Origin of the sequence: Nocardia sp. NPDC049190, assembly GCF_040648115.1 — a bacterium.
GTDB lineage: Bacteria > Actinomycetota > Actinomycetes > Mycobacteriales > Mycobacteriaceae > Nocardia.
The window spans coordinates 1-57671 of record NZ_JBEZDE010000031.1 but is presented as its reverse complement, the minus strand read 5'-3'; the positions used below and the strand labels follow the sequence as shown (position 1 = coordinate 57671).

The window sequence follows — 57671 nt, the reverse complement described above, 5'->3', positions numbered from 1 at the left end:
GGGCCTGAATGTGCAGCTGGTGCAGTTCGGGCGCGGCGGTGAAGCGGTCGACGCCCTCGCTACCGGTCAGGTTCAGATCGCCGGAAGCTCCGACACCACCACGATTCAGCAACTCCAGCAGAACCCGTCGCTGCGCGCGATGTACGCATACGAGGCGTCGGGCCGGTACATCAAGGTCGTCCTGCGCAACGGCGTCGAGTCGGCGGCGGAGGTCAAGACGATGGGTATCGTTCCCGGGCTGAGTCAGATCTCGACCAACAAGTACCTCGAGGCAAACGGCGTTTCGCCCGATTCGGTCAAGATGGTCACGGCCACCCCGAACGATATGCCCGCGTTGCTCGGCCGCGGCGATATCGACGGCTACGTGATGTGGGAGCCGTGGCCGGCTGCCGCGCTGAGCCAGGGCACCGGACACGTCGTCGCGCGAACGGGCGATTTCGACTGGTTCTACCACCACTGGGCAATCACCACACAGCCGTGGTTGAGTGCGAACGACGCGACGGCCCGCAAGGTCGCCCAGGTTCTGGACAAGGCAACGCAACTGGTCGAATCAGACCCCAAGCTGGCCGCCACCGCGACGGAATCCGCGGTCAATGTCGCCCAGGACCAGACCGTCACCGCAGTCGACGAAATCGACTTCGCTGTCGAAAATCTCGCCCCCGGCGATATCGACGCAGCCCAATCGGTGGTCGATTTCTACAGGAAGATCGGCGTGATGACCGTGCAGCCCGACCTCAAATCGACGATGCTCGTCGACTGGTACAAGAAGAGTGCTCAATGAGTGTGACAGCGATCAAAGGTGTTCCCGTAGACATCAGAGATCTCGGGATCAGCTTCGGTGCTGCAGAGATCGTTTCGGGAATCGACCTGCACGTCCGGGAGGGAGAATTCATCTGCCTCCTCGGCCCCAGCGGGTGCGGAAAGTCGACGCTGCTTTCGTCGATGGCCGGATTCATCCAACCGACCGCGGGCGAAATATTCTGCGACGGTGAACAGGTCAAGGGAAGCAATGCGCACGCGGGCATGGTCTTCCAAAGTTCGGAAGCGCTCTTCGAATGGATGACCGTCAACCAGAATGTCTCGTATGGCCCGCGCATGCACGGTGCGAGTCGAGCTGAGCAAGCACGGATCGCGGCCGAATACCTCGCTATGGTGGGTCTGCCGCATTCGGGTGAGAAATTCCCGTCCCAGCTGTCGGGCGGTATGCGCCAGCGGGTGCAGATCGCCCGGGTCCTGGCCAATCAGCCTTCGCTCGTCTTGATGGACGAGCCGTTCGGCGCCCTGGACGCGCAAACCCGACAGGTGTTGCAGATCGAGTTGGACAAGATCTGGCGGCACACCGGCTGCACCGTCGTCTTCGTCACCCACGACATCGACGAGGCACTCACGCTCGCCGATCGAGTGGTGGTGATGTCCGCCGGACCACAGGCACGCATCAAGAGCATCTACGAGGTGCACGCCCCGCGACCGCGGGACCGCACGCATCCGGATGTGATCGATCTGTATGAACAACTGCGCGACGACATCCGCGCCGAGGTCGTGACGTCGTTGCGCAATCAGGGTATCGAAGAGGACGTGCTATGACCGCGGTCGTACAGAGGCCGGCAGTACCGGCTGGAAAAGCGAGGTCGAGACGGACCCTGAGCAAATCGGCGAGTGTCGCCGGCCAGGCGACGCGCACCGTGTTGCTGTGGGTGGCCTCGGCTGTGCTCGGTCTCGCCGTCTGGTCGTTTCTCGCGTGGTGGTACGGGCCCACGACCATCGCTTCCCCGGCCGCGGTGTGGACGGCCGCGGTCGAACTCGCGCAGCGCGGGGTGCTGTGGACCTCGATCTGGGCATCGGCGCAGCGGATCCTCATCGGCTGGAGTCTCGGTGTCGTGATCGGCGCACCGATCGGAATCCTGATGGGGCGCGTCAACATCGTGCGTCAACTGCTGGATCCCTACATCGAGTTCTTCCGTTTCATCCCGCCGATCGCCTTCGTGACGCTCGCGGTGGTGTGGTTCGGGATCGGCGAGACCTCCAAGGTCGTCCTGATCTTCTACACCTCGGTGTTCATCGTCACGGTGAGCACGATCGCCGCCACCGTCGCGATCAGTGAGAACAAATTCCAGGCCGCGACCAGTCTGGGTGCGAACAAGTTTCAGCTCATGAAGACCGTCGTGCTGCCCTCGGCGGTTCCTGGCATCGTGACCGGCGCCCGGCTGGCGATGGGTAACAGCTTCTTGACCATCGTCTCCGCCGAGATCGTCGCTGCCGATCACGGGATCGGCTCGATGATCTGGCAGGCCCGAAACTACGGCCGCATCGATTGGACGTTCGTCGGAATCATCGTTCTCGGCATCATGGGTTTCATCTTCGACCGCATCCTGCGGATCTTCTCGACGACGTTCCTCTCCCGTTACGGCGTCAAATGAGTAGGAGCACACAATGACTCAATCCCCGACGATCGCCGAACTGGCCGGCATTCCCGGAGCACCGGAGTCGGCGACTCTCGACCAGGAGCGGCATCGCCGCAAGGTGGCGGTGATCGGCGGCTATCGCATCCTGTCGCGGTTCGGGCTCGACGAGGGGATCTCCGGCCACATCACCGCGCGCGACCCGGAGCGCACCGATACCTTCTGGACAGCGCCGTTCGGACGTCACTTCTCCAAGGTGATGCCCGACGAACTGTTGCATGTGGACTCCGACGGCACGATCCTGTCCGGAGAAGGACCACTCAACCGTGCCGCGTTCGTCATCCACTCGAAGGTGCACGAGGCCCGACCCGATGTGATCGGCGCCGTCCACGCCCACGGACTGCAGGGTAAGGCGTTCTCCTCACTGCACCGGCTGCTCACGCCGATCACGCAGGACGCATGCGCGTTCTACGACGACCACTCGATCTACGAGGAATACCACGGTGTCGCGCTGGACGAGGAGGAAGGCCGACGGATCGCGCAGGCGCTCGGCGCCAACAAGGCGGTGATCCTGAGCAACCACGGACACCTGACCGTAGGCACGTCGGTGGAGAGCGCGGTGTGGTGGTACGTCTCGATGGAACGGTCGATGCAGGCCGAACTCGCCGCACGCGCGGCGGGGGAACCGGTCACACTGCACGACAAGATCGCTGCCCAGACCTATGAGGCAGTGGGCACCGAGAAGGTCGGCTGGTTCGCCTACTCGACGATCATCCAGAAGATCGCCGCGGAGGAACCGGAGATCTTCGGCGCCTGACCGGTCACACACCCGGATGCGCGCTGTCCGTTATCGCGGGCCCGTCGGCCACACCCATGGCCGACGGGCCCGTTTTCGTGTGCCACCACCAGGACGAACGCAGTCTGCTGACCGGACCGATTTCATGTATGAAGCGCCGCACGCTGATTAGCGTTCCACCAGTGAATACATCGTCCTCCTCGTCGACGGATACCGAACTCGACGTCGATATTCTGGTCATCGGAGCCGGCCCGGCAGGGCTCTACGCCGCGTACTACGCGGGCTTCCGCGGCCTTCGCGTCGCCGTGGTCGACGCACTCGCGGAGCCGGGCGGTCAGGTCAGCGCGATGTACCCGGAGAAGGCGATCCTCGACATCGCCGGCTTTCCCGCCGTCAAGGGACGCGATCTCATCGCAGGACTCCTGAAGCAGGCGGCGCCGTTCGATCCGATCTACCTGATGGGAGAACAGGCACAGAGCCTGGCCCACGACGTGTCCGGCAACGCGGTCGTGGGAACCAGCAAGGGCCGCACCATCACCGCGGGTGCGGTGATCATCACCGGCGGAATCGGCACCTTCACACCCCGTCCGTTGACGAAAGGGCTCGATTTCCTCGATCGTGGACTCAGCTATTTCGTGCCCGACCTGTCGGCACACCAGGGCAGGGATGTGGTGATCGTCGGCGGCGGCGACAGCGCCTTCGACTGGGCGATGCACCTGGAACCGATCGCCAACTCCGTCACCCTGGTGCATCGGCGCGACAAGTTCCGCGCCCACAAATCGAGCGTGACCAAGGTGTACGACAGCTCGGTGCAGGTCCTGGTCAACGCCGACGTCGCGGACGTCCGCGGCAACGGCTGGATCACCGAAGTGGACATCGCCCACAAGCTCGACAAGTCCACGACCACCCTTCCCGCACAATCGGTGATCGCGGCACTGGGTTTCACCGCGGATCTGGGTCCGATGACGGACTGGGGGATCGACATCGACTCCCGGCACATCGTCGTGAACACCCGCATGCAAACCAACGTCGCGCGCGTCTACGCGGCCGGCGACATCACCGACTATCCCGGAAAAGTGCGGCTCATCTCCGTCGGCTTCGGCGAAGCCGCCACCGCCGTCAACAACGCCGCAGCCGCGCTCGACCCCGACGCGGAGATCTTTCCCGGACATTCCACCGAACAGGAGGGCTGAACAATGGCTTTCGTGATAGGCGAGGCCTGCATCGACTACACCGATCGCTCGTGCATGGAGGAATGCCCGGTCGACTGCATCTACGAAGGCGACCGCAAGCTGTACATCAATCCGAACGAATGCATCGACTGCGGCGCCTGCGAACTGGCGTGCCCCGTCGAGGCGATCACGGTAGATCGGAAGGCCGAGCCCGAATTCAAAGAGGACAACAAACGGTTCTTCCTGGACATCTTGCCGACCCGCACCGAACCCGTGGGCAATCCCGGTGGCGCCGCGAAGATCGACGTGATCGGCGTCGACACACCGATGGTCGCGGCGTACTGATGGGCGCCGACCTCCGATTCGCCTACGCGGATACGTCATTCGGTCAACTGCACTACGCCGAGCAGGGTGACGGTCCGGTGCTGCTGCTGCTGCACCAGACTCCTCGGTCCTGGGACGAGTTCCGAGAATTGATTCCCCTGCTCGCTGTCGATCACCGGGTGATCGCCATGGACATGGTGGGTTTCGGCGCCAGCGCCACGCTGCCGGCACCGCAGACCATCGAGGTCTTCGCGCGTGGGGCGTGGGAACTGTTGGACGCACTCGGTGTCGAGTTCGCCGCCGTCCTAGGACACCACACCGGCGCAGCCGTGGCAATGGAGATGGCCGCCCAGCACAGCCACCGAATCGGTGCGGTGATGCTGTCGTCGTGCCCGTGGGCGGATGAGCGGTATCGCGCCGACCACGCCGTCGCGGTGGGTGTCGACCAGGCCGAGCAAAGCGAGGACGGGGCACACCTGCAGACCTTGTGGGACCGGCGTCGACCGTACTACCCGCAGCCGGTCGCCGGACTGCTCGACCGGTTCATCCGCGACGCGCTCGCACCCGGAGTCGATCCGGCGGAGGGCCACCGGGCGTGCGCTCGTTACCGGATGGAGGATCGGATCGGAGCGGTGCGCGCGCCGGTGCTGCTGATCGGCGCGAGCGACGACCCGTTCTCGATGCCGAACCTCCCGATCCTCCAGGCACGTCTGACGGGCGCGGCCTCGGTGCGCCGCGTCGTCATCGAGAACGGCACGGTGGCACTTGTCGAACGCGAGGCGGCAGCGGTGGCGTCAGCGGTTCGCGACTTCCTGGCAACCCTCTGGACCGCACCGCCGAATGTAAATTCCGTGGAACGAGTCCACTGACCGGACCATGTGACGTGTTTCTCGCCGTAGCGGTACCGTAGCGTCGCAACGTCAGGTGAGCGCGTCGCTTGTCGTGACAACGCTCGTTCGACCTCGACCGGCCAGGAGGCAACCCGTTGACCACAGCCGCACGACGATCCACGGAACTCGGATCGGTAGTACCCATCAAGTCGGCCGTTCAGCAAACCAGCGGGGACATGTCCTCCGTGCTCGGCAAGGCGCGCCTGATCCTCGATGCGTTCGACAGTCAGCACAACGACCTGTCGTTGACCGAACTCGCCCGCCGCAGTGGCGTCGCGAAGGCGACGGTGCATCGGCTGGCCGGAGAGTTGGTGGAGTGGGGCCTACTCGAACGGGCGGGAACGAAGTATCGGCTCGGGCTGCGGCTGTTCGAGCTGGGTCAACTGGTACCCCGACAGCGCATCCTGCGTGACGCGGCACTGCCCTACATGGAGGATCTGCTGCTGGCCACGCAGGAGACAGTGCATTTCGCGGTTCGCGACGGTATCGACGTGCTCTACATCGAGAAGATCGTCGGGCATCGCGGACTCAATCAGCAGTCCCGCGTGGCCGGCAGATTACCGCTCTACTGCACGGCCACCGGAAAGATGATTCTGGCATTTTCTCCCCAGTCGGTGTTCGACGAAGTCGTCGAACAGGGACTCACCGCGCTTACCAACCGCACCACGATGTCGGTCGGCGTGCTGCGACAGCAACTCGAGCGGATGCGTAAGGATCAACTGGCTGTCGAGGTCGAGGAGACCCGGCTCGGCTACATGAGCGTCGCCGTCCCGGTGTTCAGTGGCCCTCGGACGCTGGCCGGCGCGCTGTCGGTCACCGCGCCGACCGCCCGGCTCAATGTCAGTCGGATCACCGGCGCCCTCCGGACCGCCGGCGTCGGGATCACCCGGACATTGCATGCGATGAGATGCACCCACTCGACGGGCGACGGCGCAGGCCGCGACCGCGCGTGCAGTCCCGCGATGTGTTCGTTCAACGGCTGCGGAAAATAATCCCGGATTCGTTCATCGCTCTCGCGTCGGCCGGAACCCCTGCCGCTGGGCATCCCAGGTGTCCGGACCGACGCCGCGCGAGCGCAGTTCCGGCTTGCGCACCTTGCCCGTCTCGGTGAGCGGTAGCGCCGCAACAACGTCGACGTAGCGGGGAAGCGCGAAGTAGGCCAGGTTGTGCTCGCCGAAGCGCAACAGATCGGCGGGGTCGAGGGTGCCGCCGTCGCGCGGCACGACCGCCGCCATGATCTCGTCCTCGGCCAGCGTGGACGGCACCGCGAACACCGCCACCTGCGCGACGCCGGGATGTCGCGCCAGTACCGACTCCACCTCGGTCGCCGAGATGTTCTCGCCGCGGCGGCGGATCACGTCCTTGATGCGATCCACGAATCGGAACCAGCCGTCGGATCCACGGACAACCCGGTCGCCGGTAAGGAGCCAGGTACCCGCCGCTGGGGTCGGATCACCCAAGTATCCCTGAGCGAACCCGCCGCGACGCAGACTACGGACCACCAACTCGCCCGGGGTGCCGTCGGGGACGGCCGCGCCTTCGTCGACAACGGCGGCTTCGTAACCGTCCATCACCGTGCCGATGAAACCGTCCCGGCGGCAGCCCGGCATCGACCCCAGGACCAGGTTGGTCTCGGTGCTGCCGAATCCATCGACGAGTTCGATGCCGAAACGGATCCGGAACGGCTCGTACAGGTGCGCCGGCGTCGCGGGCGACAGCGACCGGGTGACGCGGTGGGCACGATCGATCGCAGACGGCGGCCGGTTCATCAGCATGGCCACCATCGCGCCCAGCAGGTAGATCACGGTCGCACCGGACTCCGCCACGTCGGCCCAGTAGCGGCTTGCCGAGAATCGTTCCCCGAGGACGAAGGTGCTGCGACACACCAGGGCCTGGAACAGGGCGCCGAGGGCGTTGGTGTGGAACAGGGGAAGGCAAGTGTACAAAACATCGCCGGTTCCGAGGCCGAGTGACCGTCCGACCCCGTCACCCCACCAAAGGAACTGGGCGTGCGGGCAGCGCACGCCTTTCGGCATCCCGGTGGTGCCCGAAGTGAACAGCACCGCGGCGATATCGAGAGCGTCAGCCGGCGTCGGATCACGAAGTGGACCGAGGTCGGCGCTGTCGACGCACGGCGCGGACGCGGAACCGACGATCCAGCATTCACCCGTGAATCCGCTCGACTCAACGTCTTCGACGTACCGCGGCTCGACGAGTAACCACCGTGCGCCGGACTCGACGAGTACATGCGCCAAACCATCGCCCCGCAACGCGACGTTGAGCGGAACCGCCGTGGCGCCCAACCAGCTGCAACCGAGAACGAGATCGACGAGTTCGAGGCGATTGCCCGTCAGTGCGGCAACCCGGTCACCGGCCCGAACACCATGCGCGTGCAGGGCGTCCGCCATGGACGACGCCCGGTGTGCCAGTGCGCGATAGCTCACCGCGACGGCGCCGGCGCGCACGGCGATCCGATCGCCACACTCCTCGGCCCTGGCGATGAGCAGCGCCGGAATGGTCATCGCCGCCGGCAGCCGCGACCACATGTTCGGTGCAGGCATCAGCTCAGGGTACGACTACGGCGCGCCCGGCCACCTTGCCCTCCCGCATCAACTGCAGGGCCTCGGCGATCTGATCGAGCGGGAATGCCTGCACCGCGAGCGACACCTCACCCGCCACCAGCTTGCCGATCAGTTCAGGGGCGAGCTCGGCCTGTCGGGCTGTCCTGCGCATCATGTTGACCGGCAGGATCTGAACGTCACTGAGCAGCCAGTTGGGCAGATCGAGTGTCAGCTCGGTGCCCAGCGTGTACCCGATCAGCGCGGCCCGTCCGCCCGGTTCGACCCGCTCGAGCAGCGGTGGAAGAGAGTCGCCACCGAGCGTATCGATGAGCACGTCGGCCACGGAACCGTCACCGAGCTCCTTCGCCAGTTCCGCGCCGCGACCCACGACCGGCCGGACACCGGCGGGAAGCAACGACACCTGATCCGGCCGGGGAACGATCCCGATCACCTCTCCGGCACCGGCGAGCTGCGCGAACTGAGCGGCCATCGAGCCGACCGCGCCCGAGGCGCCGGAAATCACGACCCGTTCACCGGGACGGACCTCGGCGACATCGTTCACGGCCACATACCCGGTGGTGCTCGGCAAAAAGAACGTCGCGGCCACCTCCGGCGCGAGAGCGGAATCGAACGGCGTGAACGCTTTATCAGCCGCCACCAGGTACTCCGCCCAGCATCCGTTCTTGAACAGACCGATGCCGCCGCCGCGTACCAGCACCCTGGTTCCCGGCGCGAACGTCTCCGATTCGACCACTGTCGCAGCGCCGTCGGTGCCGCCGATGTGCGGCAGCGAAGGCTTGACGTTGAACTTCCCGCTCGCGACGGTCATATCGAGGTGGCCGAGTGCTGCCGCGTCGATCCGGACCAGCGTCTGCCCTGCCGCACGGGTGGGAATGTCGACCTCGTCGATGACGGGGCTCTGACCGAAACTGTGTAACCGCGCGGCGCGCATGGATCTCCTTCGGGTGAGGGTGCGAGTGGTTCAGGACAGATGGTTCACGACAGAACCGAATCCGCACGAAGACGTGCGATCTTGTCCTGCGGGTACCGCAGTATGTCGCCGAGAACCGAGTCGGTATCGGCGCCCAGAAGCGGTGCGGCGCTGCGTACTGCACCGGACGCTCGATCGAGCCGGACAGGGACACCCTCGTGCAGGAACGCGCCCGCGCGCGGGTGTGTTCGCCGCACGAAGAAACCGCGGGCGCGCAGATGAGCGTCGGCCTCGATCAGGTCTCTGCCGTCCTGCACGGTGCCCGCGGGCACGCCCGCCCGCTGCAGCAACTCGGTGACCGCGTCGGCGGGCAGGGTCCTGGTCCACGCCGTGACCGCCGCCGCGATCTCCGGATTGCGAGCCCTGCGTTGCCCAGCCGTGCGATAGCCTTCGGCCGCTGCCCACTCCGGGCGATCGATCAGCGCACACAAGGCCCGCCAATCGGCCTCGTCCCGCACGGCGATCGCCACCCAGCGGTCCGGGCCCAGACAGCGGAACACGCCGTGCGGCGCGAACCCGGGATGGGCGTTCCCGGTCGGCTCCGGCAGTCGACCCGTGCCGGTGGACTGAATGACGCTGGTCCCCATGTGCGCGGCCATCGCCTCGAGTTGGGACAGGTCGACGTGCTGGCCTCGGCCGGTGCGATCCCGGTGTTCGAGCGCCGCCACAGTAGCGGTCGCCGCCTGCAGACCGGCCACGATATCGCCGTGACCGTAGATGACGCCGACAACTTCGTCGGCGCTCCATCCCGTCAACGCCGTCAGCCCCGTGCTGGCCGACACGATGTCCGCGTACGACACCCAACTACTACGCGGACCGGTATGGCCCATGCCGGACATCGAGACATAGACGATGTCGGGACGCAGTGCACGCAGCCGCTCATAGCCGAGTCCCATCTTCTCCATCACCGACGAGCTGAAATTCTCGATCACGACGTCGCTCTCGGAAATCAGGTCGGCGAGCACCTCGAGCCCCTCGGCCGAACGGGTGTTGAGGGTGATACTGCGCTTGTTGCGGTTGACGTCGTTGAAGTAGCCGCTGGTGTCGGGATCGTTGTGCGGCCCGCGCGACAGGTGCATGGCGGGGGCGAACCGGGTCGGGTCCGGCCGACCCGACGATTCGACCTTGATGACTTCGGCACCGTGGTCGGCGAGGATTCGGGTGCAGTACGGACCGGCGAGAACCCAGGTCAGATCGAGTACTCGGATCCCGTCGAGACTGCGTCTGCCCGGCCCCGCCTCGGCGGTGGATACCGCTGTGCGGGTGCGGGATTCGGTTGTCAGCGACTGGTCGGCGCCGAGTCCTGAGACCGTGAGCTCACGAACCCGCCGCCCCTCGGGGAAGGCGAATCCGAATCCGAGATCACGGGTCACCTCGTCCCCGGAGACCACATCGAGGAAGAAGTCCCGATCATTCAACTGGGGGTTGATCAGCAGTTCGGCGGGTCCGTCCACCGCCGCCCACGGAAGTTTGCGTTCCTGCGCGCGAACAGCGAACTCTTCCTTCGGCCATTTCGACAGGAAGCGCTGCAGAACCTCGAACAGGTGCGCCTGGTGCGTCTTGCGTTCGACGGGATCACTCCAGCGTGGGTCATCCAAGTCGTCCTGGACGCCTTCTTCGATCAGCCACTGCAACGTCGCGTCCCACATTCGGGGACTGCCGCCGAGTCCGCCCCCGAGAAACCCGTCGGCGGCGCGGAACAACCCGTGTGGGACCAGTGGGTGCACTCGGCCCGGCCGACCCGGAACACGGTCTTCGTGTACGTATGCCAGTGTTCCCGCCTCCAGGCTCGCCGCGACACACTCCTGGGCCGAGATATCGACCACCGGTGCGCGGCCGAACCGCCTGGCCCGCAAACCCAACAGCGCACCGATCGCCGCATTGACCCCGGCGAGTTGCTCGGCCTGCCCTTCGGGCAGGCTCAACGGGGCACCATCCGGCTCGCCGACCTGCGCCATCATCCCGCCCAGCGCAGCCACCGTGAGGTTCGTCGCCGCCCACCCGCTTCGTGGGCCGCTCACACCGAAGGGTGTGACCCGGACATGGACGAGCGAATCATGCTGGGATACGGACGGTTCCGCACCGACGTCGCTGCCGTCGAGAAGGATGTCCGCCCCCGCGACCAAGTCGTCGAATACACCTCGGTCGGTGTCGGTGGACAGGTCGAGCACGACCGAGCGCTTACCCGCATGCCAGTGGGCGAAGGCGTACCCGTCGAGTTCGCGGCGCGTCGGGTCGCCCTCCGGGGGTTCGACGAGGATGACCTCGTACCCGAGACCGACAAGAATTCGACCGGCGAATCGGGCGAACGGGCTCGACAGCTCCACGACACGAATAGTGGATTCGACCACGGTGGCTCCATTCCGAACTGGTGTGCGTGCCCTCCCGCCGGGAGCGTGGGACCGACACTATGACCGGGCCGAGCGGAGCGGGATGGTTGCGTTCTGCTGACCGGACCCGTACCGGCCCGGTCAGCACAGCGGGGCGGTCGGTTACTTGGCGTTCTGGTCGAACCAGCCGCTCAGCAGCACTTTCTGCGGGTCGACGTCACCGTTGAGTTTGCCTTGGCCACGGAAGAAATCGACCAACTGTCGCGCCTGCTCGAGATCATCGGGCGTGAAATCCCGTCCTCGGAAGTCGATCTGGGTGACCTGTTTGCGAGCTTCGACTGGATCCATCTGAATGGCTGCGGCCACGGCCTTCCCAGCCCGCTCCGGATCCTCGGCGACGATGTCGGCAGCCTGCGCCACCACGCGGAACACGCGGCCGGCGAGTTCCTTGTGCGCGGACAGCCAGCTGTCCGACGCGACGAGCCACTGCGAGTACTTGGCCCCGAAATCACCCGTCGTCCCGACGACGTGACTTCCCTTGCCGACCGCCTGCGAGATCCAGGGGTCGAACGAGATGAAGCCGTCGATGTCGCCGCGCGCCAGCAGCGCGGGCTGTTCGGGGGGACTCGTCGTCACCAGAGCGATCGAGGCGGGATCGAGCCCGAGACTCTTCAGGTACAGGTCGGTGAAGTACAGCCCGATGCCGGGGAAGACACCCATGGTCTTGATCGAGTTGGGCGTGACACCGTCGCGCAGAACCACTTGGAAGTACCGGTCGGACTCCTCGTACACACCCAGTGCACGGAGCTTGGGGTTACCGGCCATGACGGTCAGCGCGGTCGAGTTGGCATTCCCGGACATTTCCGATGTCCCCGCGACGACGTTCTGCGCGCCTGCCGCACCACCCTCGGTCTGGATGATTTGTACATCGAGACCTGCCTCTTTGAACAACCCTTCGCGGTCGGCCAGGAAGAACGGTGCATAGGACGGGTCGACACCCACCGAGATGCGCACCCGTTCGCCCGCGGTGGCCGCGGCGTTGTTGGTGGCGGGCCGGGAACAGGCCGTGGTAGCGGCAACTATTGCGGCGAGAACCGCCACCGCTGCCGCTGCGCGTCGCCAGAACTTCTTCTTCATCTGGATCCCTTCGAGTTTCCCAGTGCGTATATCAGCGGCCGGTGAATGTCGGCTTGCGTTTGTCGAGGAACGCCTGCAGACCCTCCGCGGCGTCAGCGGTTGCGATCAGCTCGAGCACCGCGGCGAATTCGAGGTCCAGCGCTTGATCGAGGGGCAGCGCCGCGCCCTCCTGCACAACACGTTTGAGCAGGCCGATCGTCCGGGTCGGCTGGTCCGCGAGCGTGCGCGCGGTCGATCGGATGTGCTCGTCGAACTCGGCGTCGGCGACAACCCGGTCCACCAGTCCGATGCGCAGTGCGTCCGCGGCGGTGAGCCGGGTGCCCTCGATCATCAGCAGCTTGGCCCGGTGCGCACCGAGAAGCCGGGGCAGACGTTGGCTGCCACCCGCACCCGGGAACAGACCGAGGGAGATCTCGGGAAAGCCCATGGTCGCCGACTCCGCCATCACACTCATGTCACAGGCCAGAGCCAGTTCGGCGCCGCCGCCGAGCGCATGCCCGTTCAGGGCTGCCAGCACGGGCTTCGGGGCGGTCTCGAGCAACCGCTGCACATCGACCCACGGGCGCATCGCACGCTGCGTGGCCTCGGTGAGGTCACGCATGACCGCGATATCGGCGCCTGCCACGAAGAACCGGCCGGTGCCCCGAACAACGATGCACCGCACGTCGGGGTCGTCGACGAGCGGCGGCAGCACGCTCAGGAATTCCGCGATCACAGTGGGGTCGAAGGCGTTTGCCGGCGGCCGGTCGATGGTGATCGTCGCGATCCCGTCCGACACCGTTGATCGGAGGAAAGCGGTGAGTCTCGATGGCTCGGGCATCAGGTACCTACCTCGATGTGGAAGTGACGGTTGAACAGATTCGGTGACAAGCCAGTATCGACCCACCGGGCGGTGACGACACGAACGAGGGTTCGGTGAGTAAACCAGCAGCGCACTCCTTTAAGTTCCTGCAGATTCCGCGAGCGGTCTGCTCAGTGGACCGCGGGTATTGACCAATCTCGCCGTCTCGTACATCTTGCAGCTATCACTCGCACGGCAGTGATGATGGACACAACCTGGCGGAGGCGCACATCGATGGCAAACCGATCGACGGTGGATTTCGGACAGATCGCTCTGCACAAGTGTCCGCAAATTCCGCGGCTGGTCAGCTGAGCGGACCGCGGGTATTGACCAGACACGCCGTCTCGTGCACCTTGCAGCTATCACTCGCACGGTAGTGGTGCGGGACACAACTTGGCGGAGGCGCGAATCGATGGCAAGCGTATCGACGGTGGATTTCGGGCAGATCGTTGCGGCTGCGACGCGGTTGTCGACCGCACAGCGTGACGGTGTGCCGTGTGCCCCGGTGCGAGACCTGATCGGCGCCTCGGATATCGCGGCAGCATACGCAGTGCAATCCCGCATCATCGCGGACTTCGTGGCAGGCGGCCGAACGCCGGTCGGTCGGAAAATCGGGTTGACATCGCCTGCCGTTCAAGCGCAACTGGGGGTGGACCAACCCGACTTCGGCGTCCTGTTCTCGGACATGAACTGCCCCGCGACGCAACCGGTCGATGTGCGTCGACTGCTGCAGCCCAAGGTCGAAGCCGAGGTGGCGTTCGTGTTGAGCAGCGACATCGATGTCGAGGTGGACGCGGTCACCGTGCGCAACCACGTGGAGTGCGGCGTCGCCGCCCTCGAGATCGTCGATTCGCGGGTAGCGGGATGGGACATCACCTTGGGGGACACCATCGCCGACAACGCGTCATCCGGCCTGTACGCCTTGGGGGACCGGGTTCCGGTCGGTGAGCTACCAGACCTGACCACGATCGCGATGTCGATGACCGAAAACGGCACGGTGGTGTCGGAGGGCAAGGGTGCGGACTGTCTCGGTTCGCCGTGGTCGGCCTTGGCCTGGCTGGCCAACACCTCTCGCGAGCTCGGAGCCCCCTTGCGCGCCGGTGAGGTGGTGCTCTCCGGCGCCCTCGGACCGATGGCCCCGGTCACCCCCGGCGCCGCCTACACCGCGACGATCAGCGGTCTCGGCACCGTGTCGACCCTTTTCACCGAGGGAGCGTCGGCGTGAGCACCAAAGTGGCCATCATCGGGCCCGGGAACATCGGCACGGACCTGCTGATCAAGATCAAGCGCCTCGCCGAGGGCGAACTGGAAGTTCTCGCACTCGTGGGCATTGATCCGACCTCGGACGGGTTGGCGCGTGCCGCGCGTCTGGGAGTCGACGCGATCTCGACCGGGGTACAAGGACTGATCGACCACCCTCGGTTCGACGAGATCGAGATCGTCTTCGACGCGACGTCGGCGAAAGCACACGAATTCAACGCCAGCGCATTGCGACCCTATGGAAAACGGCTGATCGACCTCACTCCAGCGGCGATCGGACCGTATGTGGTCCCCCCGGTGAACCTCACCGAACACCTCGACGCACCGAACGTCAACATGGTCACCTGCGGTGGTCAGGCGACCATCCCTATCGTCGCGGCGATCGCACAGGTCACACCGGTGTACTGGGCCGAGATCGTGGCGTCTATCGCATCCAAGTCCGCGGGACCGGGGACTCGGGCGAACATCGACGAGTTCACCGAGACCACGTCGGAAGCGATCGTGCAGGTCGGCGGCGCGGCGCGAGGTAAAGCGATCATCATCCTGAACCCGGCCGAACCGCCCCTGATCATGCGCGACACCGTCCTGGCCTTGGTGGGGGAGGACCGCAGAGACGACATCGCCGCCTCGATCACGGCGATGACGGCGAGAGTGGCCTCGTACGTTCCGGGATACCGGCTCAAGCAGCAGGTGCAATTCACCCCGATCACCGAGCCGGTGCCGACGTTGACCGATCACACCGGTCCGCTGTGGAAGGTGTCGGTTTTCCTCGAGGTCGAGGGCGCCGCACACTATCTGCCCGCGTACGCCGGCAACTTGGACATCATGACCTCGGCGGCACTCGGCGTGGCACGCGAGATCGCGGCCAAGAAGAAGGTGGCGTCGTGACCGTGACGACACGAGAAACCGTCACCGACGGGGCGGCGCTGTACATCCAGGACGTCACCCTGCGGGACGGGATGCACGCGATTCGGCACCGGATCACCCCCGAGAACGTCGCCTCGATCGCGGGCGCCCTCGACCGGGCCGGCGTCGCCGCCATCGAGGTATCACACGGCGACGGGCTCGCCGGGCACTCGCTGACCTACGGCCCCGGTTCGCACACCGACTGGGAATGGCTCGAAGCGGCTGCGTCGGCAGTACATTCGGCGAAACTCACCACGCTGCTCCTGCCCGGAATCGGCACGATTCACGAACTGAAGCGAGCGCACGACCTGGGCGTGGCTTCGGTGCGGGTGGCCACACACTGCACCGAGGCCGATGTCTCCGCCCAGCACATCGCGACCGCACGCGAACTGGGCATGGACGTGTCCGGGTTCTTGATGATGTCGCACATGGCATCGCCACAGGAACTCGCCGCACAGGCTCGATTGATGGAGTCCTACGGCGCGCACTGCGTCTATGTCACCGACTCCGGTGGCCGGCTCACCATGGACGGCGTCCGGGATCGAGTCCGCGCCTATCGCGACGTCCTCGATCCGAGCACCCAGATCGGAATCCACGCGCATCAGAATCTGTCGCTGTCGGTCGCCAATTCCGTCGTCGCGGTCGAAGAAGGTGTGATCCGCGTCGATGCTTCGCTGGCCGGACATGGCGCCGGAGCCGGCAACTGTCCGATCGAGCCCTTCGTGGCAGTCGCCGACCTGGCCGGGTGGAAGCACTCCTGCGACCTGTTCGCGTTGCAGGATGCGGCCGACGACCTGGTCCGTCCGCTGCAAGACCGGCCGGTGCAGGTGGACCGGGAGACGTTGACGCTCGGCTACGCGGGCGTGTACTCGAGTTTCCTCCGGCACGCCGAGAATGCCGCGGCAACCTATGGGCTCGACACCCGCGAGATCCTCATCGAAGTAGGACGACGAGGTCTCGTCGGCGGGCAAGAGGACATGATCACCGATGTTGCATTGGACCTGCGTAACCGTGTCGGTCACTGATCACTCCGCGGCGTACTTCCCGAGTGCTTCCCGAGCCGCCGGCAGCCACCCGGTGCGCACGATGCGGCAGGCGGCGCCACCGCCGATGCCGCACTTCCGCTGGGCCGGCTTAGTCGGCCCGGCTGTAGACCTGCCAGTGCGATCCGCACCCGGCATCCGGCGCGCTCGACGTGCCCGACCTTCATGAGAAACCCCGAGAAGAAAGAAAAATGATGAGGAAATTCGTAGCAGTGACCGCAGGTCTGGTCGCCGCGGTCGGGATCGCGTCCGGCACTGCCGGCGCGCAACCCGTCGCCGACGACAGCCCGGTCGGCTTCACGGCCAACGCCACCGAGAGCCAGTCCATCATCAAGACCGATGCCGGTTCCATGGTCATCGAGGACGACATCTTCAAGATCAAGGCTGCCAATGGCACCACGCTCGCGGGGATGCCGCTGACGTTCCGGGTCGATGACTTCGAGTTCCCGATCGCCGCGGACATCGCCGACCGCACCGCGACGTTGACGCCGCAGTTCGACATGGAGCACGCGACCTACAAGCCGGTTGCCCTGCCGTTCGAGGACAAGGCGCCGTGGAAGACCGACTTCGACCGTGAGCAGGCGGCCTGGAACCGCATGACCCAGACCATCTCGATGGGCGCCACCCTGGGCACCCTGGTCGGTGGCCTCGGCGGCGCGGCTGTCGGTTGCGTTCTCGGCGGCCTCGCCGGCGCGACCGTCGCGGCGGCGGCGATCATCGGTCTGTTCGGCGCGTTCATCCCGGCCGCTGCGATCGGCTGCCTCGGCGGCATCATCGCGGTCGGCGCCCTCGGCACCGTCGCGGGCCAGCTGCTGGTCACCGGACCGGTGGCGATCGGTGCGGCCATCCAGTACTTCGCCACGATCAACCAGCCGTCTGTCAAGCCGGCCAGCTGAGCAGTGGGGGAGAACCCAGCAGCGTTCGCTGGGGACACCCGACCCCGCTCGGCCCTCGGGCCGAGCGGGGTCTTCCCTGTGCTGGGCCGACTCGCGGTGCTGGGCCGACTCGCGCCGTCGGTCCGCTGCTGTTCGCCGTCTTCCGTGCGACGCGCGGCAAGATCGCCGCCTAACGGCCCGGTGAGCCCAGCAATCAGCCGAACCACGCGCCGGCGTCGATCGGCCGCACCGAACACCGCGTGCAACGACCGCGCCGTCGGCGCGACCGGAATCCGCTGCGCACCAACGACTTCGCACAGTCGACCCCCGCACTCGGCGAGGTACGCGGGCCGATCGCCGGGATCCGAAGCAGGTCACCGGGCAAGGTCCACGCCGGTCTGCGGGAGCGCACGCAGCAGCCCGGGACAGTTCGAGGTCGACAATGCGTCGATCGGAGGGCTCCGACCACCGAACCAGTTCCCCCACCAGCGGGCAGTACCACCTGCTCCCGTTCGATGCCCATTCACCGCGCGGGTCGACGCACCGCGAGTAGTTCCAGCAGTGGCAGCGCGTCGATTTCGGTGCTACGCAACAGTTTCGAACTCAGGCCGGACCGTTACACACCGCCGCGTCAGGATTTTTCGAACTGCAACCATTCTCGAGTCCTGCGACACCATCGCGACGGTCGCCTTCCTCGACATCAGTAGGAGATCGGTGTACGGCTCGTGGACCACGCCGATCGGGGTCATCCTGCACGCGGACTGTCGATCACCGAATCAGAACGGTAATTGCGCTCGGAGAACGGTAGATGCCACACTGGATGTGGCAATCCCATAGCACCACCAGGTAGTCGGGAGGGCTGGTGATGACAATGATTTTCCTGACACGGCAGATCCGACGGCCTCGGCGCCGCCGCCGCCCCGCCGGAGTCGAATCCGAACTTGCGCCTGAGCCGGTGGTGGACTGAGCGGTCCGGCCGATACGCCCCCACGGTCCCCCGGGTCACTCACCGTGTTGCCAGGAGGAAGCACCGGCGGGATACATCCGATCGACGCGCGGCGTCGACCATTCGTCCGCCGTGCAGATCCACTCCAACAACCGGTCGGCGATCAACAGCGTCACGCGGAAATGGGCGTGGCGAACAGGCCGTGCGAGCAGGCACAGCAGGTCAGCTGGGCTACCACCGGCTCCCCGCGAACAGTTGCGAGCGGCCACGCAACCGACCGAGCTACGACATACCCGGCTCGCGGTATCGACCACGGCGATCCGCGCCACCGCGCTCGCCGACGCACCGGCAGCCATCACAGTGCAGCACGAACCTGCTGTACGCCGGGGATGCACGACAGGAGGCATTCGCGACCCTGCCTCGATCCCGCTGAGCCGACCTCACTCCACCTGTCGCACCGGAGACGACAATGACCATTCACACCACCGAATGGACGATGACCAGCGATATCACGCCGGAATCGGCCTATCGCGCCACCGAGGACACCGACGGCTGGCGGCTGAGCTGGTTACCGAACCGATCGCTGACCCGCATCCAGGCGCAGGCCGGCATGGAACTCGACGAACTGCTCAGCGATCCGTTCGCGGTACACGACCGGATGACCCAGGCCCGCGCCGACACCTACGCCGACCAACTCGGCATTCTGCGCGAACATGCCGTGATCTTGCTGGCCAAGCGGATGGCGGCACGACTACACCAGAGTCTGCAACCGGACGGGGACACGGCGCCGCCGGGGCGCGCCGCGCGCACCCGACGATCGCGCTCCCACACCATCGAACCACCGTTCGTACACCGCTGATTCGAAGCGCCACCCGCCGGCGGCGAGTTCACGCGTGGGCGATGTAATCCGCGCCGACCGCCTCACCGATACTGTGATACCCGTTGGCGCGCAACCGATCCGCGAGACCGCGGTGGATCTTGCGCATCCAGAACGGGCCGCCGTAGATGAAGCCGGTGTAGCCCTGCAACAGGGTGGCCCCCGCCAGAATGCGTTCCCAGGCCTGGTCGACGTTCTCGATTCCGCCGACAGAAACGAGCACCAGACGGTCCCCGACGCGCCGGTACAGGCGCCGCAGCACCTCGAGCGAACGGTCGGCGACCGGCGGACCGGACAGCCCGCCCGCCCCCATGGCGCCGACCGCCGCGGGATCGGCGCGCAGCCCATCGCGACGGATCGTGGTGTTGGTGGCCACGATGCCCGCCAGACCGAGTTCCACGGCCAGATCGGCGACCGCGTCGATATCGTCGTCGGACAGATCGGGGGCGATCTTCACCAGCACCGGCACCCGCACACTGTCGAGCACCTCCCGCAGGATCGGGCGCAACGATTCCACCGCCTGCAGATCACGCAGACCGGGAGTGTTCGGAGAACTGACGTTCACGACGACGAAGTCGGCGAGCGGACCGAGCAGGGCTGCGCTGGTCGCGTAATCGGCGGCGGCCGCCGCTGGTTCGACGATCTTCGTCTTGCCGATGTTGGCGCCGATCGGCACGCCGCCGCGCCGGCGGCGCAAATGTTCGGCAGCGGCGGCAGCGCCGTGGTTGTTGAACCCCATCCGGTTGATCAGGGCGTGGTCGGCGGGCAACCGGAACAACCGCGGCGCGGGATTGCCCGGCTGCGCCTGCGCGGTGACGGTGCCGATCTCGGCGAAACCGAAGCCGAGTGGGGCCCACGCGTTGACACCGTCGGCGTTCTTGTCGAAACCGGCGGCCAAGCCGAGCGGTGCGGGAAACTCGACCCCGAACGCGGTGCCACGCAGGATAGGGTCATCGGTGGCGAGGATCTTGGTCATCGCCCAGCGCACCGGCGCGAACCCGGTGGCCATCCGCATCACGGCGAAGGCGAGGTGATGAATGCGTTCCGGCGGAACCAGGAACATCAGTCGCAGTAGCAGGGCGTACATCGGCTCACATTCCGGGCTCGGGCTGGGGTAGTGCGGATTTTCGGCGGCGCAGCAGCACCCGCCTGCTGCCGTCGGTGTAAGCCCGGACGCGGGAGAGCTCCCAGCCACCGAACTCGGCCTGGATCGTCAGCCGCATGGATGCTGTCACCCGCGTGACATCTGGTGGCAGGCGCAGCGGAACATACTCGTAATCGTCGCTGCTGGTTTCCCAACCCGCGGGCAGGGAACGTCGCTGCGCCCGAGGCGCAGCCGGATCGGGAGGTGCCGCGGAATCGTCGCCCGCGCGCGGTGTCCGAGCCATCACTGCCCTCTCTTCCGATCGTCCGCACCGATCCGTTGCAGACCGTCGCCGGTCGCGGACCCGACGAACAAGTCGCCGGTGCGCTGCTCGATGGTCACCGAGTTCGGTTGCCGAACGGTCGGGTAGCGGCCCACTTCCTCCGGTATACCCGTCGACAGATCGAAACCGACGACCTCGTTGCTCTGCGTACACGTCACCCACACGGTGTCCGACCGCTGATCGTAGGCAAGTGCGTAAGGCGAAGATCCTACCGGGAAACGCTGCCTCAGCACGAGCGGTCCGGCAGTGTAGACCAGCAGTTCACCGCCCGCAGTGTCGGTGACCACGACCCGACCGCGGGAATCGCCGATCATGTCGACGGCGCCGGCACCCGCCCGCAGAGCCAATCCGAGCCGGTGTTCGCCCAGGTCGACCTCGGCGATGGAAGTCTGGTGGCGGTCGAGCACCGTGACGTTGTCCCCGGTGACGGCGATCTCGTCGGCCGAGACGAGTCCCGAGACGGAGTCGCCGGCCACGCCGCTCGCCGACACGACCGACACCCGGCCCTCCGCGGTGCCGACCAGCAACGAGCCGTCCGCACGCACTCGCACCGATCGCACATCACCGCTGACGGCGACCTCGCCTACCGTGCCGGTGGCGGTATCGACGCGCAGCACCCGCCCCGCCGCGGTCGCCAAAATCTCACCCGGCTTCCCCTGCGCCAGCCCGGTGGCGCGATCGGGCAGCTGCACAGTACGGGCGACGGGTCGAGCGGAATTCGGGTCCCACAGAGTCACGGTGGCGCCATCCAGGGCGGCCAGCAGACCGGTGTGCGGATCGGATTCCAGCGCGGCGATCGGACCGCTCGGCAGGACTCGGCCGCGGGGCGCCACCATAACCGTGGGCGCGACCGCGGCGGTGGCCGGTTCCCGGGTCGGCACATCCTGACCACCGGTGCCAGAGGAGCATCCGGCCAGCACAACCGACACCGCCACACCGGCGAGTGCCGCGCAGACCGAGCCACGAGGGCGCATCCACCGAACTCCTTCTACCGACAAACCTTCCGCAACCAGACCATCTGACCATGATGACGCAACCGTCGGACCGACCGGGGTGGCGGCGCGAGCAGAATGTCGGTGATCGGGGCTACGGTGGAATGATCACAGTGTCCGAATCAGGGAGTTCCGGTTGAAAGCCGACCACTCGTCGGGATTTGCCATCGATGACATCACCGTCGGCCCTTACGCGCACGGCTTCGGCACAACGGCCGACGGCCGCCCCTTCGCATTCCGGACCATCCGCTCGACCCTGATGCTGGAGATCTACCGCCGCGACCTCGACAGCGACGTCCCGGCCCCCGAAGACGTCGTCGCCGTCGCCGTCGCCGGAGTCACCGACATCGACCTGGATGACGAGCGCAGTATCGTCGCGCTGGTACGGGACATGATCCCCGTTGCCGCGGTGGTGCGGACTCCCGCGGAACGAAATGTCACGACCGTCCGAGCCCTGCTGGCACGAATCAGCTCCGTCATCGATGGTATGTAGACAGTGATGACTGACAAACGACTCGCGCGGGCCTCGGCGGGCATACTTCTGGCAGCTGTCGTCGCCGCCTGCGGCAGCGGACCCGACGAGGCCGCCGTCGATATCGCGCGCTCGTCGGCGAACGCCTCGCTCGCGTCCTCGGTCGCCACCTCCGCCGCCGCGCATCGCCCACTGCCCACCGCCGCCGAGCTGGACACCCGAATCAAGAAGGCCCTGGACCCGTCGCTACCCGACAGTGAGCGCACCGACCTGATCGAGGACGGCGAGGCATTCCGCGATGCCATCCCCGACATGTACCGAGCCCTGCGGGACAACCCCAGCGCCCGCTACGGCGTGACCGACCCGGTGTTCGACAACCATGACGGCACGCTCACCGCAACCATGCGGCTGGACAAGGACGGCACCGGCACGGCCGTGCGCACCACCATCGTGCATTTCGTGCGCGTCGACAGCGAGTGGAAGATCTCGCGCACCGACCTGTGCGGCATCCTGCGCGCAGCCGACTACCGCACGCCCGCCTGCGGTTGACCCCGGGCTACTCGACTCGATGCCGAAGTCAGGATCGCTGCGGTGGGGACGATTCATCCACCGCAACCGCTTTCTCGTACTCGCTGCCTTCCTCCTGTTCGTGCTCGTCTCGGGGTGGTATGGCCGTGACCTGTCCGGACGGCTGACCCAAGAGGGGTGGTTCGACGAGAGCAGTGAATCGGTTGCCGCGGCGACGTTGGCCGACAGTACCTTCGGTCGTGACACCGACAGCGATCTCATCCTGCTCTACACCGCCCCGGACGGGAAAACCGTCGACGACCCGGCCGTTCGCGGCCCGGTGACCGACCAGCTCGCCCAGCTGTCGGCCAGCTACCCCGACCGCATCCTGAAGATCGACAGCTACTGGGACAGCCCGTTTTCCGCGCAGGCCACCGACGCCGCGCACACCCACGCGTTCGCCAGCGTCGGGTTACGGGGCTCGGGCACCGCGACCGTCGAGAACTACGCGGCAATCAAGGACCACCTCGGCGCTGGACGCGACGGCGGCGGCCCCGGCGGCACAACCGTCCAACTGGCCGGGCTGCAACCCATCGTCGAAGGCATCAACACCGGCATGCAGCGCGACATCGAACGCGCCGAAGTCATCGCCCTGCCGATCGTGGCGATCCTGCTGTACTTCGTGTTCGGCGGCGTGATCGGCGCACTGCTGCCGGTACTGATCGGCGGCATGACGATCCTCGGCACCCAAGGCGGGCTGCGGCTGTTGACCGACCACATCGACGTCAACGTCTTCGCTGGCGCTGTCATGACCCTGGTGAGTCTGGGACTGGCGATCGACTACGGCCTGTTCACCGTCACCCGATTCCGCGCCGAACTCGCGACCGGACGCACTGTCGAGCAAGCCGTGACGCGCACCATCGCCACAGCCGGACGCACGGTACTGTTCTCGGCGGCGATCGTCGCGATCAGTCTCGGCACGCTGTTCATCTTCCCGAACGGGGTGCTGCGCTCGGTGCCCTACGGCGGCATCAGCTCGGTACTGCTCGCTGCGCTGCTATCGGTGACCGCGCTACCAGCGGCCCTGAGCATCGTCGGGCACCGCATCGACACCCTGGGATGGAAACGGTTCTCCCGCACCAAAACCCCGGATCAGATCGACGCCGGATTCTTCGCACGACTCGCACTATCGGCGATGCGACGCCCGCTCGCGGTGACGATATCGTTGGTGCTCGCGCTCCTCGCGCTGAGTATCCCCTTGCGGCACAGCGAGTTCGGCGGACTCAGCGAACGCTACCTCGCCGACGACAATCCGGCGCGGGTCGCACAGGAACGATTCGACGAGCTGTTCCCGAGTTTCCGTACCGAGCCGTTGAAACTCGTGGTGGTGGGCGCCGACCCACAACAGTTGAGCGATATCCGATTCACCGCCAACCAGGTGCCCGGTCTGACCGGACGGTTCGAGCCCTCGGCGCCGACCGAGGACGGGATCAACGTGCTCGCCGCCGGACTCGCCGACAAGCGTGACGCGGACCGAGTGATCGCGGCGCTGCGCGCCATCCCCGAACCACCCGGGGTCGAGGTCATGGTCGCCGGGGTGCCCGCGCTGGAACGCGATAGCATCAACGGCCTGCTCGCAGGTCTGCCGGTGCTGCTGGCCATCCTGACCGCCGCGGCGCTGACCCTGTTGTACGCGGCGTTTCGGTCCCTCGTGCTCGCCGTGAAAGCCGTCGTCATGAGCGCGCTGAGCCTCCTGTCCACCCTCGGCATGCTGACCTGGGTGTTCGTCCAGGGGCACGGCGCCGACCTGTTGCACTTCACGCCAGGACCGTTGATGTTCGCGGTCTTGGCGCTGATCGTCACGGTCGTGTTCGGATTGTCCACCGATTACGAAGTGTTCCTGCTGTCACGGGTATCGGAAGCACGAGTCGCGGGCGCCGACGCACCCGAGGCGATCCGCTACGGCATCGCCCACACCGGCGGCGTGATCACTTCCGCGGCGGCCATCCTCATTGTGGTCACCGGCGCGTTCGGCTTCTCGGACCTGGTACTGATGAAGTACATCGCCTACGGCATGATCGCGGCACTGATACTCGACGCCACAGTCATCCGCATGCTCCTGACACCCGCGGTCCTGAAACTGATTTGGCGGTAACGGCGTTCTTTGCCGCGCTACGCGCCGACCCTTTCGTCCAGCGAGCACGAGACAGCTCACCGGTCAGCGGCGGACGGGCAGGACCAACTGGGCGCCGGTGACCGGGTGGTCGAGGACCTCGACCGGATGCTGGTACACGCGAGTGAGCAGGCCGGTGGTGAGGACCTCGCGAGGTGGGCCGTCCGCGGCGATGCGACCGGATTCGAGCACAGCGACGCGGTCGGCGTAGGCGGCGGCGATACCGAGGTCGTGGAGGACCACGACCACTGCTGCCCCCGCCGCGGCGCGGGCAGCCGCCAGACGCAGCACCGCTTCCTGATGACCGAGATCCAGCGCGGCCGTCGGCTCGTCCAGAAGCAGCGTACCGGTGTCCTGGGCGAGCACCCTGGCCAATGCCACCCGGGCACGCTCACCCCCCGACAGCGTCGGAAACGACCGCGCGGCAAGGTGTTCGACGTCTGCCGCGGCCATCGCGGCGGCGATCTGCTGCTCGTCGGACTCACGGCGCTCGGTGCGCACCCACGGTGCGCGCCCCATCGCCACCACTTCCCGTGCGGTGAACGGGAATCCCACGGTGTGGCTCTGCGGCAGCACGGCCCTCCGCCGCGCCATATCCAGCGGCGACCAGTGCCCCAACGCTCGCCCCTCCAGCTCGACCACCCCGGCGCTGGGTGTCAGCTCCCCGGCCAGCGCAGCGAGCAGCGTCGACTTACCGGCACCGTTCGGCCCCACCAGCGCGACAACCTGCCCCGCGACCACCTCGAAATCGATCCCCTCGAGCACCCGCCGAGCAGCACCGCCCCCACGCCGATCCACACTCACCCCGACCGCCCGCAACGTGACAACACCACGTTCCAGCGGCCTCGGCAACACAGGTGCCCGCCCGAACACGCTCACCGACCTCCTCTCGATCCCCGTCGATCGGCGCACCACGGCGGGGAGCTCTCGCGGTCCACACGGGTCGGCTGCCACATGACCGAGCGCATCGCGATCACGCCCACCCCCCGGAGCGGGCACGGGTTCGGCGCAACAGCCAGAAGAAGAAGGGACCGCCGATCAGGGAAGTGAGCATGCCGAGGGGCAGATCGGCGTTGTCGACCAGCGAGCGTGCCGCCACGTCAGCGGCGAGCAGGACGACGGCGCCGACGATCGCGCTCAGCGGGATCAGCACGCGGTGACCAGGGCCGACCAGCATCCGCACCAGGTGCGGGACGATAAGGCCGACGAACAGGATGATGCCGGTGAACGCGACACCCGCGGTGGCCAGGACAGCGACCACGACGATCACGTTGCGGCGCAACCGTTCCACGTCGACGCCGAGATGACGGGCGGCGGATTCACCGAGCGCCAGCAGGTCCAGTCGCGGCGCGATCAACACGGACGCGGCGACACCGACACCGGTGAGGATCGTCACCACACCGACGGATTCCCAGGTGGCGCCGTTGAGCGAACCCAACTGCCAGAACACGATCTGGTCGCGCGCCGCGGGGGAGGCGACGAACAGCAGCAACGCGATCAAACCGCCCGCGAAAGCGTTGATCGCGACCCCGGTGAGCACCAGCGTGACGACCTCCGTACGTCCATTGGACCGCGCCAGCAGATACACCAACAGCGTGGTCGCCAAGCCCGCGACGAAAGCCGCGGCGGCCACCGACCATGCCGCGACGAACGCGCCGCCGACCACGATCACCGTCCCCGCTCCGACCGCAGCCCCCGCCGACACCCCGATCACACCCGGTTCGGCGAGCGGATTCGCGAACACCCCTTGCAATAGCGCACCCGCTGTCGCGAGCGCGGCGCCGACCAGCGCCGCCAGCACCACGCGCGGAAATCGCACCTGCCACAGTGTCACCTCACCGGCCGGATGCGCGGGAATCGACCCCCACTCCCACCCGATCCGGTGCAGGACGCTGCCGGCCACCTCAGCCGGCGTTGTCGGCACCTGACCGATCGCCGCGGAAACCAGCGCCAGCAGGACCAGACCCGTAACGGCCACCACGAACACGAGCGTCACTCGCGAGCGGCCCCGCGACTTCGACACCGTGGTGGGCGAAGGCCGCGCAGATTCCCTGACCGAGGAACTCATGCCGGCTCGGTGCCGTACACGGCCTCGTTCAGCGCAGCGATCACCCGACCGGTGTTGGGTCCGAAACTCAGCAGTACCGCGTCGGCCATGTCCACCACCCGCCGGTTGCGCCCGGCCGGGGTCTGGGCGATGCCGGGCACCTTCTCCAGTCCGTCGACTCCGCCGACCGACTTCAAACCGTCCGACATCACCAACAGCACATCCGGCGCCGCGCCGATCATGGCCTCACTCGTGATCGCGGTGAACGGCTCGGTCAATCCAGCGACCGCGCCCGCGTCCCGCGCGCCGAGCGCGGCGATCAACGCGTCCGCGCCCGACCCCGGCCCCGCGAGCATCGTGATGGCCGTCGAGCGCAGGTACAGGAACGCAATGGTCAGCTGCGGATTCCGGCCAGCAACGGCGGCACTCGCCGCAGCGATCTCATCACGGGTACGCTGGGCCAGCGACTGCCCGCGGTCGGGCACGCCCAGCGCTCCCGCGACAGCCTCGATCTGTGGCACCACCCCCTGCATCGTGCGCTGCGGATCGAAGTAGACGACGGTGACACCTGCCGCACGCAACTGCTCGCGCACCGCGGGCGCCGCACTGGTGGTGTCGGTCAAGAACACCGAAGGCCGCAGCGCCAAAACGGATTCCACGTTCAACGATCCATTGCCGCCCGCCACGTTGGGCACATCCCGCACGGCGGGGAAAGCAGCGGAGGTGCTGCGCCCGACCAGCTTCGGCCCCAACCCGAGCGCGAACACGATCTGAGCCAGGGTGCCATAACGGTCCACCGCGATGATGCGATCGGCAGCGCTGACGGTGACCTCGGCGCCGTCGAACGAACGCACCGTCACCGGAAGCACCGGCGACGGCTCCGGCCCGATCGGCACCGGGTTCATGTCCGCCAGCCTCGCTGTCGAGGGCCCCTGCCCGGCGCCGGACACCCCACCCTCGCCGCCGCACGCGACCGAACCGACCAGCAGACCCACCACGAACAAGACCAAGACGACACGTGCCCCGCCGGCACGGACTCGGTCCACAAGCCCACCAACGGTCACTGCAGCGCTCATGCAGGCAAGGCTAATCTCCCTCACTCGGTCCGCGCACTGACATCGTCCAGTGCGGCCGCGATCGCACGCGGCAGTTCGAGGGTCTCGGCAGCCAAAACCCCGGTGAGCTGCCCGATGTCGCGAGCGCCGACGATCATGCTCACAACGGCGGGCCGATCCCGGATCCAGGCCAGCGCGACAGCCAACGGCGAGGTCCCCAGCCCATCCGCGGCAGTCACCAGAGCGTCCACCACCCGGGTAGCGCGGTCGTCGAGCCCGCTGCGGATCTCGGCGGCGGTCGCCTCGTCGGCGCCGCGCGAATCGGCCGGAACACCGTCCCGATACTTGCCGGTGAGGATGCCGCCCGCCAGCGGCGCCGAAGCGATCACACCGACACCGTGATGCTGGGCGGCAGGCACGAAATCAGCCTCCGAGCCACGGGCCAGCAGCGAATACGGTGTCTGCGCCGCGGCCAAGGGGACGATCGCGGCCAAACTGGCCAGCTGCCACGCCCCGAACCCCCGCACCCCCGCGTACCGGACCCGACCCGACCGCACAGCCTGCTCCAAGGTCGAGGCGACCTCCTCGAGCGGCGTCCGTGGATCCCACACCCCCACATTCCAGATGTCGAGATAGTCGGTACCGAACTCCAGCAGCGTCCGATCCAGTTGCCGCAGCAGCGCCCGCCGCGACGTGTCCACCCCGGTCTGCGCCGCCTCCGGACCAGGCACCCCGGCCTGCTCGGGGATACGCTGCGGCACGATCCCCGCACATCCGCTCAGCACCAGATCGTCTCGCGAGACCAGGTCCCCCAGCAGCTCCGCCAGAATCCGCTGCGCCCCACCACGCGCATAGACAGGCGAGGTGTCCACCAACGTGCCACCCGCCTCGACGAACGCCACCAGCTGCACGGCAGCATCGTCGGCATCAGTGTGCGACCCCCAGGTATGGGTCGCCAGACCTATCCGGGACACCCGCAGGCCGCTACGTCCGACCGTCCGCTGTTCCATCACCGTGTCCGCGCTTTCGTCACGGCGCCAAGCCTAGAGCGTGCCACCGCGAGTCGGCGTCCACGCGCACCGTGGGTCGCGCCGACACCGGCCCGACATGTCCACATCGCCACGACACTGTACTGTCGCTGCGAGATTGCGGCGGTGACCACGTCGGTGCAACCCGTCGGAACACCAATTGCCCAGTCGGATCGAATATTTCGGGCAGCAAAGAGAGGGAATTCGTGGGCGAGTCGATGACCTGGGTACAAGCACTGGTGCTCGGTCTGGTGCAGGGATTGACAGAGTTCCTGCCGATTTCGTCGTCGGCGCATCTGCGCATCGTGTCGGCGGTATTCTTCGGCGACGACGCGGGAGCCTCGTTCACCGCGGTAACCCAGCTGGGCACCGAGGCCGCCGTCCTGGTGTATTTCGCCAAGGACATCGGACGGATCGTGCAGGCATGGTTCCGAGGCGTGGCCGACAAGGCGCGACGCGGGCTCGACTACCAGATCGGCTGGTATGTGATCATCGCCACTATCCCGATCGGCGTGCTCGGCTTCCTGTTCAAAGACCAGATCCGTACCGGGGCGCGGAATCTGTGGCTGGTGTCGTTCATGCTGATCGCCTTCGCATTGGTGATCGCGCTCGGCGAGTACTACGGCCGCAAGGAACGCCCGCTCGAGCAGCTGACCACCCGCGACGGTCTGGTGATGGGCTTCGCGCAGTGCCTGGCCCTGGTTCCCGGCGTGTCGCGTTCGGGTGCGACGTCGACAGCGGGTCTGTTCCTCGGGCTCGAGCGCGAAGCGGCCGTACGGTTCTCGTTCCTGCTCGCCATTCCCGCCGTGACCGCCTCAGGCCTGTTCAGCCTGCCGGACGCGTTCGAACCGGCCGGCGAGGGACTCAACGCCAGCGGGCCGCAACTGCTGGTGGCGACGCTGCTGGCGTTCGTCGTCGGCTACGCGTCGGTGGCGTGGCTGCTGCGGTTCGTCGCGCGACATTCGCTGGACTGGTTCGTCGGCTACCGCATCGTGCTCGGCCTGACCATCATGGGCCTGTTGGCGGGCGGGGTGGTCTCGGCGACATGATCGCTAGGCTGGCCGCATGACGGTGATCCTGCTCCGGCACGGTGTGTCGACCTCGAACACCGCCCGAACCCTGGCCGGTCGCAGCACCGGCGTCGAACTCACCGAGCGCGGCGACGAGCAGGCGAGGGCCGTGGCCGAACGACTGGCCGGGTTGCCGGTCGAACGCATCGTGCACTCCCCACTACTGCGCTGCCAGCGCACGGTGGCGCCGCTGGCGGAGAAGTTCGGGCTCGATCCGGTGTTCGACGAACGCCTCATCGAGGTGGACTACGGCGAATGGACCGGACGCCCGATCACCGAACTACTCGAGGAGCCGCTATGGAAGGTCGTGCAACAACATGCCTCCGGCGCGGTGTTCCCCGGCGGCGAGGGTTTGGCGCAGGTACAGGCCCGCGCGGTAGCCGCGATCCGAGACCACGACCGGGCACTGGCCCGACAACACGGACGCGACACCCTGTGGGTGGCGTGCACCCACGGCGACGTGATCAAGTCGATCCTCGCCGATGCCCTGGGCATTCACCTCGACGGCTTCCAACGAATCATGGTCGAACCCGCCTCGATCAGCGTGGTCCGCTACACCCCGACCGCACCCTACGTGTGGCGGGTCAACGACACCGGCACCGACCTGTCCGCCCTCGCGGCGACCGCGGCGCAACGCCCGGCGACCGCCCGCTCGGCCGACTCCGCCGCCCCCACCCCCGATCCGTCCGGACCGATGCCCGGCGGCGAGCTGGGCGGTAGCGGAAGTGCGGATAATGGGAATGCGGAGCGCTGAGATTCCTTGTAACGAAGTACCGGCCGTTGGATGGAAACCGCGCGCTGCGGGTAGTCGATCAGGGCCACGTATCAGGAGGTGCATGTGTCACGCGCAATCCATGTATTTCGCACCCCCGATCGTTTCGTCGCCGGGACCGTCGGTGAGCCGGGCGATCGCGCGTTCTATCTCCAGGCCGTCCAGGAACCGCGCGTCGTCAGCGTCCTGCTGGAGAAGCAGCAGGTGAAAGTGCTCGCCGACCGGATGGGCCTGCTGTTGGACGAGGTAGCGCGCCGCTTCGGCGCGCAGGTGCCGCCGCAGCCCGAAGACGTCTCCGACACCGCGCCCCTGGTGACCCCGATCGACGCCGAATTCCGAGTCGGCACCATGGGCCTGGGCTGGGACGCGGACGCGGGCGCGGTGGTGGTGGAACTGCTGGCGATCACCGAGACCGAGGTCGACGAGTCGGTGGTACTCGACGATACCGAGGAGGGCCCGGACGCGGTCCGGGTGTTTCTCACCCCCATCCAGGCCCGCGAATTCGCGCTGCGCTCGACCCGCGTCATCGCGGCAGGACGTCCACCGTGTCCGCTGTGTGGCGAACCGCTCTCGGCGAGCGGGCACATGTGTGTGCGCACCAACGGATACAAACGCGGTGACATCTTCGGCGCGGCCGAACTAGAGGAGTGATTCAGTGGCCGAGGCCGGGGACCGATTCCGCACCGGCGAACTGACGGTGATCGGACGGGTCAGTACCGCCAGCAATGTGACCCTGGTCTGCGAGGTGAACACCACCGGCGACGCGGAATCCGATCCGATCCGGGTGGTCTACAAACCGATCCGCGGCGAGCAGCCGCTGTGGGATTTCCCCGATGGCACTCTGGCCGGACGCGAGGTCGCGTCCTATCTGATCTCCGAGGCGCTCGGCTGGGGCGTGATCCCCGAAACCATCCTGCGCGAGGGCCCCTTCGGGACCGGAATGGTCCAACGCTGGATCATGGGCGTAGACAACCACACCGAGCAGGGCAACCGGCTCGATCTGATCGACCTGTGCCCGGCCGGCGCCGTTCCGGACGGCTTCCGCGAGGTGTTACGCGCGACGGACCAGGAAGGCAACGAAGTGTCGCTGATCCACGCCGACGATCCGCGTCTGCAGCGAATGGCCGTACTGGACGTGCTGCTGAACAACGCGGATCGCAAGGGTGGACACGCCCTGGAAGGCGCGGACGGACAGGTATACGGCGTCGACCACGGCATCTGTCTGCACACCGAGCCCAAGCTGCGCACCGTGTTGTGGGGGTGGGTGGGTCAGCCGATCTGCGACGGCCTGATCGCCGACGTCGCCGCGTTCGCCTCGAACTTGCCCGGCGCCCTCGCGGACCTGCTCAGCGCGCACATCACCGACGCCGAGATCGACGCGCTCACCGCGCGCACCCACCGGCTGCTCGCCGAACCGGTGATGCCCGCGCCGCGCACGGCCCGCCCGATCCCGTGGCCCGCCTTCTGACCGCGCCGCCGAGTGCCCGCACTCGACAACCGTCCGACCGGAATTCCTGGCACAGTTGAACTTCGAGGTGTGCTCGGCGCAACGAGGAGGACCCGATGACCCACTCGACCGGAGACCGCACGACACCGACAGTGCAGATCGGCATCGGCACACCGACCTACACCTTCGCGCTGCACTACGTGCACCTGTACGACAAGAAGCCCTACCCCGACACCGACCTGCATCTCTACCACAACGGCATCTATTGGCTCAGTTCGACGGGGGAGAATCACTTCGGCGTCTACGTCGTCACCGAGGGATCGGTGGATTCCGGGCGGTTCACCATGCGGTTCATCTCCTTGCCTTCACCGGACTGGGGCGACACGGTCGCCTATCACGAACTGGAGTTCGATGTGGCGCACGGCCGGTTCACCCAGATCGCCCTCGCGGACACCGACCCCGACATTCCGGACCTGGACGGCACGTTCACCATCACCCGGAACACCATCGCCGATCCCACCCGGCGCGCTGACAGCTGATTCAGCGAGACCCAAAACCTCGACATCGCACGACACACAGGAATAAGCAGGTCGCCGTCAACTCCGCGACGCCTCCCGCAGCCCCCAGGACCGGGGCGGAAGTAGCTGCGCTCGACCACACCTTTACCCTCGTAATCATGCAGTCGTGGTCCGATATCGCCCTTCCGACCGTCCCCGGAGCAGGGCCGCCATTGCGGTTGTACGACACCGCGGACCGCCAGGTGCGGCCGGTCACCGCGGGCGCTACGGCCACCATGTACGTATGCGGGATCACCCCCTATGACGCGACCCACCTCGGCCACGCCGCGACCTATCTGACCTTCGATCTGGTCAACCGGGTATGGCGGGACGCGGGCCACGACGTGCACTACGTACAGAACGTCACCGACGTCGACGACCCGCTGTTCGAGCGGGCCGCGCGCGACGGCGTGGACTGGCGCGACCTGGGCAGCTCCGAGGTCGCCCTGTTCCGAGCGGACATGTCGGCACTGCGCATCATGCCGCCCCGTGACTACATCGGCGCCATCGAATCCGTCGACGAAGTCATCGAACTCGTACAGAAGCTGCTGGCCTCCGGCGCCGCCTACATCGTCGACGACGACGAATACCCCGACATCTACTTCCGCGCCGACGCCACCGAGCAGTTCGGCTATGAGTCCGGCTACGACCGCGCCACCATGGAGCGACTGTTCGCCGAACGCGGCGGCGACCCGGACCGTCCCGGCAAGCGAGACAGCATAGACGCACTGCTGTGGCGCTCGGCCCGCCCCGGTGAGCCGTCCTGGCCCGCCCCGTTCGGCGCGGGAAGGCCCGGCTGGCACATCGAGTGTTCGGCGATCGCCTTGAACCGGATAGGCCCCGAATTCGACATCCAGGGCGGCGGCAGCGACCTGATCTACCCGCACCACGAATACTCCGCCGCGCACGGCGAAGCCCTGATCGCGGGCCGTCGTTTCGCCCGCCACTATGTGCACGCCGGCCTGATCGGGCTGGACGGGGCGAAGATGTCGAAATCCAAGGGCAATCTGGTGCTGGTCTCCGTATTGCGCCGCAACGGCGTCGACCCGGCCGCGATCCGCCTCGGTCTGCTCGCCGACCACTACCGGCAGGACCGCATGTGGACCGACGCCGTACTCGAACAGGCCCAACGTCGGCTCGAGCTGTGGCGCACCGCCGCCGCGCTGGCGTCGGGCCCCTCGGCGACCGATACCGTCGCACGTCTGCGCCGACATCTGGCCGACGACCTGGACACGCCCAAAGCGCTCGACGCCGTGGACAATTGGGCCCGCCAGGCCCTGGACTACGGCGGTCAGGACATCGAAGCGCCCGCACTGCTCACGACCGCCGTCGACGCGCTGCTCGGCATCCGCCTCTGATAACTATCTCCCGCACACACAGACACTTCGAGCTGAAGTGTGCAATCTGTGTGTGACACGAAAGTCTCCCTGAGGCCGGGTCCACCCAGCGTCCCTGTTTTCGCATGGCTCGCCGCCGCCCTGCGCGCGCACCGATAATCGCCACCCTCGGGCTCGTCAATGGGACAGATGCAGGCGACCGACCGCGTCGGCACCGTATAGGCGGTAGCCGTCCGCCCACCGCTCTACGGGTCGTATGACTCCGCTGTCGGATCAGAATCGGATCGTGCGTGTCGACAACGCGGTGCGGCGAGCGAGCTCTCCGATCGTGTAGCGGTCCGTCTCTTCCCTCATGCCACCAACCTGCACCTTCCACCCACTGGAAGGTCGAATCGAGCACCGCTCGATCGCCGTCCAGCCGAATTCGCGGCGGGCGCTGCCAACTACTACACGCCACACCGCGTCGAGGTGTCATGGCTCACGGGCACCTGGTAAGCGGAATTGCGTGCGCTGCGCGATCCGGCGGACTATGCGCGACCGGGCAGCTCACCCTGGCGCTCCGACCAGTGCCACACACGTCGGGTACGTCTTCACCGTGGCTACCCCGCCGAGTGCACGTCCGCCGGTTCGTGCACCGTGGCGGCCAGCTGTTCGGCGTAGAGCCGCTCGATCTCTTCGCCGTACTTGGCGGCGATCGGCTTGCGTCGCAACTTCATCGTCAAAGTGACCTCATCGCCACCCGGCTCCCAGAAAGTGGGCAGTACGGTGAAACGTTTGATCTGCTCGACACGCGACAGCGTCGCATTTCCCGCCGCGACCCCGCGCGCGATCTCGGCGATCACGCCCGGATCAGCGGCGAGAACGCCCGCCGACGCATCCGCAAGACCGTGCCGGGCCGCATACAGCGCGGCGGTCTCGGCATCGATCACGATCAGCGCCGTGTTGTACGGGCGCGCGTCGCCGATCGCGGCGATGGCCCCGACCAGCGCCGACGCGGCCTTGATCGCATTTTCGATATTCGCCGGGGACATGTTCTTTCCGGCGGCGTTGATCAGCAGTTCTTTCTTTCGGTCGACCACGCGCAGGTAGCCGTCGCCGTCGACGGTGAGGATATCGCCGGTGTGCAGCCAGCCATCCGGGTCGAGCGCCTCAGCGGTCTTCTGCGGTTCCTTGCGGTACCCCTTCATCACCAGCGGCCCCCGCACCAGGAATTCGCCGTCTTCGGCGATGCGCCACTGCATCCCCGGCAACATCCGGCCCACCGAACCCAGCCGCGCCTGCTCCGGCGGACAAGCACTGGCCACGCACGTGAGTTCGGACATGCCCCAGATCTCCGAGATCGGGATACCGAGTCCGAAGAAGAAACCAAGCGTTTGCGGCGGGATCGGCGCGGCACCGGACATGGCCCACTTCGTCTGGTCCAGACCGATTTTCGCGCGCAACACCGACAACACCTGCTCGTCGGCCTTCGCCCATTCCGCGGCCAGCTCGGCACTGATCGGCTCATCCCGCAACTGCGCGTCGGCCTTGCGTGCCGCCACACCCAACGCCCAATCCAACCCGGCCCGAACGCTCTCGTCGGGCTCGTTGGCGACCGAGAACTCGATGGCCGCCTTCAGCTTCTCCCACACCCGCGGCACCGCACCCCAGATCGTCGGATGCACGTCCACCAGGGCGGCGGGCAGCAGAGACCGGTCGGGCACCACCGTGAGCTGGATGCCGTACACCTCCTGCAGATACAGGTTGCAGAACCGGTCGGCCATGTGCGCCGAGGGTAGGTAGGAGGTCTGACGGTCGCCGAACTCCACCGGAAGCACAGCGTGGAACGCCCGCGCCTCGGCCAGCAGGTTGGCGTGCGTGATCTCGACCCCTTTGGGATTGCCGGTGGTACCGGAGGTGTAGACGAGGGTGAGGACGTCGTCGGGTCGCACCGCCCGCCAGGTCGTCTCGAAATCGAAATCGTTGCGGCCCATGGCCTTCAACTCATCGACGCCGATAGTGCCCTCCGGTGTGCCGTCGAGGCAGACGATGGTCTCGATCGGCGCGCCCGAGCGGCGGATACGCTCGACGTACTGCTGCTCACAGATCACCACCCGATTACCCGCATTCCCGAACACATACTGCAGCTGTTCGGCGGCCAGGGTGTTGTACACCGAGAACGAGGTCGCGCCGGTATGTTGTACGCCGACCTCGATCGGATAGAACTCCACCCGGTTGGCCATCATCAACGCGACAGTCTCACCACGACCGATCCCGAGGGCGTGCAACCCGGCGGCGATCTCACGGACCTGGTCGGCGTATTGCCGCCAGGTCAGCGCATGAGTGCCGCCGATGGACCGCACGGCCACGGCCTCCGGATCGATGGCCGCAGTTCGCTGAAACGCGGCGCAGGACGTGTTCGGTTCGGACATCGCACAACCTCATTCAGTACATCAGCTTTCCCAGACAGTAAGGTGCCCGACCGCGGCGCGGAGCCCTTTCGGTCGATCGGCAGCGATACGGTCATACCAGCAAGCGGACCATCGCGCAGGCAGCTGCGCACGAGTGCCCGGAGGCCGAACACAGCGGGTCATCGTGTAGATTCCGGGCACGGGGGGAGACCAGGATCGAGTGGAGCGGCACGACGACGTGCAGACCGCGAGGTCCGCGCACGGCACTGCGGAGGCGTTTCTCGCGCACGCGGATCTGAAAGCCCGTCACAGTGCAGCAGCACGGCCGTGGGCAGATCGATCGTGCACACCGCTATCGCAAATCGGCATGCTGACACGTGAACAGCTGCGGCCCAACCGTTTCGCGCATAATCGGAGAGCGGTGTAGCACGCCGTACGACACGCCGACAGCGCCTCGACTCCATGTGCGCGCACCGCAGTGGGCCAGGGGCGAACCGCCAGCGATTCCGCGGCATCGCACGCTGTCACGTCGCGCATGCACGGGCGGGCTCTTCCTCCAACGTTCACGACGGTGTGCCCGTTGCCGTGGAGTACCGTTCCAAGGCCCGATCACCAACCGCCGCTATATATTTCATCCGGTAACAGCTACCACGAGTCGCTCGCACCTGGACGTAAGGACTTCACCGGGCTCGTCCCAGCCGACGCTACAATGGGGTACTGTTCGGTCCTTCGACCCTGCCCGAACGAAACAGAACGGCGCACCGAATGTCACGTGTGGTCACCAAGGAGCAGTACTTCGATACCGCACTGGAGGTGCTGGCCGAGTTCGGTTTCAAGGGCCTCAACATCGGCGTGCTATGCCGACGACTCGGCGTCACCAGCGGCTCGTTCTACCACCACTTCGGCAGCTGGCAAGGATTCGTCGACACCCTGCTCGACCACTGGGAGAACCGGCAGGTCCGAATCCTGCGCACACTGAAGTTCAACCAGGGCAACCCCGACGACGACATCCGCGCCATGTCCGACCTCGCCGCCGGACTCCACCACGCCGCCGAAGCCGCGATCCGCGCATGGGCCGCAAACGACGAATCAGTCAACCTCGCACTCAAACGCGTCGACGATTCCCGCAGGCGGACCGTACACAAAGCGATCAAAGGCGTCGTCCGCGACAACGACACCGCCGCCGTAGTGACCTCACTGGGCATGGCGATGCTGGTCGGCTATCAGCAGATCGCCGCAGGCGGCGAGAACCTGTCACTGGACCAGCTACTCACCGAATACGCGCGACTGATCTACTCCCACGCCGAGCACTGAACACCCGGCGCTAGCCGAGCAACTCGTCCACATAGCACCACCGCCACGCCTCACCCGGCTCCACACTGCGCATCACCGGATGCCCGCTGCTCGCGTAGTGCTTGGTCGCATGATTACCCGGCGACGAGTCACAGCAGGCGACGTGCCCACACGACAAGCACATCCGTAGATGCACCCACACCAGCCCCTCGGCCACACATTCAGCGCACGTGTCGCATCCGGTGGAATCACGCACCAGCGGCGCGGCACGCAGATGCGCACAGCTCCGGTCGTCGAGCGGGACGGCCAACGGTTCGACCCGCTCTTCCTCCTCCTCGTCGAACCGTTCGATCATCGACTCCTCCAGATCCAACTGCGCCATCACATGCCGGAGGATCTCGTAATCCACCGCACCCGAATCCCGCACGGAAAGCACGGTCGCACGTTCGGCGCGCAACATCTCCAGCCGCAGCCGCCGATACTCGGCGGTGGGGGTGACCAGCTCGGACTCCGCGCGCCCGAGCCGTTCCCACGCGGCGTTGGTCTTCCACGTGACGCGATCACGCAACGTCGCCACCACGATCGGCGAGGTGTCCGGCGTGATCTGCGCGTCGAGCGCCGCAAGACCCGCCGCGGTCGCCTGCTGCAGCAGGTTGGCCTTCTGCAACGCGTCCTCGGCGCGACTGGGCCCGCGCAGCCGAAGCAGCCGGACCAGCCACGGCAGCGAACCCCCTTGCACCAGCAGCGTGCCCGCCACCACGACCAGCGCGAGCAGCTTCAAGACCGGTAGTTGCGGAGTGTCCTCCGGTAACAACAGCACCGCCGCCAACGTCACCACACCACGCATACCCGCCCACGACACCACCACCGGATAACTCAGCGGCACCTTGTCGACCATCCCCAACCTGCGCGGCAGCAGCGTCCACGGAAACACCCACAACGGCCGCGCCAGCATCGTGACCGCGAGCACCGCGACCGCCGACAACAGCAGCGTACGGTGGTTGAGACCGCTGCTCCACGCACCCTCGAGAATCGCGCGCATCTGCAACCCGATGACGACGAACACCACACTCTCCAAGATGAACTGGATGGTCCGCCAGTTGATTCGCTCGGCGGTCCGCGACGCCGCGCTCTGCCACGCCTGCGCGTTGTGCCCGAGAATCATGCCGCAGGTGACCACCGCGATCACTCCGGAGGCATGAATACCCTCGGCGGGCAGATACGCCACGAACGGCGCCAGGAAAGACAGCGTCGTGTCCAGCACCGGATCGGTGAGCCGCCGCCGCAGCATCGCCAACAGATAGGCGACGACGATCCCGACCACCGCGCCACCGACCGCCGCCAAGACGAAGTCACCACCGGCCTGCCACACCGACAGCGTGCCGGCCGTCGCGGCGATCGCGGTACGCAACGCCACCAGCGCCGTCGCATCATTGAACAGCGACTCCGCCTCCAGGATCGTCACGATCCGCCGCGGCATCCCGATCCGCCGCGCCACCGCGGTCGCGGCCACCGCATCCGGAGGCGCAACCACCGCGCCCAACGCGACCGCGACCGCGAACGGCACCGGCAACAGCGACCACACCACCACCGCGACAGCGAACGTACTGAACAGCACCAACCCGACCGATAGCAGCAGAGTGGTGCCCGCATTGGCCCGAAAATCCACCAGCGACGTGCGGAGCGCGGCGGTATACAACAACGGAGGCAGCAGACCGAGCAGAATGATCTCCGGATCCGGGTGGATCTCAGGTACAAACGGCAGATACGACGCCGCCACCCCGGCCACTGTCAGCACCAGCGGTTCGGACACCCCGAACCGACGCGCCAGCGCCGCCAACGCGGCCGCCGACGCGACGAGAACAACGAAGCTGATCGCGACATGCACCACCGCATTCTCGCAGAGCACACGCCGCAAAAACCGGCCGCGCGGTATATGACATGTGCGCCGTCGGCCGAACGGCTGTGCCCGGCGCGTACACGCGTCATGCTTGTCGGCGACGAAGGAGGTAGACATGGAGGAGTTTGCGTCCTGGCGAGCGGAAGGACGACGGCACACCCACCGCGGCCATCAGATCTTCTGGCGGGACGGCGGAACGGGCACCGACGGCACACTCGTCTGTATCCACGGATTTCCCACCGCGTCGTGGGACTGGCATGCCGTCTGGCCCGGCCTGTGCGAACGCTTCGCACGGGTCATCGCCCCGGACATGATCGGCTTCGGCTGGTCGGCCAAGCCACGCCACTACGACTACACGATCACCGACCAAGCCGACATCCACGAGAACCTACTACGCGAACAGGGCGTCGCCCGTTTTCACATCCTCGCCCACGACTACGGCGATACCGTCGCGCAGGAACTGCTCGCGCGTGACGCCGAACGCCGCGCGGTCGACGACGACTCTTTGATGATCGAATCGGTGTGCCTGCTCAACGGCGGACTGTTCCCCGAAGCCCACCGACCCCGGCTCGTACAGCGACTGCTGGCCAGCCCACTCGGTCCGATGGTCGGTGTACTCGGAACCGACCGCACCTTCTTCCGCAACCTGGCCGCGGTATTCGGACCCGACACCAAACCCAGCGACACCGAATTACACCAGTTCTGGCTACTGTGGTGCAGTAAGCACGGAAAACGCAACGGGCACAAGCTGATCCGCTACCTGGCCGAGCGCCGCAAGCACCGCGAACGCTGGGTCGGCGCACTCCAGCAGGCCCAGGTTCCGGTCCGGCTCATCGACGGCCCACTCGACCCGGTCTCCGGCGCCCACACGGTACGCCGCTACCGCCAACTGATCCCCGACCCGGACGTGGTGGAACTGCCGAAAATCGGCCACTACCCACAGCTCGAGGCGCCGGAGGAGACACTCGCGGCCTTCCTGGAATTCCACGGCCACCGAGTGCATTGACCCGCACCGTCGGTGATCGCGGCGCGGTCGTACTACCGACCGCGCCGCTGCGCCGTCCACGCCCGAATCCGACCTGCCCAACGAGCCACGACCACCACTCACCTCGAGCACGCGGTCGGCGCCTAATCCCGCTCGACCCCGGTACGGCCACCCGTCTCCCCGGGCGCCCGCGTCACCGCCACCCACGTACTGTTCACGGCCGCAGTGCCCGAGAACATGTCCGTCAACGCCGGATCATGCAGCAGATTCACATTCGCCCCCGGCACCGACGCCGCCACCGTCCAACCGACACCCGGTTCACCATGCCCCCACCCATGCGGGATCGCCACCGTACCCACTCGAATATCCTCGCTGACCTCCAGTGGCACCACAATCGAGCCGGTAGGCGAGTTCACCGCAACCAACTCACCATCGCCGAGTCCACGCCCCGCCGCATCCGCCGGATGCATCAGCGCCGTACACCGGTCACGCCCCCGGACCATCGCAGGCACATTATGCAACCAGGAGTTGTTGCTACGCAGATGACGGCGACCGATCAACTTCAAGTCATATCCCTCGGCCGGAGTCGTGAACGCCTTGCCCTCCCGCGCGTCATCGAGTACCGCGCGCGCCGCCGCGACGAAATCATCCGGCGCCAAACACACCTTCCGATCCTTCGTCCCGATCAACGACCGCAGCCGTGACCGCAGCGGACCCAGATCTATCCCACCCACCGCTGCCCTGGCCTTGGCGACCGTCAACCCCTTACGGCCGCGTCGCAGGACCCCGTACGGACCCGCTGCCACTCCCCACGACGCCACCCGCACCGGACTGACCCGATCGAACACGGTATTCAGCACCCGCCCGGTGAACCGACGCGCAGGCAGCGGCAACATCTCGGTAATCAACCGCGCCATGATCTGCCAATCCTCCAACCCGCCCGCGGGTGGATCGAATACCCGCGCGTCGTACCGCAGGTTGTTACGCACACTGAACACCGGGAACAGCACGTTGACGTCTTCGCGCTCCAGCGGCGAGATCGGCGGCAGAATGAAGTCCGCGTGCCGAGTCGTCTCCGTGATGTACATGTCCACGGCCACAAAAGAATCCAGCGAGTCCAGTGCCGCACCCAGACGGCCGCGCTGCGGCGTCGACAACACCGGATTGCCCGCGTACGAAATCATCGCCCTGATCTGCCCCTCACCCTCGGTCAGAATCTCGTCGGCCAACACCGCCACCGGCAACTCCGAACGAAACGACTTGTAAGCGCCGGACCGATCCGTCCACGCCCCGTACCGCGCCGGCAGATACTTCGTATACCGGGCGACATCGATCGGCGGTGTCGCGAACATCTGCCCACCCGGCCGATCCAGATTCCCCGTCACGGCGTTGATCGCGTTCACCAACCAATGCGTCAGTGTGCCTGCCACCTGCTGACACACCCCGATCCGCGCATACAACACCGCCGACGCAGCCGCAGCATGCTCACGGGCGAGCACACGGATTGTCTCCGCGTCCACACCCGCCAGCGGCGCCATCCGCTCCGCAGTAGCCTCCGACACCAAGGCACACAGATGCTCCCACCCCGTGCTCACCGCGCCGATCGCCGCCTCGTCACACAGATCCTCCGTGACCAGCACATGCAGCATCGCCAGCAACAGGTACACGTCACCACCCGGACTCACCGCGACATGCTGATCGGCCAGCCGCGCCGTCTCGGTCCGCCGCGGATCGATCACCACGACCTTCCCGCCGCGGCGCCGCACCGCACGAATCCGCTGCTTCGCGTTCGGCATCGTCGTGATCGACCCATTCGACACCGCGGGATTCGCACCCAGAATCACCAGCCGATCCGTCCGATCGATATCGATGACCGGCATCAGCACGTTCGAACCGAACATCCGCCACGCCACGAACTCCTGCGGAAACTGATCGATCGACGACGCCGAGAAAAAGTTCCTCGTCAGCAACACCGCACGCAGCATTATCGCGTACAGCACCGATGAACTGTGCGCGGCCGGATTACCCAGATACATGCCGATCGCACTCGACCCGTGCTGGCGACGCACCTCACGCAGCCGCTGCCCGATCTCCCGGAACGCCTCCTCCCACCCGACCGGCTCGAATGACACACCCACCCGCCGCACCGGAGCGCGCAAACGGTCCGGATCATGGTGCAGCCCGCCCATCGCCGTCGCCTTCGGACAGATATACCCGTTCGACAGAACATCCTGCGGATTCCCCTCGATCCGCGTCACCCGGTCCTGCTCGACAGTGACCAGAATCCCGCAGTGGGCCTCACACAACGTGCACTGCCGGGCGATGGTGGAAGCACTCATGGATTTTCACCTTCTACCAGATCGCTGCGATCTCTCCCACAGGCTAACCGCACCCCCGCTTCCCGTACAGGTCGCTACGACGGGTGAATCCGAGCATGGACATGCATGTCGTGCCAGCCGTCCGCATGCAGCCCGGCGCTTCGCTTGACGCCCTCCACCACGAATCCCGCCTTCGTCGCCGCACGTCACGACGACAGATTGTGCACCGAATGCAACACTTCCAGCCGGTGAAAACCGACCCCGAACGCCCACCGGGACACGATCGCCAACGCCCCCGGCATCACACTGCGGCCCCGCCAGGCCGAACGGTCCAATATCCGACCTCCGCCAACCCCTCGGCCGGCATCATGCGCCGCAGCCCCATGCGTCCCACCACCGCATCACCGACCGTGACCGCCCACTGCGGACATGCCAGCGCTGGACGTCCGGATCCTGATAGGCGGAATGGACCACGGGCGCGTCTGCGGCTGACCACGGTCGTAACGTCACTATGTCACCCGACAGGGTTGGCTGGGTCCCGCCACCGAACACGTCGGCGGCGACCACATCGGTTGTCGGATCAGGCACCTCGACATTGTCACCGGACGCTGTCGACTACCGCCCCGCATTCACCTGCCCAACGCCGCCAGCAGGCTTCTGGCCTGATGATCCGCGCCCAGCTGATTCGGATGGAACGGCACCGCCGGTCCCACCGGATCAGTCGAGAACGGGATCAGACCCTCCACCCACCGCGCCCCGGGCGCCTGACACGCGTCATGTCCCGCGCTGGCGGTATAGGAGTCCACGAATTCGACGCCGACCGCCCGCGCCACCCCGGCCAGCATGGTGTTGAGTTCGAACAGTTTGGTGCCCAGCCAGTTCGCATCGACATCCGAAATCGGGACGACCGGAAAGCAACCTGGTCCGGTACCGACACCGTCCAAATAGTCCAGCAGCACAATCCGTGCCCGCGGCGACCGCGCACGAACACCCTCGATCACCGCCGCCACTTTCGGCGCGGCTGCCGCGATGCTCTCCGACATCTCATCCACACCGGTGGCCACCAGGGAATTCCGACACGGCGACACCGCAGGGTCGACGGTCACACAGCGCGGAACCATCGCGGCCAAACCCGCATCATTGCCACCGATTTCGAGAGTCACCAGATCCGTCGACAGGGTGAGCCGGTCGAACTGCGGCGGATTCACTCCGAGCAGAGTGCTCTGCGGCGTGGTCATGTGCGCGGTGGTCGCCCCACCGCAGGTCGCGTCCCGGAACACCGGAATCGCCAGCGCCCGGGCCAGTTGTTTCGCGTAGTTGTCGCGACTCTGCGCACATCCCGGTGCCACGAATTCGTCGGTCGGTTGACTCAACGAGGCATCGGCCGCCCACGAGTCGCCCAATGCGACGTACATACCGAACGGGGGAGTAGCGGATGCCTCCGACATCTGCACACCGGGAGCCACGGCGCCGATCGCCGCACACGCGACCAGCATGCGGGCCACCCCGAACGCGCCGCTCCCACGCGCGAGCCTACTTCCAGCAAATCCGGTCATCCGACCAATGCTAACGAACACGGCGCCGAATTTTCCGCCGACCAGACAGCGCCAGCCGCAGCCGAATTCGCCAGTCGGTTCACGAACCCATAGAACGGACATCCCTCTGGGTCGGCCAATCACCCAAATTTCGTCACTGTGACGTTTTCACGGAAGTGAGGGGAAGGACGACAGGCTAGGGGAGCCACCCCCAGTTACACACGTGACACCACAGTTTGCGCCACGGCGACGGGCTCCCGCCTCGATGAAACATGGAACCCGGGCAAGTGCCGATTCGCCATAGGGATCAGCAATTGCATCAGCGGACCGATCCCGAACGCGTACACGAGCGTTCCGATACCGACGCTGCCACCAAGAACAAATCCGGTCGACAACACCGTCACCTCGATCGCCGTGCGCACCACCCACACCGACCTGCCGGTTCGGCGCACCAGTCCGGTCATCAGCCCATCTCGCGGCCCCGGGCCCATTCCCGCGCCGATGTACAGCACGCTGGCGACCGCGTTCAGCACCACCGCGGCGCCCATCGCGCCCACCCGCACAGGCAGCGCCTCCCATGCCGGCAGCCACGCCAACCCGGCATCGACCGACAGCGCGATCACCACCACGTTGCTCACCGTTCCCCATCCAGGCAACTGCCGCAACGGAATCCACGCCAGCAACACCGCGACCCCGGTCAGCGCCGTCACCGCGCCGAAGCTGATCGGCACATACCGTACCACCCCTTGATGGAACACATCCCACGGATCCAACCCGAGTCCCGCGCGCACCATCACCGCCATAGAGAACCCGTACAACCACAACCCGACATACAACGCGATCAACCGACGAACCAGCACCGACTCAGTGTGCCGACAGCTGGACCTTGGAAACAGAGCCAATCATTAACTACTGGACGCATTCGACACATCCACACCGAGGCCATCGAACCCCCTCGGCCTCCGATCCGTCACAGTGACATTTCTAGGCACACGACAATAGGATCCGCCCAGACATCAGGTACGCGGCGACATCTCCAGCGATCGGAATATATTCAGATAATCATGCAAATCATCGGAATATTTACACCCGACCACAGATGCCCTCTGGCGGATCCACCGCGAATCAGACATGGAACAACGCCCGTCCCTGAAACCAGAGCGACCGGCGCGGACACGAAACGCCGGTCCCGACAACGACATACAACCAACGAGCAGACCCATCGCCGCCTCGGTTCTTGCGCCGATAATCAACATTATGTCAAGTAAAGTCGTGAGGATGGTGACCGTGCCCTAGGTCGATCCCCTATGTCTCGGCCTACTGCAGCGGGCAAACTACGACCCCGGAGTCACGAACCCCGGGGTCGTACCGCACCGATCAGAATCAGGCCAGCGCTTCCGCCAATTCCGCGTGCAGGTCGAACAACCCGGGGATCTGCTCGGCCGGACGTCGACCCATGCCACACTCCGTCGCGATGCCGAATTCCGCAATAGCGGTGCGGGCAGCTTCAATTCGTCGCAGCCCCCCGTCACGACCGTCGGTTGCGTGCACCAGACCGAGGTAGAGATCAGTGTCGGCCGGAAGGTCCAGGTCAGCAAGCGGTTTGAAGTAGTCGGCGTCGGTGCGCGACCGCGGGACCGGCATATGGACCCAGTCGACACGCCTGCCGAGCCCCGTCACGATCCGGTTGGCGACCGCCGCCAACCGACCGGTGTCGGCGGGTTCGACGAAGTGGCGGTGACCGAAGTCGCCGTAGCACAAGTGGTACCCGAGCTCGACCGATTCGGGCACCGCGGCACCCAACCGAACCAGCCGCTCCCCGACTTCCTCGAGCTGCGTCGGGTAGTCGGCGCCGAACCAAGACGGGAACACACCTTCGAAAATGGCGAACTCGACTGCGGTATCCCATTGCACGGCAAGGTCTTCGGCGGGTACGCCGTCGAGGATCACGGCCAACTCGCTGAGCAGCTGCGCCTCGTATCTGCGCTCCAACTCCCCTTGCGGTCCGGCGACGAACGCCCCGACTACCGCGATCGGCGTCGGCAGGGACACCTGAAACCGGGTGTGCGCCGGGATCGTGCCTTCCGCACGGAGCTGCTGGAAAACCTGCCACGACTCCAACGCGGCGTCCGCATAGCCCAACGGGCCGAAATCGATCGACGCCGCGTCTACTCCCGGTTTGGGCTGCACGCGTTCGCTGGGCCCGTATTCCGGACTCGGCGGCGGAACAGTTTCCAAGTCCGGGTGCGCCTGGATCTTGGGCAGTTGCCACACTACCCAGTTGTCGCGCACGCCGGTCTCGCCGTCCGGGATGCGCTTCAACTCGGCACCCATTCGCTGCGCTGCCTCCGAGAACACCGTTCGCGCATCAGCCAATGGCACGCTGCCACACAGGTGAACTCCGCGACCTCTACCCACCACAATCTCCCTACACATGGCCTATCACTGATCGAGCCGACCTGGTCGAAACCGGATAGTTGACACACACCATCGGGGGCACGGTTCGAGGCGTGCGACGGTGCGCGCACAGGTCACAACTCGCGATCAGGTCGCGCTACGCGATGCAGCGTAAGCACGGATGCCCGCACGAGTTCCCCATACTCGGGAAGGACGAGACCCGGCCAGGCGGGCAATCTACGAACTATTCACTCCCCCAGCGCTTTTTGACAGTTTGACCGAATCGCCCCAAGTAGAGCAGCCCCGGAACACCCAAACAAAGTGATCGAGGTCTGCGCCGTGGTGGCGGAAGCGTCGACGGCGGAGAGAGGTACTGAAACACGACGCGGCACCGTCGAATTCGACTCGGTGAGTACAGCGGCGAGGTCCCACCAGGCAAGCTGTTCACACGCCGCTTCACGGTCGAGGAGATGTGGTGAAGGACCCTTCGCAGTGGGGTACCGCTGCTACATGCCGCTGATTATGAAGCGCGAAGGTCATGGTCGGTTCGTTCGGTGCCGCCGAGTCGGTTTAGGGGAGTACAGGTGTCGAGAAAACGTTGGTGGCCACGTTGGCGGCTATGTCGACACTTGACTTGTGCTCGCCGCCGAGTGCTTACGTTCCCGAACGCAGTTGTGCGTGAAGCTGCTGGTACTTGTCCCCATCGTGCCACTCTCCAGGTATGAACGGGGAAGGCTCGCCACCCATCTGCTGATACCGCTGCATCATCGGTCCCAGATCGAACAGGTCCACCGGATCGACGTCTCTGCCCGACCGTTCGAGCTTGTCCTGCCACTGGTGGTAGCGGTCGCTTCCCGCCTTGACCTCATCCGCCCACCGCGACGGCGAGGTCAACAGGTCGTTGTCGAACTCGACGATGGCGCTCGGCGACTTGCCCGCTTGCTCCAACCCGAAATTCATCAAGATCCGCGAATGCCGGCCATGAAAATCGCCCTGCCAGGCGTGCGCGGAAATGAACTGCTGCTGGAACTCGGCGGCAAGCTGATACGGGTCGTGCCCCGGCTGCCTCCTCGCGTTGTTGTACCAGTCGCACAACGACTCATGAAACTCGCGTGTACCATCCACGCTGCCGAAATTCGGGTAGATGATCATGCCATGCTCGACCACCTCACCATTCGGTGCCCGGTATACCAGCAAGGGATCGTCCCTTATCGCGGCCAGTTCCATTTCCGTAGGAGGCGCGTCCAGCCATCGCGCCTCCCGTACGCCGGGCTGACCCTCGACCTTGGGTTGCAACACGACTCCATGGGGTTCGGAACGGAACACCCCCGGAACATGGGTGAGTAGCGGGTTCTCCTCGACGGCGGCCAACTCACTCCGGTACAGGGGGCGGCTCAAGCTGCCATAGTCCCACGGCCGTGGCCCAAACATCTGCCCGGCCATCTCCGGGTAGTGCCGGATTTGCAGTCTGCGGTGGATTTCCTGCATCAGGTCCACCGACATTTCGCGGTCGAGGTTCCGCCGTGCGAACAACCGGGCATCCAGCCAGCTCGCCCACCCCTTAAGCCCGTCGAACACCGCTTCCGGCCTCGTCTGCCGGGAGACGACGGCGATGTTGCGGAACTTGTCCTCCATGAACAGGCTGATTTCGAGCGCTCGCTCGGCGTCGGTCCGGATGCCGTGCGCTTCCTCCAGTCGACGTATCTGCTCCTCGATAGGCAAGTTCAAAAAGCCGTCCTCAGCGGTCGGGTCTCGGCCGTAGGCTGGTTCTCGCGCGCCTGCACCGGATTCCGGGTGCTCGGCGACGGTATCGTGATTCGTGCGCGCAGCCGGACCGATCCCGCCAGGCGGTCCGATTCCTCCGTCACCGGAGGCACTCCCGAATACGGAATCCACAGTGTGAGCGCCATTCTGGTCGCCATCCAGATATCGCGGCATACCCGGTCGGAGAGTGTCGGGAAACTTGCGTATGTCTTTCTCTGCGGCTTCTGCACCGCGGACCATTGCGCGGGCCGCCTGCTCCGCTGCCTCGGCCATCGCCTTGCTCAATGTTGGATCCATCACGGCGATAACTCCCAGCGCGACGAGCCAGTCACACCCGGTCGCCTATCTCACGCATCACGCGGCTGCGGGATATGTGCGAAATTCGCGTGGGCTTCAGAGGCCTGTCGGCCGGACGCCGCCGCGCCCGACGACTCCAGAACCGGGATCGAACCGAGGTAACGGTGCAGGGAAGTCTTCGCAATCCCGGTCTTCTTCGCGATCTCCGCCAGCGACAGGTTCTCCTGACGCAGCAGGCGCGCGTACTCGATCCTGTCGTCGGAGTAGGCGACCGGGCGTCCGACACGGCGGCCCGCGGCTTCCGCGACCATACGGGCGTGCGCAGCACGCTCGGCGGTGAAAGTGCGTTCCATCTCGGCGAACAACGCCAGTAGCAGTACCGCCGCCCGGCCCATGCCCTCGTCGGCGGTGTCGATCCGGACCGGGTCGGCAAGAGATTTCACCCCGATCCCGCGCTCGCGTAGATCGTGGATGAGGTTCAGCACCTCCCGCGGGTTGCGGCCCAACCGGTCCAGGGTGTGCACCACGATCCGATCCCCGGGCCGGACGTAAGCCAGAAGCCTCACCAGGCCGGGTCGGTCGACAGTAGCGCCGGTCTTCTTGCCGACATAGATCCTCGGGTCCGGAATCCCGGCATCCGCGAGCGCGGCCAACTGGCGGCCGAGACTCTGTTTGGTCGAGCTGACCCGCGCATAGCCGAGATCCCAATCGCCTGCCGGGTGCTGATCCACCTTCACCATGACGAACCGTACCGGAAATCGATTCCGCACGCGGGTTCCGGAACGCACCCCAGCCAGGTTCAGTGGAACGACTTCCGGAACGATGGGCAATCGAATCAGCCCATGTCGCAATCCAGACGACGGCCCAACTATCTGCCGATGCGAAGTTACGTTCGACCTGTTCCACTTCCAAGGAAGCGGAGCAGGTAGCTGGCGGAATGCTCCCGCCGAACGCACTCGCTACTTTGCGGCTCGGGCCACGGACCTTAGTCCAGGGCCGAGACGAGCGGCACTACGTTCACGACGACGGCCGCACCACGGACGGCACCGCCCAGCCCGCCTGGTGACTCGGCGGGACACCTCGTGAGATCACAGAGGCTGCCCTAGCGGAAAGCTGAGTCGAGCGGCGTCGACCACCTGGGCAATGCTCATACCGGCCCAGTAGACCTTGGTGAAACAATGACCAACGGCTCCAACCTGTTAGCCACAGGCGATCGCGTGGCTATACCCGGTACTCGGTGTGTACACCGCGGAAATCATCGCTGCACCAGCATTCGCTCACCGATGCATAGCTGAACTAATGTTCAACCAGTGCTTGGACATTCACATGCGACCAGTGGCGCGTTGGCCTGGTCCGCGGCGGCAGCGGCGCTGCCGGTTACGGTGTTGACCTTTCCGGCTCTGCACGATGCGGCGGGGCATCTCGGCGTTGTCGATCTGCTGCTCGGGGTCTTCCTCACCGCGGGCGCGGCACTACTCCCCGACGCCGACCATCCCAACGGAACGCTCGCACACACTTTGGGTCCGATCACTCACTCTGCGTGCAAGCTCATCTCGTGGATCTCGGGGGGCCATCGCCACGCCACCCACTCCCTGGTATTCGTCGCGGCTGTCGGCTATGGCACCTGGGCGGGCGAGCACTGGCTCGGACGATGGTTCACGCTAGGACTTGTCTTCTTCCTCTTGGCCTTGGCCGTGCGAGCGTTGCATCTGTGCCCATCCGGCAATGAATTCAAGGCGTGGGGTCCCATCGTGGTGCTGGCCACCGCAGGCACCTTCGCTATGGACCACTGGATCACAGACAAGCCGGTCTGGTTTCCGTTCGCCGTCGGTCTCGGCGCTTTGGCCCACCTGATCGGCGATTGCCTCACCGATCACGGTTGTCGATTGTTCTGGCCGTTCGACCTGCGCGTCAGCTTCCCGATCATCGACCGAACCGGGAACAAAGTCGAGATCTGGATCGTGTCACCGCTTTTCACACTCGGCACCCTCGCCATTCTGTGGTACACGATCACCCACCAGCCCTGACACCAGGCCTGCCAGCCGCTGTCGGAGACGATTCGGCCGGCTTCGACTAGCGGAAGGGCGTGCGCCGCCATCAGACCCAGAGTTTGTAGTGGGCATTGCCACGAAATCGTTCTAGGAGCGCTCGGGCCATAGTGATATCGTGCATTGCCCCTGGCTCGAGCAGTGCAGTCTTGTCGTCCCCGAGCAGGGCCAGGTAGCGCTCGCGTTCGCGCTCCAAGCCGAACACTGCCACTGGATCAGCCGCGTTCCCGAGCCGTTCCAGACGCTGGGCGCGTTCACCGAACGCATCGCTGCCCGCTCGAACCATGTCGGTCCACTCTTCGGTCGTGGAGAAGAGATCCTTGTTGAAATCCGCAGCGGCGCTCGGTGCCAACCCATCGCGCTCCAGCGACCAATTCATCAGCAGTCGGGATGATCGGCCGTTGTAGTCATCGTCCCAAGGGTGTATGGAGACGAACCGTTGCTGCAGTTCGGACGCGAGCCGATAGGGGTCGACGCCACTCTGGTGACGCGTGTTGTACCAGGCGGACAGGGACTCGAGTTCGGTGCGCACCTCTTCCGGTGAAGAGATGCGGTATTTGATTCCACCGTGGAGGAAGGGCCCACCGTTTCCCGGGGGCCGGAATTCGAGGTAGGGATTCGCCTCGATGAGGCCGATCTCCCGGTCGGTCAACGGGTACAACTGGGGCGCCGACCGGCTGCGTTGGGTGAAAACGCCGCCACGGTCGGGTTTGGTGAAGCGCGACAACCGCTGATGCAGTTCGACCATGAACGGCACGCTCAACTCTTGATCACCGTGACGGCGCGCGAACGTGCGAGCATCCAAATAGCCTGCCCATTCCCGCAAGCCGAACAGCCACTCCGGACTTGTCTGACGAGAGACCAGGGCTACGTGCAGAAATGGTTCGTCGATCAGCAAACTCGATTCCAACGCACGCCGGGCCGGAGTGTGTAGCCCCAGTTCCGCCGATCGTCGATAGACCAGCGCCACAACCTCATTCACGTCGCTGATCGGTCGAACGTCGGCATGCACACCATGTGCGCCGCCCCCCGGCAGCGACGGTGCGTGTGCAGGCTTGGTGGAGCCGAAACGTTCGGCGAACTCGGCATCACCGCTCGTCGCGGCCGTGACGACATACCTGCTTCCGTCGGCCGCTGTGCGCATGTCGTCGTGCAGCTTGCCAGTTATCCGATAGGCGAGATCGACAAGTTCTCGTTCAGCTGAGGCGAGAATGTGCTTCAGGGGTTCGCCCGGTCTCAATTCAGGCATGGGATAGGCCGAGTGTCGGGTAGCTGCTGTTGCAGGGAAGACGTCATGGTAGTCCACATCATGAAGAGCGCTGCTCGATCTCGCTGAGTTTTCCTCGACTGCCCGCTCCGCCTGATCGACGTTGGCGGCGACGTTGGCAAGGCGAATCGATCTCTCCCGAAGCCCCCTCCCCTGGTTTCGGGCACTGCGAGCCAGCTGACTGCCGCGAGTACGGAGGGCTGGGCTGTCCTCAGCTGCTTTGTTTGTGGCGAGTTGGCTCGGTGAGATCGCATGGGCGAAAAACATCGTGAAATGCGCATATCTACGTAAGCTAATATTTATCCAGAGTGTTGTCCGATGGACACGCCAAGCCGGGTTTCGTAATCTCGTGCACCGCCGCGGAACCGCAACCCTGCCCTACAAGGATCTTGCACAGAGTTCCGTACTCCCCCATCAGCTCTGGAGTGAAACTCGCTTCAATATTGCGGCCACAGCACCGGAGTCCCCACGCACTACGACCACGGATGCCGATCACACAGGCCCCACAATTTCCCCAGCCCGAGGTCAGATAGTGCGAGATACCGGACAGCAGACGAAAGAGCGTGGCACACTCCCCCGTCGGCAGCCCCCGTGCGGGTACTGAGCCGAGGCGATCCTCAGCATTCGATCCGCTTCACACGCGGTGTATTGCACGGTTTCTTGCCGCACAACACGAGGTGGATCGGTGACGATCCGACCCGGAGCGACCGAGCCGGGTCGGATCGGTCGCTCCAGCCGAGCTTGCAGGTGGACGCGAATCCGGCGCAAATCAAGCGCCTCAGCGGGCGATGCGGGTTCACACGCCGGGATGCCGGCCGACCCGCACCGAGAGGGACGTGTCGATCAGCCGCGGCCATATCCTGCCGGCAGGTCAGAGGAGGTCTTCAGGGTCGGCGTCGGCCTCGAGACGGACATCGGCGGCGAACTGTGACTCCGGCTCGGTGGCGTCGGTGTGGGCGGTATACAGCAGCAGGCAGCCGCGGATGCCGTCGAGCAGGTCTTCCAGAAGGTCGAGGGCGGGACGCGCCGGATCGAGGTGGCTGATCCGGAACCCGGCGAGCATCGCCTCGCGAGTGTCGGCGTCGACGCCGAATTTGTGCGCCTGCGCCTCGATGTCGGCGACCCGGGCGACGAGACCCCATGGTGCGGGGACCCGGCCTTCGTGCACCGCCATCGCTTCGGCGATGAGGTCGACGACAACGTCGGTGGGAGTCTCGCCCGCGGTGAGCCGTTCGAGGACCAGGGTGGGGGTCTCGACTTGGAGCGCCTCGATGTCGTCGGCTTCGGTGACGACATCGGTGGTGGGCACACTTGCCACCTCCCCCGCCACTTCGGCTGCAGCATAGAGCCAATGGGCGGCGGCTACCGACGCGGAGGCGGGGTCGAGTTCGGTGAACAGTTCGATGGTCCCGAGCGGATCGGCGCGCAGGAGTGCGTCAGCGGCGTGGACCTGCGCCGGCGATACATCGGGTCGGGACAATTCGACGGCTTGTCGTGCACGGCCGGAGAGATCGCCGCGCTCGGCGGATTCGATGGCCTCCTGTTCGGTGCCTACTTCGGCGACCAGGGTATCGCGCAGGGTGTCGTCGCCGATCTCGTAGAGGGTGCGTCCGACACAGTGCGCCGATTCGATGACTCCACTGTAGGAGACCAGCAGTCCTTCGTCGGTGGGCAGGTTGGGAGTGCGCAGGCCGGCTTCGACTTCTTTGAAGTTCCTACGTTCCTCGGCACGGCGCCATGCCTCGCTGTTGGGGACGTCGGGGTCGCCCACCGCGCTGGCCGGGTGGGTGTAGGTGCGCCACTGGAACCGCGACAGTGTGGTGAGGTTCGACGCCAGGTCGGTGGCCTGGTCGATGGTCACCTGCGGGGGCAGTGCGGCCACGGTTCGGGCGAGGTCGCCGCGTCCGGTTGCCCAGATGGCGACAAGGGCGGAGCGGTCGGCGTCGAATGCGTATCGGGTCACTCGGGCAAGTCTGCTCGATCGGCGGTGAATGCGCGCGGTCAATCGGGACACCGGGTGACAGCTCGCTGCGTTTCTCGGTGGCTCGCTGGGACACCCGGGGGGTGAGTGTCGATCACGGTGATCCCCACCGAACCGCTGTCGGTTCCGCGGTCACGCGTATTCATGCGGGGCATGGCAAACACCGGTTACCGCGACTTCTCGCTATGGGCGTTGCCGGGTGGTAGGTAGACCGTGACAGTACTGCAATCGGCGACACGCACAGTCAGGCATGTCATCCAGCAACTTTCCAGTTACGCTATCGCGATGCGTACACGCAGACATCGCCGCGGGTGGGTGGCGCTGTTTGCCGCAGCGGCCGTATGGGTGACATCCGGTGTTTCTGCAGCTCATCCACCCAGGAAGGTGCCAACGCTCGGTGCGGATTTTTTGTGGGGTGTGGCGGCGTCCGGGTTCCAGTCCGAAGGGCATGCGCCCGACAGCAACTGGACGCGGTATATCGCCTCAGGAGCAACGGCGGACCCGTACCGGGATTCGGTGGATTTCACTCGCCGCTACATCGCCGATATCGATCTGGCGGCACGGTTGGGGGTGCGGGTCTACCGCGTCGGTATCGAGTGGGCGCGAGTGCAGCCGAGACCGGATACCTGGGATGAGACGGCATTCGGTTTCTACGACAATGTGATCGCCCGGATTCTCGCTGCCGGGATGCGGCCGATGCTGACGCTGGATCACTGGGTATATCCAGGCTGGGCAGTGGACCGTGGCGGGTGGCGCAACCAGGGCATGGTGCAGGACTGGCTGGTGAACATGCGCAAGGTGGTGAGCCGTTACGCGTCCCGGGATCCGTTGTGGGTGACATTCAATGAGCCCGCCGCATATGTCGGCACCGAGTTGCGCACCGGTGGGATCACCGTGGAGGAGGCGCCCGCGATGCTCGACCGGATCGCGCAGGCGCACAACGAGATCTACGACGTTATTCACGGTCTCCGCCCGAATGCGCAGGTGACCAGCAACCTGGGTTATGTGGCCGGCGCGGAGACGGAGGTCAACGGGCCGATCGTCGATCGGATCGCGTCGAAGTTGGATTTCATCGGCGTGGACTATTACTTCGCTCCACTGCCCGCGACCGGAGAGTCGGCGCAGGGCGGCTCGGAGGGAGGTCCGCCGATCTGGGAGTTGCCGGTGCATCCAGAGGGTATCTATTACGCCTTGCGGCATTACGCGCGTCAGTTCCCGGATCGGCCGCTGTATGTGGTGGAGAACGGCATCCCGACGGAGAACGGGAAGTCTCGCCCCGACGGCTATACCCGCGCCGACCATCTACGGGACACCGTGTATTGGTTGCAGCGCGCGAAGGCCGACGGCATGAACGTGATCGGCTACAACTATTGGAGTCTTACCGACAACTATGAATGGGGCTCCTACGCACCGCGGTTCGGTCTCTTCACGGTCGACGTGCTGACCGATCCGACGATGGCGCGCCGCCCGACGGAGGCGGTGGAGGTCTATGCCCGGCTCATCCGTGCCGGTGGTGTCGCCCCGACGTATGAGCCGACGCGCGCCGAGGTTCCCTGTCTGCAGATCGATGCGCCGGACACCTGCGCAGAGGAGGCGGGACTCGGCGAAGGCTGAGTGGGCGTCCGTCGGTCGGGGCCCCGCGGTGGTAGTACCGCGGCACGGCATGAGTCGTATTGCGGCAAGGCATGGATTCGACGAACTGGAGCAAGTCGACGCAGTCGGCCGGTTCGGTGCATGTGACACGCGTCGCGCCGAATTGGTCGGATCCGGCCGCGCGGACCGACTCGATCGAGCGAGCCCAATTGTCGATCGATCGACCGGTGTCGACGTTCGTGGTCGCGACACTCTCCGCCACAGAGGGCGAATGTGAGCAAACTCCCATAGTTGACATGTTAAGCGTGTCACAGGAATAGCGGCGTCCGGCAATCGACGGCGCTGTGATGACGCGCGACGTTCGGGTTCGCGTCACCCAGGTGAACGACAAAAGGCTTGATCAGCGCCGTCGGCAAAAGTTACCCATCGGTTGGGTCACAGTCGCTGGTCGGCAGCGCCGAGATCTGTGGTAACGCATGGGACATCGATCACGCTTGATCCGCTCCGCCAAGGCCCTTAACGTTATTTTTGTCGATGGCCGAAGTCGCCCATTCGAATTCCGCCTTACCGATAGTCGTGTTTCCGACCTCGGGGCATCGGCCCGATTCCGCCGTTATTGCTCTGGGCGAGTGAATAATTCACGCGGCACCGCAGAAACTGGAGCAATGACCCAACCAACCCCCTGGCAAGTGAACGATGCGCGATCCCGTCGGAACCAGGGTTCCGACCGCCCGACCCTCAGCGCGACGCCACTAGGGGTGGAGCGCCGGGCGGATTGGGGCTATCTGGCTGTCGCGGCGGGCAGCGTGATCACCTTCATCCTTTTGTTCCAGCCATGGCTTTCGGCGTCCGGGTCGGACGGCGAGGTCAGCACCGACGCCTTCGGTCGCGTCGACGAGGTCGCCAGTAGCTTCGACGAGTGGACGGCGTCCCGGGATACGAACATCAGCAGCGTCTGGGGCTTCCTGGCCGGCGTCGTACTCCTGACGACTGTGTGCGCGGTGGTGGCGCATCATCGGATGCGCACCGCGGGGCTCAGCCGACTGGTCATGGCTTCGAGTACGGCCGCGGCGTTTCTGGTCCTGATCACCATGGTGTATCTCGACGCCAAGGGGACCGAACTGCGCAGCCTGATCGACCAGCCCAAGGAGCACGGGTCGCTGCTGGACAAGTTCTTCGGTGAGTCGACGACGTCGGATACCGATGCCCGGCACGCGGCCAGCGCAGGCTTGACTCCTGCCGCGATGGTCGGTGTCGTGGCGGCGTTCACCACCGCGGTGGTCGCGCTCGCCCAGGGCATCCGCCGGTTCGCCGACAACCTCCTGGGGCGCGTCCCGGCGGCGCAGGCGGCTACGACGCAGCCCGCAGTGGCGGTCGCGGTCGCGGTCGATGAGGCACGGACCGACCGGATGCCGCCCGAATGGGACGAACTCGTTTTCGACGATGATGTAGTCGCCGTCCTCACCTTGGTGCAAGACCCATCGGCCGTATCGTCGCTCGAGGCGCCTGATCACCGGTCGCGCATCCCGATACTCATCGGCTGACAACGCCAGGGGTGGCGCCCCCCGGGACCGGGGGGGGGCGAGGGCGGGGCGCCCGCCCAGCGGGGGCGGCCGCCACGAGGTGCATGACCCCCCGGGCCGGGGCCCCCACGCCGGGCGCGATACTCGT

General features: G+C 66.0%; 51 protein-coding genes (1 of these 51 running past the window's edge). 27 read left to right on the top strand and 24 right to left on the bottom strand.

What is annotated here, in order from left to right; all coding sequences use genetic code 11:
* The 8 genes from AB0B25_RS24125 to AB0B25_RS24090 form a co-directional block, all read left to right on the top strand.
* A protein-coding gene (locus tag AB0B25_RS24125) for an ABC transporter substrate-binding protein (protein WP_357183529.1) crosses the window boundary here: on the top strand, window positions 1-781 show its 3' portion. It extends 203 nt beyond the left edge of the window; the window shows 781 of its 984 coding nt (coding positions 204-984); its start codon lies off the left edge, out of view; its stop codon occupies window positions 779-781.
* Window positions 778-1584, top strand: a complete 807-nt coding sequence (locus tag AB0B25_RS24120; protein WP_357183526.1) for an ABC transporter ATP-binding protein — start codon at window positions 778-780, stop codon at window positions 1582-1584. The genes AB0B25_RS24125 and AB0B25_RS24120 overlap by 4 nt, the downstream gene beginning before the upstream one ends.
* A complete protein-coding gene (locus AB0B25_RS24115; protein ID WP_357183524.1) occupies window positions 1581-2417 on the top strand; it encodes an ABC transporter permease in 837 nt (278 codons plus the stop codon). Before AB0B25_RS24120 ends, AB0B25_RS24115 begins: the two co-directional genes overlap by 4 nt.
* 13 nt (window positions 2418-2430) lie before the next feature.
* Complete coding sequence (locus tag AB0B25_RS24110; protein ID WP_357183521.1) at window positions 2431-3216, top strand: class II aldolase/adducin family protein; 786 nt, start codon at window positions 2431-2433, stop codon at window positions 3214-3216.
* A 161-nt stretch (window positions 3217-3377) separates the two neighbouring features.
* On the top strand, window positions 3378-4388 hold the full coding sequence (locus AB0B25_RS24105; protein ID WP_357183518.1) for an NAD(P)/FAD-dependent oxidoreductase: 1011 nt from the start codon (window positions 3378-3380) through the stop codon (window positions 4386-4388).
* Between the two features lie 3 nt (window positions 4389-4391).
* Window positions 4392-4712, top strand: a complete 321-nt coding sequence (fdxA, locus tag AB0B25_RS24100; protein WP_357183515.1) for a ferredoxin — start codon at window positions 4392-4394, stop codon at window positions 4710-4712.
* Complete coding sequence (locus AB0B25_RS24095) at window positions 4712-5560, top strand: alpha/beta hydrolase (RefSeq protein ID WP_357183513.1); 849 nt, start codon at window positions 4712-4714, stop codon at window positions 5558-5560. Before fdxA ends, AB0B25_RS24095 begins: the two co-directional genes overlap by 1 nt.
* A gap of 116 nt (window positions 5561-5676) precedes the next feature.
* Window positions 5677-6573 (top strand): IclR family transcriptional regulator, encoded by an 897-nt coding sequence (locus AB0B25_RS24090; protein ID WP_357183510.1) that lies wholly within the window; start codon window positions 5677-5679, stop codon window positions 6571-6573.
* A 12-nt stretch (window positions 6574-6585) separates the two neighbouring features.
* Here the strand turns inward: AB0B25_RS24090 and AB0B25_RS24085 are convergent, their stop codons facing one another.
* From AB0B25_RS24085 to AB0B25_RS24065, 5 genes are all read right to left on the bottom strand, one after another.
* A complete protein-coding gene (locus tag AB0B25_RS24085; protein WP_357183507.1) occupies window positions 6586-8142 on the bottom strand; it encodes an AMP-binding protein in 1557 nt (518 codons plus the stop codon).
* Between the two features lie 4 nt (window positions 8143-8146).
* Window positions 8147-9094, bottom strand: a complete 948-nt coding sequence (locus AB0B25_RS24080) for a zinc-binding dehydrogenase (RefSeq protein WP_357183505.1) — start codon at window positions 9092-9094, stop codon at window positions 8147-8149.
* A 44-nt stretch (window positions 9095-9138) separates the two neighbouring features.
* The gene (locus AB0B25_RS24075) at window positions 9139-11484 is read right to left on the bottom strand and encodes a CoA transferase (protein WP_357183502.1); all 2346 of its coding nucleotides are present in this window, start codon (window positions 11482-11484) and stop codon (window positions 9139-9141) included.
* 141 nt (window positions 11485-11625) lie between these two features.
* On the bottom strand, window positions 11626-12600 hold the full coding sequence (locus AB0B25_RS24070; RefSeq protein WP_357183499.1) for an ABC transporter substrate-binding protein: 975 nt from the start codon (window positions 12598-12600) through the stop codon (window positions 11626-11628).
* Window positions 12601-12631: 31 nt separating this feature from the next.
* On the bottom strand, window positions 12632-13420 hold the full coding sequence (locus AB0B25_RS24065; protein WP_357183496.1) for an enoyl-CoA hydratase-related protein: 789 nt from the start codon (window positions 13418-13420) through the stop codon (window positions 12632-12634).
* 433 nt (window positions 13421-13853) lie between these two features.
* Here AB0B25_RS24065 and AB0B25_RS24060 point away from each other — a divergent pair, with 433 nt between their 5' ends.
* The 4 genes from AB0B25_RS24060 (at window position 13854) to AB0B25_RS24045 (ending at window position 17546) form a co-directional block, all read left to right on the top strand.
* Window positions 13854-14666, top strand: a complete 813-nt coding sequence (locus tag AB0B25_RS24060) for a fumarylacetoacetate hydrolase family protein (protein WP_357183493.1) — start codon at window positions 13854-13856, stop codon at window positions 14664-14666.
* Window positions 14663-15589 carry an acetaldehyde dehydrogenase (acetylating) gene (locus tag AB0B25_RS24055; RefSeq protein ID WP_357183490.1) on the top strand — a complete coding sequence of 309 codons (927 nt, stop codon included), beginning with the start codon at window positions 14663-14665 and terminating at the stop codon, window positions 15587-15589. The genes AB0B25_RS24060 and AB0B25_RS24055 overlap by 4 nt, the downstream gene beginning before the upstream one ends.
* Entirely contained in the window at window positions 15586-16632 is a 1047-nt protein-coding gene (gene dmpG, locus AB0B25_RS24050) for a 4-hydroxy-2-oxovalerate aldolase (protein ID WP_357183487.1), read from the top strand. The genes AB0B25_RS24055 and dmpG overlap by 4 nt, the downstream gene beginning before the upstream one ends.
* A 212-nt stretch (window positions 16633-16844) precedes the next feature.
* On the top strand, window positions 16845-17546 hold the full coding sequence (locus AB0B25_RS24045) for a hypothetical protein (RefSeq protein ID WP_357183484.1): 702 nt from the start codon (window positions 16845-16847) through the stop codon (window positions 17544-17546).
* 981 nt (window positions 17547-18527) lie between these two features.
* On the opposite strand, the gene AB0B25_RS24040 is transcribed toward AB0B25_RS24045, so the two are convergent.
* Window positions 18528-18827 carry a hypothetical protein gene (locus AB0B25_RS24040; RefSeq protein ID WP_357183481.1) on the bottom strand — a complete coding sequence of 100 codons (300 nt, stop codon included), beginning with the start codon at window positions 18825-18827 and terminating at the stop codon, window positions 18528-18530.
* Window positions 18828-18940: 113 nt separating this feature from the next.
* Between AB0B25_RS24040 and AB0B25_RS24035 the strand changes: the two genes are divergently transcribed.
* Entirely contained in the window at window positions 18941-19330 is a 390-nt protein-coding gene (locus AB0B25_RS24035) for a hypothetical protein (RefSeq protein ID WP_357183478.1), read from the top strand.
* Window positions 19331-19358: 28 nt separating this feature from the next.
* Here the strand turns inward: AB0B25_RS24035 and AB0B25_RS24030 are convergent, their stop codons facing one another.
* Genes AB0B25_RS24030 through AB0B25_RS24020 form a run of 3 tightly spaced genes read right to left on the bottom strand, consistent with a single transcriptional unit; the run spans window position 19359 to window position 21749 of the window.
* On the bottom strand, window positions 19359-20435 hold the full coding sequence (locus AB0B25_RS24030; protein WP_357183475.1) for a quinone-dependent dihydroorotate dehydrogenase: 1077 nt from the start codon (window positions 20433-20435) through the stop codon (window positions 19359-19361).
* A gap of 4 nt (window positions 20436-20439) precedes the next feature.
* Entirely contained in the window at window positions 20440-20736 is a 297-nt protein-coding gene (locus AB0B25_RS24025) for a DUF5703 family protein (RefSeq protein WP_357183472.1), read from the bottom strand.
* Complete coding sequence (locus AB0B25_RS24020) at window positions 20736-21749, bottom strand: hypothetical protein (RefSeq protein ID WP_357183469.1); 1014 nt, start codon at window positions 21747-21749, stop codon at window positions 20736-20738. Before AB0B25_RS24020 ends, AB0B25_RS24025 begins: the two co-directional genes overlap by 1 nt.
* Before the next feature lie 154 nt (window positions 21750-21903).
* On the opposite strand from AB0B25_RS24020, the gene AB0B25_RS24015 reads away from it, so the two are divergent.
* Genes AB0B25_RS24015 through AB0B25_RS24005 form a run of 3 tightly spaced genes read left to right on the top strand, consistent with a single transcriptional unit; the run spans window position 21904 to window position 24901 of the window.
* On the top strand, window positions 21904-22260 hold the full coding sequence (locus AB0B25_RS24015) for a hypothetical protein (RefSeq protein ID WP_357183466.1): 357 nt from the start codon (window positions 21904-21906) through the stop codon (window positions 22258-22260).
* 6 nt (window positions 22261-22266) lie between these two features.
* Complete coding sequence (locus tag AB0B25_RS24010) at window positions 22267-22788, top strand: hypothetical protein (protein ID WP_357183463.1); 522 nt, start codon at window positions 22267-22269, stop codon at window positions 22786-22788.
* 19 nt (window positions 22789-22807) lie between these two features.
* Window positions 22808-24901 carry an MMPL family transporter gene (locus AB0B25_RS24005; RefSeq protein ID WP_357183461.1) on the top strand — a complete coding sequence of 698 codons (2094 nt, stop codon included), beginning with the start codon at window positions 22808-22810 and terminating at the stop codon, window positions 24899-24901.
* Between the two features lie 63 nt (window positions 24902-24964).
* Here the strand turns inward: AB0B25_RS24005 and AB0B25_RS24000 are convergent, their stop codons facing one another.
* The 4 genes from AB0B25_RS24000 to AB0B25_RS23985 form a co-directional block, all read right to left on the bottom strand.
* On the bottom strand, window positions 24965-25798 hold the full coding sequence (locus AB0B25_RS24000; RefSeq protein ID WP_357183458.1) for a heme ABC transporter ATP-binding protein: 834 nt from the start codon (window positions 25796-25798) through the stop codon (window positions 24965-24967).
* A gap of 94 nt (window positions 25799-25892) precedes the next feature.
* Window positions 25893-26987, bottom strand: a complete 1095-nt coding sequence (locus AB0B25_RS23995) for an iron ABC transporter permease (protein WP_357183455.1) — start codon at window positions 26985-26987, stop codon at window positions 25893-25895.
* Window positions 26984-28042, bottom strand: coding sequence for an ABC transporter substrate-binding protein (locus AB0B25_RS23990; RefSeq protein ID WP_357183452.1), 1059 nt, complete (start codon window positions 28040-28042; stop codon window positions 26984-26986). The genes AB0B25_RS23995 and AB0B25_RS23990 overlap by 4 nt, the downstream gene beginning before the upstream one ends.
* Window positions 28043-28062: 20 nt before the next feature.
* Window positions 28063-29031 carry an aldo/keto reductase gene (locus AB0B25_RS23985; protein ID WP_357183449.1) on the bottom strand — a complete coding sequence of 323 codons (969 nt, stop codon included), beginning with the start codon at window positions 29029-29031 and terminating at the stop codon, window positions 28063-28065.
* 224 nt (window positions 29032-29255) lie between these two features.
* Here AB0B25_RS23985 and AB0B25_RS23980 point away from each other — a divergent pair, with 224 nt between their 5' ends.
* From AB0B25_RS23980 to mshC, 6 genes are all read left to right on the top strand, one after another.
* A complete protein-coding gene (locus AB0B25_RS23980) occupies window positions 29256-30098 on the top strand; it encodes an undecaprenyl-diphosphate phosphatase (RefSeq protein ID WP_357183447.1) in 843 nt (280 codons plus the stop codon).
* Between the two features lie 16 nt (window positions 30099-30114).
* Window positions 30115-30873, top strand: a complete 759-nt coding sequence (locus AB0B25_RS23975; RefSeq protein ID WP_357183445.1) for a histidine phosphatase family protein — start codon at window positions 30115-30117, stop codon at window positions 30871-30873.
* 84 nt (window positions 30874-30957) lie between these two features.
* A complete protein-coding gene (locus AB0B25_RS23970) occupies window positions 30958-31542 on the top strand; it encodes a DUF3090 domain-containing protein (RefSeq protein ID WP_357072119.1) in 585 nt (194 codons plus the stop codon).
* A gap of 4 nt (window positions 31543-31546) precedes the next feature.
* Window positions 31547-32359, top strand: coding sequence for an SCO1664 family protein (locus tag AB0B25_RS23965; protein ID WP_357183442.1), 813 nt, complete (start codon window positions 31547-31549; stop codon window positions 32357-32359).
* A 95-nt stretch (window positions 32360-32454) separates the two neighbouring features.
* Window positions 32455-32877 carry a hypothetical protein gene (locus tag AB0B25_RS23960; RefSeq protein WP_357183439.1) on the top strand — a complete coding sequence of 141 codons (423 nt, stop codon included), beginning with the start codon at window positions 32455-32457 and terminating at the stop codon, window positions 32875-32877.
* 137 nt (window positions 32878-33014) lie between these two features.
* On the top strand, window positions 33015-34253 hold the full coding sequence (gene mshC, locus AB0B25_RS23955; protein WP_357183438.1) for a cysteine--1-D-myo-inosityl 2-amino-2-deoxy-alpha-D-glucopyranoside ligase: 1239 nt from the start codon (window positions 33015-33017) through the stop codon (window positions 34251-34253).
* A gap of 578 nt (window positions 34254-34831) precedes the next feature.
* Here the strand turns inward: mshC and fadD11 are convergent.
* Window positions 34832-36643: a fatty acid--CoA ligase FadD11 gene (fadD11, locus tag AB0B25_RS23950; RefSeq protein ID WP_357183435.1), complete on the bottom strand. Its 1812-nt coding sequence runs from the start codon at window positions 36641-36643 to the stop codon at window positions 34832-34834.
* A gap of 744 nt (window positions 36644-37387) precedes the next feature.
* On the opposite strand from fadD11, the gene AB0B25_RS23945 reads away from it, so the two are divergent.
* Window positions 37388-37936 carry a TetR/AcrR family transcriptional regulator gene (locus AB0B25_RS23945; protein ID WP_357183432.1) on the top strand — a complete coding sequence of 183 codons (549 nt, stop codon included), beginning with the start codon at window positions 37388-37390 and terminating at the stop codon, window positions 37934-37936.
* A 10-nt stretch (window positions 37937-37946) separates the two neighbouring features.
* Here AB0B25_RS23945 and AB0B25_RS23940 read toward each other — a convergent pair whose 3' ends face one another.
* Complete coding sequence (locus tag AB0B25_RS23940) at window positions 37947-39803, bottom strand: Na+/H+ antiporter (RefSeq protein WP_357183429.1); 1857 nt, start codon at window positions 39801-39803, stop codon at window positions 37947-37949.
* A 127-nt stretch (window positions 39804-39930) separates the two neighbouring features.
* Between AB0B25_RS23940 and AB0B25_RS23935 the strand changes: the two genes are divergently transcribed.
* A complete protein-coding gene (locus AB0B25_RS23935) occupies window positions 39931-40821 on the top strand; it encodes an alpha/beta hydrolase (protein WP_357183426.1) in 891 nt (296 codons plus the stop codon).
* A 122-nt stretch (window positions 40822-40943) separates the two neighbouring features.
* Here AB0B25_RS23935 and AB0B25_RS23930 read toward each other — a convergent pair whose 3' ends face one another.
* From AB0B25_RS23930 to AB0B25_RS23900, 7 genes are all read right to left on the bottom strand, one after another.
* Window positions 40944-43139 carry a molybdopterin-dependent oxidoreductase gene (locus AB0B25_RS23930; RefSeq protein WP_357183423.1) on the bottom strand — a complete coding sequence of 732 codons (2196 nt, stop codon included), beginning with the start codon at window positions 43137-43139 and terminating at the stop codon, window positions 40944-40946.
* 345 nt (window positions 43140-43484) lie between these two features.
* Window positions 43485-43706, bottom strand: coding sequence for a hypothetical protein (locus AB0B25_RS23925; protein WP_357183421.1), 222 nt, complete (start codon window positions 43704-43706; stop codon window positions 43485-43487).
* Window positions 43707-43747: 41 nt separating this feature from the next.
* On the bottom strand, window positions 43748-44674 hold the full coding sequence (locus tag AB0B25_RS23920) for an SGNH/GDSL hydrolase family protein (protein ID WP_357183417.1): 927 nt from the start codon (window positions 44672-44674) through the stop codon (window positions 43748-43750).
* 194 nt (window positions 44675-44868) lie between these two features.
* A complete protein-coding gene (locus tag AB0B25_RS23915; RefSeq protein WP_357183414.1) occupies window positions 44869-45513 on the bottom strand; it encodes a hypothetical protein in 645 nt (214 codons plus the stop codon).
* A 523-nt stretch (window positions 45514-46036) separates the two neighbouring features.
* On the bottom strand, window positions 46037-46987 hold the full coding sequence (locus AB0B25_RS23910) for a hypothetical protein (protein ID WP_357183411.1): 951 nt from the start codon (window positions 46985-46987) through the stop codon (window positions 46037-46039).
* Between the two features lie 717 nt (window positions 46988-47704).
* Window positions 47705-48778, bottom strand: a complete 1074-nt coding sequence (locus tag AB0B25_RS23905; protein WP_357183408.1) for a hypothetical protein — start codon at window positions 48776-48778, stop codon at window positions 47705-47707.
* Between the two features lie 383 nt (window positions 48779-49161).
* Window positions 49162-49851 carry a recombinase family protein gene (locus AB0B25_RS23900; protein WP_357183405.1) on the bottom strand — a complete coding sequence of 230 codons (690 nt, stop codon included), beginning with the start codon at window positions 49849-49851 and terminating at the stop codon, window positions 49162-49164.
* 570 nt (window positions 49852-50421) lie between these two features.
* On the opposite strand from AB0B25_RS23900, the gene AB0B25_RS23895 reads away from it, so the two are divergent.
* Window positions 50422-51138 carry a metal-dependent hydrolase gene (locus AB0B25_RS23895; protein ID WP_357183403.1) on the top strand — a complete coding sequence of 239 codons (717 nt, stop codon included), beginning with the start codon at window positions 50422-50424 and terminating at the stop codon, window positions 51136-51138.
* A gap of 70 nt (window positions 51139-51208) precedes the next feature.
* On the opposite strand, the gene AB0B25_RS23890 is transcribed toward AB0B25_RS23895, so the two are convergent.
* Window positions 51209-52408, bottom strand: coding sequence for a Fic family protein (locus AB0B25_RS23890; RefSeq protein ID WP_357183401.1), 1200 nt, complete (start codon window positions 52406-52408; stop codon window positions 51209-51211).
* 889 nt (window positions 52409-53297) lie between these two features.
* Window positions 53298-54389: a hypothetical protein gene (locus tag AB0B25_RS23885; protein WP_357183398.1), complete on the bottom strand. Its 1092-nt coding sequence runs from the start codon at window positions 54387-54389 to the stop codon at window positions 53298-53300.
* Window positions 54390-54692: 303 nt separating this feature from the next.
* On the opposite strand from AB0B25_RS23885, the gene AB0B25_RS23880 reads away from it, so the two are divergent.
* Together AB0B25_RS23880 and AB0B25_RS23875 are read left to right on the top strand one after the other, a co-directional pair.
* Window positions 54693-56021: a family 1 glycosylhydrolase gene (locus tag AB0B25_RS23880; protein ID WP_357183395.1), complete on the top strand. Its 1329-nt coding sequence runs from the start codon at window positions 54693-54695 to the stop codon at window positions 56019-56021.
* Between the two features lie 644 nt (window positions 56022-56665).
* Window positions 56666-57544 (top strand): hypothetical protein, encoded by an 879-nt coding sequence (locus AB0B25_RS23875; protein WP_357183392.1) that lies wholly within the window; start codon window positions 56666-56668, stop codon window positions 57542-57544.
* The last annotated feature ends 127 nt before the right edge of the window (window positions 57545-57671 follow it).

Coding starts and splice junctions, on each gene's coding strand:
- AB0B25_RS23960 (WP_357183439.1), top strand. CDS start 32,455: ATGACCCACTCGACCGGAGACCGCACGACACCGACAGTGCAGATCGGC.
- AB0B25_RS24095 (WP_357183513.1), top strand. CDS start 4,712: ATGGGCGCCGACCTCCGATTCGCCTACGCGGATACGTCATTCGGTCAA.
- AB0B25_RS24010 (WP_357183463.1), top strand. CDS start 22,267: ATGACTGACAAACGACTCGCGCGGGCCTCGGCGGGCATACTTCTGGCA.
- AB0B25_RS24065 (WP_357183496.1), bottom strand. CDS start 13,420: ATGCCCGAGCCATCGAGACTCACCGCTTTCCTCCGATCAACGGTGTCG.
- mshC (WP_357183438.1), top strand. CDS start 33,015: ATGCAGTCGTGGTCCGATATCGCCCTTCCGACCGTCCCCGGAGCAGGG.
- AB0B25_RS24110 (WP_357183521.1), top strand. CDS start 2,431: ATGACTCAATCCCCGACGATCGCCGAACTGGCCGGCATTCCCGGAGCA.
- AB0B25_RS23935 (WP_357183426.1), top strand. CDS start 39,931: ATGGAGGAGTTTGCGTCCTGGCGAGCGGAAGGACGACGGCACACCCAC.
- AB0B25_RS24060 (WP_357183493.1), top strand. CDS start 13,854: ATGGCAAGCGTATCGACGGTGGATTTCGGGCAGATCGTTGCGGCTGCG.
- AB0B25_RS24085 (WP_357183507.1), bottom strand. CDS start 8,142: ATGCCTGCACCGAACATGTGGTCGCGGCTGCCGGCGGCGATGACCATT.
- AB0B25_RS24025 (WP_357183472.1), bottom strand. CDS start 20,736: ATGGCTCGGACACCGCGCGCGGGCGACGATTCCGCGGCACCTCCCGAT.
- AB0B25_RS23875 (WP_357183392.1), top strand. CDS start 56,666: ATGACCCAACCAACCCCCTGGCAAGTGAACGATGCGCGATCCCGTCGG.
- AB0B25_RS23910 (WP_357183411.1), bottom strand. CDS start 46,987: ATGGGTGCCGAGTTGAAGCGCATCCCGGACGGCGAGACCGGCGTGCGC.
- AB0B25_RS23945 (WP_357183432.1), top strand. CDS start 37,388: ATGTCACGTGTGGTCACCAAGGAGCAGTACTTCGATACCGCACTGGAG.
- AB0B25_RS23920 (WP_357183417.1), bottom strand. CDS start 44,674: ATGACCGGATTTGCTGGAAGTAGGCTCGCGCGTGGGAGCGGCGCGTTC.
- AB0B25_RS24040 (WP_357183481.1), bottom strand. CDS start 18,827: ATGGCTGCCGGTGCGTCGGCGAGCGCGGTGGCGCGGATCGCCGTGGTC.
- AB0B25_RS24035 (WP_357183478.1), top strand. CDS start 18,941: ATGACCATTCACACCACCGAATGGACGATGACCAGCGATATCACGCCG.
- AB0B25_RS24030 (WP_357183475.1), bottom strand. CDS start 20,435: ATGTACGCCCTGCTACTGCGACTGATGTTCCTGGTTCCGCCGGAACGC.
- AB0B25_RS23890 (WP_357183401.1), bottom strand. CDS start 52,408: ATGCCTGAATTGAGACCGGGCGAACCCCTGAAGCACATTCTCGCCTCA.
- AB0B25_RS23930 (WP_357183423.1), bottom strand. CDS start 43,139: ATGAGTGCTTCCACCATCGCCCGGCAGTGCACGTTGTGTGAGGCCCAC.
- AB0B25_RS23900 (WP_357183405.1), bottom strand. CDS start 49,851: ATGGTGAAGGTGGATCAGCACCCGGCAGGCGATTGGGATCTCGGCTAT.
- AB0B25_RS23880 (WP_357183395.1), top strand. CDS start 54,693: ATGCGTACACGCAGACATCGCCGCGGGTGGGTGGCGCTGTTTGCCGCA.
- AB0B25_RS24045 (WP_357183484.1), top strand. CDS start 16,845: ATGAGGAAATTCGTAGCAGTGACCGCAGGTCTGGTCGCCGCGGTCGGG.
- fadD11 (WP_357183435.1), bottom strand. CDS start 36,643: ATGTCCGAACCGAACACGTCCTGCGCCGCGTTTCAGCGAACTGCGGCC.
- AB0B25_RS24070 (WP_357183499.1), bottom strand. CDS start 12,600: ATGAAGAAGAAGTTCTGGCGACGCGCAGCGGCAGCGGTGGCGGTTCTC.
- AB0B25_RS23975 (WP_357183445.1), top strand. CDS start 30,115: ATGACGGTGATCCTGCTCCGGCACGGTGTGTCGACCTCGAACACCGCC.
- AB0B25_RS23990 (WP_357183452.1), bottom strand. CDS start 28,042: ATGAGCGCTGCAGTGACCGTTGGTGGGCTTGTGGACCGAGTCCGTGCC.
- AB0B25_RS24080 (WP_357183505.1), bottom strand. CDS start 9,094: ATGCGCGCCGCGCGGTTACACAGTTTCGGTCAGAGCCCCGTCATCGAC.
- AB0B25_RS24005 (WP_357183461.1), top strand. CDS start 22,808: ATGCCGAAGTCAGGATCGCTGCGGTGGGGACGATTCATCCACCGCAAC.
- fdxA (WP_357183515.1), top strand. CDS start 4,392: ATGGCTTTCGTGATAGGCGAGGCCTGCATCGACTACACCGATCGCTCG.
- AB0B25_RS24120 (WP_357183526.1), top strand. CDS start 778: ATGAGTGTGACAGCGATCAAAGGTGTTCCCGTAGACATCAGAGATCTC.
- AB0B25_RS24115 (WP_357183524.1), top strand. CDS start 1,581: ATGACCGCGGTCGTACAGAGGCCGGCAGTACCGGCTGGAAAAGCGAGG.
- AB0B25_RS24020 (WP_357183469.1), bottom strand. CDS start 21,749: ATGCGCCCTCGTGGCTCGGTCTGCGCGGCACTCGCCGGTGTGGCGGTG.
- AB0B25_RS23995 (WP_357183455.1), bottom strand. CDS start 26,987: ATGAGTTCCTCGGTCAGGGAATCTGCGCGGCCTTCGCCCACCACGGTG.
- AB0B25_RS23985 (WP_357183449.1), bottom strand. CDS start 29,031: ATGGAACAGCGGACGGTCGGACGTAGCGGCCTGCGGGTGTCCCGGATA.